Origin of the sequence: Natranaerovirga pectinivora (assembly GCF_004342165.1) — a bacterium.
Taxonomy (GTDB): domain Bacteria; phylum Bacillota; class Clostridia; order Lachnospirales; family DSM-24629; genus Natranaerovirga; species Natranaerovirga pectinivora.
The window spans coordinates 1-57671 of sequence record NZ_SMAL01000011.1; the positions used below are offsets into that span (position 1 = coordinate 1).

A 57671-nucleotide genomic window follows, 5' to 3' on the forward strand; every position below is an offset into this window, starting at 1 on the left:
TCCTATTAAAGAAACAGAGTTAAAGGATTATATGGTCCAGAATAAATAGATTATGCGAAATAAATTAAATGCGACAACTTACTTGACAAATACCGTACATTATAGAATAAATATTACAAAATTGCAATTCTAGTCAATATCTTTACATAGTTTCATATATTTTCATTGCATAATTTCCTACAACAAAGTGATATCTGAAGTCACCTTTGTTCTTGGGCATCAAGCTTTTTCTAGCTTTGTTAGAAAAATGCAGCGCATTTAATCAACTTTTTACTTTATAGGAAATAGAACTTTCCTATAAAGCAAAAAAAGAAATGTGCTTGTCCACATTTCATTTTTTGTGTGCTACTTATTCTTTTTTTTATCTTTTCTTTTTTTCTTTTCTGATTCAGGTTTTTCTTTATAATCATAATAATAGTAATAATTTCTAAGTTTTTTCATATTAGCTTTTGTAAGAACTGCACCTAATATGTTGGCATTAACTTTTTCTAAAGATTTTTTTGCAACCTTTGCTGCTTCAATATTGGTTTGATCCGCTGCAAATATAAGAATCATACCGTCAACAAATCCACTTAATATTGCTGCATCTGTTACACTTAAAATTGGTGGTGTATCAATTAGAACAATATCATAAGCATCTCTTACTTCTTTTAAAAAGCTTTGCATTGATTGAGAAGCAATTAACTCAGCAGGATCTGGTGGCATTGCTCCAGCTGTAATAACATACAAATTTTCAATCTCTTCAACAGTTTGTGCCACTTCACTTAACGGCTTTTTTTCTACAATAATACTGGTTAACCCTAAGTGATTTCTTAAGTTAAAAGTTTTATGTAATCTTGATTTTCTCAAATCACAATCTATTAATAATACTTTATATCCTGCTTGAGCCATAGTAATAGCCACATTAGATATGGTTGTTGTCTTACCTTCTTCAGTGCTAGAACTTGTAAAAGCAATTAACTTATTTTGTCTATCAATATTTGTGTATTGAAGATTTGTTCTAATCATACGATAAGCTTCTGAAACAGGAGCTTTTGGATCACGTAATGTAATAAGGTTCTTATTAATATTCATCTTATCTAGCCTCCCCATCAAATTTAGGTATAACACCTAAAACTGTAAGTCCAAGAACTTTCTCAATATCTTCTTCTTTTTTAATGGTATTGTCCATCATATTTAATAAGAAGATTAAGAAGATAGCTATCATAATACCTAATATACCTGCTATGGCAACATTAAGTCTTAAGTTTGGACTTACTGGGTTCCTTGTAGGAATAGCACTATCAACAATCTGAACATTTTTAACACCTACAATTTCTACTGCTGTTGCTACCAATACTTCTGCTAAACGATTGGTAATCATTGATGCTAATTCTGGATCAGGATCCGTAAATCCTATATGAAAGAACCTAGAATTTGATATTGTACTTACATCTAATCTACTTCTAAACTCAGAAATACTAACATTTAATCCTAAACTCCCAATAACTTCTTCTGTTACAAGACGGGTTTTAATTAATTCACGATAATCGGTAATCAATTGATTTCCAACACGTAACTCATCAAAGCTAATATTAGCAAGCGCATCTGCTTCTTTACCAATAAACAGAGTAGCCTCTGTTTTGTACATAGGTGTAATATGGCTACTGGTAATATACGCTGCACTACCTGCAGAAATTACGAATAAAACTAAGATTAGCCACCATTTTTCTAATACTATACCTATAATCTCCCTCAGGTCTATTTCATTTACTTCCTCAACCATTTATATAACTCCTTCCAATCAACGATGTCGACCGAAAAGCCAGTGCTTCTTTTTAACTCTAATAGGATCCTCCGGATTTATTGGTTTATTCTTAATAACATCCAACCCATTATGAATAAATAATTCATCCGCTTTCTCTTTACCTATTATTTTAAGTATTTCATCATAAGCAGCTTTTAACTCTGGCCTTCTCTTTTTATGTCCATGTGCATCACTACCAACAAAATGCACCAGATTATGTCTTAACAATTGTATCGTTGTTTTTTTTATATCTGAACCCCATTTTCCTATTATGGAGCCCGCGTCTATTTGCATTAAATATCCATGTTTTACTAAGTCATATACAATATTGATATTAGACCCCACATACTCATATCTTTCTGGATGGGCAATGATAATATCGTAACCTTTTACATTAATATTGTATAACATATTTAGATAATTTTCATAATATACAAGCCTTGGAAATTCTACAAGAACATATTGACTGCCTGCCAAAGACAAACAATGTTTGTTACTTAGTGCCTTATCCAAGTCAGCTTTAATCATTAGTTCATTTCCAAGATATAATTCCATAGCGATATTCTCTCTCTTTGCTACATCAATTACCTCTTGAAATCTTTTATGCACATCTTCTATCTCATACTGATAGAGATCTCTATCATAATGAGGTGTTGCAATCATATGTGTTATACCGTCCCTACTTGCGGCTTTTAACATTTCAATCGTTTCTTCTAAAGACTCTGCCCCATCATCAATATAGGGTAAGAAGTGACTGTGTAAATCAACCATTATCTCACCAACCCAATATATTATAGTATTTCTCTATTACTGCCCTCTCCTCCGATGATACATTTAAACTGTCTAAATACTCTTTTGCCAATCTTTCATTCTCTGCAGTTCTACCACCATTATAAATACCCATTAAATAATTGATATTTACACTATTGGCTAGATTAACTACAGTGTTTAAATCATTTGAATCCACAATATGAATATTTTGTTCTAGCTGACTCTGTGCCCAACTATTGTAAATTTGTGGACTTGACGTATTTCCTGTGTTTCCTGTAGAAGATGTATTAGATGTTGATCCATTGGCATTAGTACCCTGATTGTTATTTTTATCTGTATCAGTGATTACTTTATCCTGTTCATACTTTGCTAACTCATCTCTAAACTGTTGTAAAATCTTGTTTTGATCCAATCCTGTGGAATTATTCTTTGTGTTATTGGTTGTTGTGTTATTGTTTGTGTTATTGTTTGTGTTATTGTTTGTGTTATTGTTTGTGTTATTGTTTGTGTTGTTGCTTGTGTTGTTGTTTGTGTTGTTGTTTGTGTTGTTGTTTGTGTTGTTGTTTGTGTTGTTGTTTGTGTTGTTGTTTGTGTTGTTGTTTGTGTTGTTGTTTATGTTGTTGTTTGAGCTATTGTTTTCTGTTGAATTTTTTATATTGTTATTGTTAGAAACTGTTCCTGTTGGTTCATTACTTGAAATATCCAAGTTTTTTTCTGGAACATCATTTCTATCTCTAACACCTTCAACCAAATCAATAGATTCATTTTTATCTATTTCATCTTTGTCATCTGTCTTTTGACTATAATCTAAATTGTTTTCATTATTTGTTTCAGTTATGTCTTTTTCATCATCTACGAACTCAATTACTGTTGGATTTGTAGATAAAAATTTTGCAGGTATGATCATTCCTATACCAATAGAAAGAACTATACCCCCTACAATTAAAACTATCTTTTTCATATTTTCACCTTCTATAATCCAATGCCTAACGGGTAGTTTAATACAATGATAAGGAATCAGATATAAAACCTGATTCCTTATTTAAAAATATCATAATTCTAATGATTATTTTACAATTGTTTCAATGATTGAAGTAATTCTATAAATCATAGTTGCTACTTCAGCTCTTGTTGCATTTGCTTTAGGAGCAAATGTTTGTCCTGATCTACCATTTACTATTTCATATTGGTAAAGAACAGCTACACCTAATTGAGCCCAATCGCTTACTTCATCTGCGTCTACAAAATAAGTAAGACCTTTAAGTAATTCTTCAGCATTTGGAACTTCATCAAGTCTATCAAGAAGAATTCTTCCTAAAATAGTTGCAATTTCTTCTCTAGTAATTGATTCATTAGGAACAAACTTGTTATTACCTCTACCATTGATATAACCTGCTTTAGCAACTGCATTTACTGTACTTGCATACCATGCTTTGCTATCTACGTCATCAAACATAGATGTTTCATCACTTTCTAATGCTAATAAACGAGAAATCATTGTAGCAAATTCTGCTCTAGATGCATTAGCACTTGGATCAAAGATTCCATTTCCTCTACCTTTAAGAATTCCATATTGAGAAAGTTTTTTGATTGCTTCACCAGCCCAAGCTGCTATTTCTTCGTCAATATCAGAGAATTCAATTTCGATAAGTTCAAATTCATCATCGTCTTTATCAACCGGTTGTGTTGGTTGAGTTGGTTGAGATGGTTGTTGTGGTGGAGTTACAACATCATCACTATCAGTTGGTGGAGGTGTAACTACTACAATAAAACCATAACTATTTAAAAAGTTATGAAGCGCATTTTTATTTGTTGCATTTGAGTTATAATATCCAATAAATAAATTTAACCCTTCTACTATTACTTCTTTATTAGATACTATTTTGCTCGTACCAAGTGCATTACCAGCAAAGTCAATTAACTCATCTACTAATTGAGAATCCAATGTTAAGACATTGTTTGTAGACCTAAATATTGGGAAATTTAACTCTACCCCTAATAATGCTTCTAAGTCACTACGAAGTTTTAGTACTTCTAATACTTGTTCTACTTTTTCAAAAGCTTGGTCAATATTTGCAGAAGTAATTCCAGCATCTACTAATTTAACAATTAAATTAGTTGCTTCATCTTCAATTAGCTCTACCAAACGTGCTTTATCAGCAACTACCGCTGCAAAGTCACCGCTTTCATATTGTCCTTGATAGCTTTCTACATAAGCAGCAAGTGATGAAAAAGTAACAATTGTTACATCAATTCCGCTTATACGATCTACTTGTTCCTCGTATAAATCTTCAAATACAGAAAGAAACCCTTCTATATTGTCGAAACCATTAAATAAATCTAATGCCCTCTCAAAGTCTTCTTGGTAATCGTTGTATAATGTAATGATTTGATCTGCTAACTTTTCACTTAAATTATCTTCTGCAGCAATTGCTGTAGGAACAAATAAAGCAATTGTTAACATTAAAACCAACATCATACTAATAATTCTTTTAGTACATTTCATTCGTATATTACCTCCTTATTTTTTGTTAAGTCATTTATGTATACACCCTAGAATTTTAAAGTTTTCTATAAGGTACTGACTTCAATATCAATATCAATATCAATATCCCACATTCATTGGGAAATACCGCTAATACATTGTTAATAAAATATTGATATAGATATTTCCATTATAATATATTTTTGTCAAAAAGAAAATTACTTTTTACTATTTTTCCATTTTTTCTTGTATTTATTTCTATACATTATAGCGCCAGGCTATAAGTACCTGGCGCTTTTTTGGTCTTACTCCATACTTGACTTGATTAAGTTTTGTATGAATTTTTCTAAAATTGTGGCTACTTCTGCACGTGTTGCTTCTCCTTTAGGGTCTAATACATTATTGCCTTTACCTTGTAATAACCCTGCATTTACAGCATAATTCATTGGTGCTTTAGCCCAACTTGAAACTTCATTTACATCTACAAAGACACTCGTTCCTTCACCAACTAGGGCTACTTCTAAACCTAATGTTTTTGAATAATTATAAAGTATTGTAGCCAATTGTTCACGAGTAATTGGATTGTTAGGTGCAAACTTATTATTCCCAACTCCCGAAACCAATTCGTTAGCACTTGCCCAAGCTACAGCATTTGCATAATATTCATTACCTTTAATATCTTCAAACACATTGTCTCCAACTGCTACTTCATTTTCCAAACGATGTAATACGGTTACTAACATACCACGTGTCATTGTCATATTTGGACTGAACGCATCCACAGAAGTACCAGCAAAAAGATTTCTTCTTGCTACAAAACCTATTGCATCTCTTCCCCAATGATTGGAAGTATCAGTAAATAGTTTATTATTTGAAATCAATTTTATATGTGACGATCCCTCTAGGATGGTATATAAAACACCTTCATTAATGATTGTTTTAGGAATAACCCTATCACTGCCATCTGCTTTTATTAATGCCACACCTTGAACCAAATCATTGTTTATTTCAAAGGCAACCATTAATCCACCATCTATGGTCAGTACTTTTTTATTACCCGTTAATACATTAATTTTAATTTTGTCCTCAACTGCTTCTAATCTAAAGTCAATTACATCTCCATCTTCTTTAGAAAGACTCATTAAAGCTTTTTTATTTAATATGATATTACCAAGTGGTGTCATCATTTTAATTGTCTTAGACTCTTTTGCCATCTCACTTATTAGATTTCTTGTGATTGCCATTTCAATCCATTGAATGCTATCTTCAACTTCAGCTTCTATTACCAATACTTTCGTATCTTTTTCCATAGATGCCATTATCCTTTTTGCCATTGAATCTGAGATCACAAGATTTGTTCCTTGGTTTACAATCTTACCTTCTAATTTTAAGGTTCCTTCATTGCCTTCAATAACAATACCTTCAACTTCAACTTCAACAGGTGCAACAGGTGTTGTTGGCTCTGTAGGTGTTGTTGGTACAGAAGGTTGTTCTGGTACTGTTGGTTGTTCCGGCACTGTTGGCTGTTCTGGATCATTACCAATAACTTTAAATGCTGCCGTTATAAGAACATCCTCAGCAGGCATTACAAAAGAAGTACCTTCAATGGCTTCACCATTAATATAAATGCCTTCTAACGTCATTCCATCATCTGGCGTAATGGCTACACTAATTGTTTCTGTATATCTTCCTTGATCTGCAACAGTTATACTACCATTAACCACTTCTCCAACTAAAATACCAAATGATTTTGGCACCATTTCAAAATCAACATCATCCCTTGGTGGTGGAATAATAATAGTACTACTGTTATCTCCTTCATTGCTATACCTTGAATCAAATAAAGTATCATAATCCTCAAAATGTTCTTTTGTAGCGATAACACGATAAATACCCTCTGGTACCATCCATCCATAGTATCCATCAGCATCTGTTAATTGAGGATTTACTTGACCATAGTTTTCAGCATCCCATTCTACCCATATGCCATCTACAAGAACTTGGCATACCACTAGGACACCTTCTAAAGGTTCATTGGTTACAGCATTTGTTACATAACCACTTGGATCAATTAAAATGGTTCCTTCTGCAATATTAAAGAATAATTCTTTGCCATCTGTGGTTGTAACTTTTGCTACTATTGTTTCTAATCCTGCGCCACCCCAGCCGCTAAATACTGCTTCAAAGTCATTATTAGCAACAAAAGTCTTGCCAGCAAAAGAATACTCAACAGCCTCTATTTTATGTGCATTTTCAAATTCTGTTTTTACTGTAAATGGATAACCCATAAGCTGCATATCAACATACTCGCTAAATGTATACATACCTAATCGATTGTTCATATTCATAAGATTACCATTTTTATATACTTTAGCTACACTAACAGGCTCTTCTTCTGAAAGAATTGGTATTACTCTAGATAAAGCCACACCGTCACCTTTAATGGCTTCAGCTACTAATTTCACTTCACCAGCAGGTAATGCTATTTCAGTTACATAGAATCTTCCTCTTGGTGAAACAGTTCCATACACCTGACCTGTTTCAAAATCCTTAATTCTAATAACTGTTCCTTCTACAGCTTCACCATATACTTTAAAGCTTTCCCCTTCTTTTACAGAAGATGGTGCATTTAAAGTCACATTACCAATATTTAAGTAAGCCTTACCAAAATCAAATCCATCAGAATCCACGATGATTTTTACATCAAACTCAAGAGATGAAAGATTTGTCTCATTCACTCTATAAGCCAATCTCACTCTTCCTGACTCTCCTGGTAATACTTCGCCAACATTCACCGTAGCTGTGCCATTTACTAAAGTCACATCTACTGGTGTTGTTACTAAAAAGCTTGTGTCCACAGCTTCACTACCACTATTTTTATATCTTATGTCTAAATTAACAATATTACCTGAATAAGCCGTACTTAAATCAAGAGAAACTTCATTACCACTTCCTACAAACCCTTCAGAACCAATGATTGGGTCTTGATAGTAAAGTGTTTTACTGATAGTTCCTTCAAGTATATCTTCTGCTGTAACATTAAATTCAACTGGCTCGCTAACAAAACTCATACTTGTTCCATTACTATTTCTTAACCAATTGATTTCAACTTTATAATTACCTTCTTCTCCAACACTTCCATTAAACAACGCTATGCCATCACCAGCTGTTTGAACTTGTTGGAACCAACGCCATTGGCTATTTTCTTCTTTATACAGAGTAACAAATGCACTAAAGGCAGGATTACCTTGAACTTTAGAAAGGTTTACACGTAAATCCGCACCTTTTGTTACTTCAAAATCAATATCTTCTATATTACTATCAACAATTACAACTTGTTTTTCTGTTTCACCAAATAACTTTGTACTCCAGTCATATAGGTATACACTGTATTCCCCAGGCAATAAACCATTTAATGTGTAAGTACCATCTGCTCTTACAGAAGTATATTTATAACCATTGCTTGAGTAAGCTTCAACATACATATTTGATGAAACACCACTATTAATATTGACTCTACCTAAAATGCTATGGGTAACAGGAATTTCAAAACTTACTTCTTGATTCTCTGTAAGATTAACCTGTTTACTATTCCAGTACCAATCTTCACTCTGTCCCATTTGAAGATATACTTGGTATCCTGAACCCCCTGGTAAAGTGATTTTTGCTTCAAGTGTTCCTGGAGCTACTTGTTGTGTTTTATAAATACCTAATCTTGTATTTTGAATAGTAACACTATAAGCTGACTCTGCTTTATTTACCTTTACTGTTAATTCTATTACTTCTTTAAATGACCCATGTATCGTTACATCTTTAGATGGCATTCTAAACATTTTTGTTTCATTAGAAATAATTGTTGAAACCCCATCAGCTGATGTCCACCATAGTCTGTCTACAATATTATTCCCATCAGGAATCACATTAACAGTTACAAATTCTCCTGCTCTTTTTGTTGCTGGCACTTCAATGACACCACCAGATATACTATCTGCAACTGTAATAGAATATCCACTTGCTTCCCATTTTGCATAAAGGGTTGTGCTTGAAACCACTACATCCTCATTAAAGTCCCAAGGCATTGTTAATGCCGCATCCTTATACCAACCTACAAAGCTAAATCCTGCTCTCGTTGGTGCATTAGGTGCATTAATTGTACCATCTCTTTCTGCATTATCTATAGGTTGTACGATACTTCCACCCATAGAATTGAAACTTATAGTGTACTTCATTGGCTCATATACTGCTGTAACTGTTAATACATCCACTATATGATCAAATTCTACATCCCATTCTTTAAACACATACCCTTCACGAGTTGGTGCTTCTGGTGCCGTAGCCCCTTCACCATGTTTAACACTTTGAGTTGAAAGAACTTCTCCATTATAATCTTTAAATGTTACTGTATAGGCATTTTCTGTCCATTTAGCATAAATGGTTACATCAGACATTACCACATCAGTTGTAAAATCCCAAGGCTGAGTTAACCCTTCATCTTTAAACCAACCATCAAAGCCATGGCCTTCAAATGCTGGTGCATTAGGTTGACTTAATATACCATTATATGGTACTTGTACACTTTCTATTGCAGAACCACCATTGGTATCAAAAACTACTGTATACTCTATTGGTTCAAAGACTGGATAGACATTTAAATCCTCCATAACATTATCAAATGCTTTGTCCCAACCAACAAATGTATGACCTATACGTGTTGGGCTATCTGGAGGCGTTGCATCACTGTACTTTAATACAATCTCCTCTTTTATAAGTTCTCCATCCAAATTGAAAAACTTCACTTCAAATTCAGGTGGTAAAAATTCAAATTCTGCTGTAATAACTGCATCTTGACTTGGCATTATAAAAGCAAAGTCTTCGATTACTATCCCATTAACTTTTAAAGAATGATTAACAAGACGATAGTCTTCATCTGCTTTTACTTCTACTTCTATCAAACTGCCTTCATAGACTTTTAATTCATTATTTTTCACTGTAATTTGCCCATTTGATATCTCTTCTATTATTATGTTATACGCTTGAGCTGGTACAAAAACAGCTCCAACCACTACATCATAATTTGGCATTACAAATGAAGGAGAACCTAAGTCGATTTTAATAGGTGTTTTAGAAGAATCATCTGCTTTATAATAAAATAATTCATTTAATTTAAAGCCATTGTCTGGTGTTGCTGTAACGGTTATAATTTGTCCTTCTCCAGCTACACTATGCTCTATAAATACAAAGCCGTCGTGAATAAATGGTTCTATATCAATTTTATGAGTATCTACTGGTACAAACTCAGCTGTTACTTCTACATCTCCACTTAGTAAAAATCCTCTACCTAAAATAGATTCACCGTTTACTTTAATAGAATTTGCCTTATAAGCATACCCAGGATCTGGTTGAACTTTTAGATATACTTCAGAAGCTTTTAATCCTGATGTAATTGTTGGTACTAGGGTACCATTTTGCGATTCCAATATGTTTACTGAGTAGATATTATCATCTTGTGGTTCATCAATTGGCAAAAAGAATTGATTTCCCATTCTTGAAACTGGAACCCCATCTACCAATAAAACAGCATCATATGGTTTGAAAAAATTTATTCCTTGAGTATTACTTCTAACAATATTAAAACGGGAATTGCCATTTACCAATTCAACTCTATGCTCTGGCGTTACCCTTAATGGATCAAAATCATACAATTCGAATACAAGTTCAGATGAAGTTAGACTTTGACTGTTAACACTTGTATAAAAATGTGTTTGGTTATATCGGGTAACAAAAAAGGAAGTATTACTATTTGTCTGACCCGTGTATCTTGAATAATAATTTTGGAAATAAACATTATCGCCTGTTTCTGTTACAATCACAGGAGCACCTTCATAATTCAATGCAAAGGTATAATTTCCCATAGGTAAATCAATAGATAACTCCTGCTCAAAGCGAATATACGTATAATCATCAAAATTATATTCATCCACCATTAATTCATCAAAAGTATATACATCACCTAAAACACTAATGATATCAATACTAAAACCATTTTTATTTTCTATAGTATCTAACAAAGAATTGTTTACTTGTAATTGTCCAATTATCTTATTATTGCTAAAATGAGCACTTCCACTATAAGAATCAACCTCAAAAGGTGATCCAGCACTAGGTGTTCCACTTACATTACCACTCCAATAACTTGTTGAAGTTCCCCATTGTGCCCAACCATCACCATTTGGATCTTTTTCAAAAATTCTAATCATATAAGAACTATAGTCTTCAAATCTAATAACTTCCCCATTAGCATCTGTAAACTCAATGTCTAATATATCACTCTCTGGTGTTATAATTGTTTGTGCTATCACTTGATCTTGCAAATGCAATTCAACTTTATATTGCTCATTATACTTTGCGCCATCTGTCCACAATACAAAATGTGCATATTCTCTATGTGGCACATACGACCTCATAATTCTAAAGTTTTGTGACTGCTGTGGATAGAATGTATATGTATCTTCTCCTAAATACGCTTCATCCGATACTACCCTAATGGTATAAGCTTCACTTTTTAAAACCTCTCCTTCTGGGAGTATTATCTCATATAAAGCCTCTGCATCACTGTGAACATACAGTATTCTATGGTTGTAGCTTTCTCCTAATTTTTCATTGTTTTGATTGTATAATTCTAGTCCAAAGTCACGATTATGTCCACCTGACACCCTTAAAGTTGCATAAACCTTATTCGCACCTAATCTATTTTCTACATTATGATAGTTACTCACATTTATAAGTGTAGAATCTGTTATATTAAACATATTAGGTATTCTATGAACTACACCTTCATCGTTATACCCAACTACATTGTATAAGCCTATCTCAAAAGCTCTTCCTTGTATAAAGTTAATGTAATAATATTTCAAGTTAGACATTAACATATTGGCAAAAGGTACTAATTCTTTATATCTATGATCTTGAAATCTTTGTGTATATGTATGGAGTTGGTTAAATTCTGAATTAGCAGCATATATAATACCGTCTTTTTCCAGCCCCCATCTTAAACCTTCTGTATCTAAATTGATAGGAAGATAAAATTGTGTATTTATATTTGTCGTTTCATAATATATATCCTTTGGTATAACATGCCCATTGGCTTCCTCAATTGTCATAGGATCATCTTCAATAATACTTATTTCCAAAGTAACTGTTTCATATAATGGTTGATTATTGAAATCATTAATTGATATTACTAATGGTATTTCACCTCTAAGTGTGTTAATTGGCTGTTGAAGGATTACATAACCTGTTGAATCATTATGTTTTTGAATAACACTTTGATAATTATGATCCTCCAATTGCAACTCAAATAAATAGTTGTTGTCACCAGTAAAATCTAAACCAGTAATCATAACCCCTACTATTGTTTGGTGACCCCAATTGTTTCCAACGATAAATGCATTGGCTGTTTTTATTTCTATTGGACTGCCATCTTCTTCTAAAGATGCAGCTTGTACAGAAATAATTTCAATAGACCTTAAACTCTCTTCTTCTGTTGCTGTGACAAGACTTGTTGGTAACAATGTTATCAACATCATTACTGCTAAAGCAAAAGCCACAAACCTCTTACTTTTACTCATTCATTAATCCCTCCGTTTTTCATTGTTCATACTCATCTGTTTTTTTTGATTAAAATATTAATTTTATTGTGCACATACTACACATTTAATTCAATTCATAATAAATAGAATCAATTTATAATTGTACATACAGATTATATAATATCATATTTTTTTATTAAATTCTACAATTTAAATATTTTTTTGATTGCTTTGGATTTATTTTCAAACTAAAAAACCACTAAATGTTTTTAAATCAACATTTAGTAGTTTCTAGTTAATATTATCTATTTCTTTTTTACTCCACTGACTGTTTTTAGATTTGATCCAGCTATTAATCTCTTTCATCTTGCCTATACCTTGTATTTTCATCCTTATAAAATATTCAAAGAGGTTATAAACTAGACCACAACGTTGGACAAGTATAAAAAAGCCAAACCTTTATAGGCTTTACTTATTTAGAATGCTGTCACTTCTAATTAATGATTCTATTAACTATTCTTCATGAATAATACTTCTGATATTTATTACTTTAAATACCCCTCGCCTATCTATAAATACTGGAGCAGGCATATCAGCTTTTTTAAGTTCAGCTATAACAGTAGGAATCCCTGAAAATCGATTTTCTGTATCAAGCATAATTTCTAATGCTCCTGCTAAGTATGGATTCCTGGTGTCTGCAGCCGCCTTACTTAATCATCTACAGTGATCCTACCATTACCTATTTTTCTTTTTTTGTTCTAGCGACCATGTTCAAGTTGTCAATTATATTATCCATCCAAATGATTTTCATGGTTTCAAGTAACTTTGTAGATAAGTCCTCCACTTTTTTTAATTGATTCTCATTCGTGTTCAATTTATCATTTACATCATTATATAAATTCTTAATTTCTTTTGTATTAAGGGTCATTCTTCTTTTAATATCTTCATTATTATTGGAAAAATCATTTTCTATATTATGTATTATTTCTATAATGGCCTGTGTCTCTTTATTATTTCTTTCACAAATAGTATTCATATGATCATTTGTATTTTCAATCATTCTATGACCTTCATTTGTTATCTGCTCATTAACCAAATCAAAGGCTTTATAAATCTTTTGATTTTCTTTGGTTAATTGATCTAACATCAGAGTCATATCGTTAAGCTTTTGTGTGACTTCATCATAATCCTTTTTACTGGCCAACCCTATAAAACTCCAAAAACCCAATTTTGCACCACCCTTCTATGCCTTATCATTCAGTTAGCTTTGATAATATCATATCTGCAACACCAATAATAATTAAAGGCTCTAATTTTGCTTTTTCTTTATCAATTACATCATTTTCTATTCGCAAAGCCAATGAATTAAATTGAGTTTCCATGGCAATCAACTCTTTTTCTTTCGTTTCTAGAACACCCTCAAGAAATTCTTGAATTTCCTCGTTTTGTTCCTTAACGATACTTTTAATTTCTTTCGCAAGAGCATACAAACCTTCCTTAATGACTTTTCCACCAAAGGCTTTCATAGCTCTTTCTTTTTCCTTACCTGAACTCATTTGTAGAATCTGTAAGCATTCAATATCATCTAAAGATACTCTTTTTGCCAAATGATTTTTCAATGACCCCGTAATACTACTTTTTACTCTTTTTAAAGTTAATTTTAATCGGTTAGATTTAATGCCTGACTCTTTACTATCTAACCCTTTAATCAAATCATCAAAGTATTTTTGAGAAGCAGCAACACAATCCCTTTCTACGGCATCGGCCTGTGCTTGTAATCCAATACTAAAACTGGATAAAATTTCATTCATTATAATGGTTTGGTGTATCGGTGCACTTTCTTTATCATATTCATTTGTTTCACTCACTTTTTTTGACGTTTCTGCACAGGCATTTTGGATATTCCTACCTGCCTGAGACATTCTTTCGCTCCCAAAGAAATTACCTACGTTCTCTACGCCTCTACCAATCGCTCTACCAATTAATTTGAATAGACCCACAACTACACCTCCTCATTAATGATATTTTCTATTACATTACACATATCAATAATTAAAGTAGACTTGCTTTTTATTTCTTCTTTTAGTTCAACAATGTCTTTTGACGCCATTTCCTCATCTGATAATAACACCATTTGGGACTGAATATCTTTTTCTAATTGTTCAATACAATCGTTTAACATAAACTCAAAATCATCCATTATATCAGAAATGATTTCTTCCACTTTTTCATTGACTGCATCTATTCCGGCATTTGTTGCAGATTCTAAAAGGACCTTAAATGCCTCTTCCTTTTTAGCCCCTGGTAGCATCTTAACCGTATTTTTACATTCAGGATTATCAAGGGATACTCTTTTAGATATCTCCTTTTGCATTAAGCCATTAATACCTGTTTTTAATTTTTCAATCTGTCTTAAGAACCTATTTAAATTAATGTTGTATTTGCCTAATAATGCTTTATTCGTTTCTACTACAAAACACAACTCGCTGGCATATACAGAGATTTCTTCAAGGATTTTTTCTTCGATTTCAATAATTTCCTTGTCTACAGTTCCTTTAAAGCCATTAAAAATGTCATTAATTTTAGCTATATCTTCAATAGCAGATTCCCCTGTAATTGATTCTATCTCTCCTGCTTCTTTTGCTGTTCTATTGAAGGCATTCTTTAACCAATTCCATGCTTTTTTAGCAAGTGTATATATGAGAACACCGGACGGCTTTATTAACGGTAGTGGTGACATACTTAACTCACTCCTCCCATACTTTTTATAGCCACTGTTAATTCTTCAACACGTTTTGTTGTGGCTAATTTAATGGTTTTTAATAACTTGTCCATTTCTTTTTTATCTACTGCAGTGGCTTCTAACCTTGTTGCATATTCCTCACGTTTTGCACGAATCTCCTCAATGCCTTTTTCACTTGTCTCTATAACCTCTTGTTGGTTTGATTTCAATTTTTTCATTAGATCAGAAATATCACTTTTACATAATAAAAAGTTTTCTCTTATATCATCTATTAAAATAGATTTATAGTTCATTACAACTTCCTGATCTAACCTGCGTTTTAAGATATCTACACCTGTAAATTCAAGTAAACGTTTGGCATTCTCTCCTAATTGAGCCATTGTAAGTCTAAACTTGCTTAAAATAGAAACCAAATCAAAATACTCATCGTCCTGATCTGTAATATGATCAAAATTCTTAATAAGGGTATAAAAATATCCAGATACAGGGATTATGTTTTTGGATGCTAACCTTTCACTGCCAAAACAGTCGGCTCTTTTTAAGTATTTTAACCATTCTTTATATTGTTCCTTCCAGTTTTCTTCAGGTCTATTTAATGTATCCAATTGAGTGGCTACAATATAAACTTTTTCAGGGTTATATCTTGTATTGGCAAAAACACTATAAATCGTTGCCATTTCTTGCCCCGTTAATGCATCTGCCTTTACACAAACTAAAACCGCATTGGCACGGTCTATGTAATCACGGGTTATATCAGATCGGTATTGTACCACATCATCAAGTCCAGGGGTATCCACAAAAACAACCTCTTCAGGCATATTAAAATCTTCTAGACCTACTTCAACTTCTTTTACAAAGTAATGTGTTGGAGACTTAGAAGACGTCCACTTTTGTATCTCTTCTTTTAAATCTTCTTTACTTGCACAGCTAAATGTGAGTGTCTCTTTATCCAACCAATTGTTTTTTTCTGCATCTGCATTTAAAGCTTTGTATTCTTCTAAAAACACTTCAGCTCTTGAATTTTTAGCACTTGTCCAAAGCTTGTCCCATTCAACAGCCTTATAAAAAGATACTTTAACATAATTTTCCTTACTTGAACGGAACTTGGTTAAAGCGGCTGTTTCTGGCGTTACCCTTGTAGAAGCCAATTCAAATCCTAAAATAGCATTAATCAATGTTGATTTACCTGCTTTTATGGCGCCTACTAAAGCAATATGAAACTCTGCTTTCTTACAACGCTTTAGCATATTATCCATATCTCTAAACATCTTAGTTGTGACTTTATCCGCCATTAACTCCGTTGATAGCACTGCTTTTGTACTCTCAATAACTTGTGCATACTTTGAAACCGTTACATCCCACATATAATCCGTAGAAAGGGTATTGTTTTTAAGCACCTTAGAGATCCCCTCTACCTTAGATAAAAATGCTCTATGTAAATTATCATCTGCAAATGTATTTACTTCTAAGACCTCACCACATTTATAACAAATAAGTTGTCCATCTTTTGCTTCTAGTCCACAATTTTTACAATTCATATTCATTCTCCTTACGATATTCTTAAGTTCACTTACTTGTAATTCTAATTCAACTATTTTTTCATCTTGTTCTTCATTGTAACAATGTATTTGTCCAAAATAATCAATAAGCACCTTGTAGATATTATTAATTTCTCCATCTACTTCATGGACCATCTTATTCAGCTTCTCATTTACCTTACCCACCAAATCAAAGCTCATTAGATTCTGCTGGGCAAGAATTTGAATCATTTGCCCTGCAGCATATTGAGATGTGGCTAAGTTTCTATCAATATCCGCTCTAATTTGCTGATTCTTACCAGTAAGACCTCTCCATAAACTTTTCAAAACCCCTTGATCAGCAAGGGCTTCACTTCGTGATTCAGCAATAGAAAGGGCTGTAACACTATCCATTACCAACGTATTAATGCTTGCCCCATTGTTTTTATGTATTTCTATCATTTCTGCTATGTGTTGATCCAATTGATTCTTTTCTTGAAGGGTTAGCTCTTTTGTATGATTGAGTTGTAATGACGTCCCCATGCTCACTTTCCTTTCAACTTAAAGCCTATATGATTTAATTGGTTTTTAAGATTTTCTCTTTCTTCAAGACAATGCTGTCTTTTTTCTTCAAATATGTATTCATCCTTAACCATCTTATTTAACTGTTGATACATCTGCCCTTGTACCATGCCCATATCGTATAAAGGCTTTAATATTTTTATGGTATCTTCATAGCCTTGTTGAATTCTTCTCTTAGCACCCTCTTTGGTAAAATCCAAAGTCCCATCTAGAAGTTCCCCTTGATGTTCTCTGGGAACAATTTGAATGATTTTTGCACCTGGAAAAGCATTGGTATCTAGTATACTTTCCCTACTCAAATGAGCAACAAGGATTACCTTATACCCTAAGTCATACAATGGTTTTACAGGGACATTATCACCAAAAACAGGTATACCACCATCTATATAACTGACCCCATCAATAATTATCTTTTGGAAAATAACAGGCAAAGCAGATGTTGCTAATAAAATGGATTTTATTCTATTAGGAGTCATTCCTTGTATATTAAAAGCCTTTTTATTTAAAACAGGTACTTCAAGACAAGTCGCAAAGCATGGTATGCCATTTGTAGCAACGTACTCTAAATTGATAGATTCATCTATTATTTCTAATAGACCCTCCCTAGAAAAAATACTACTCTTATAATGACTTGCTAAGTAGGCCGTCATAGGTAAAGCCATTTTTAAACTCTGACCAGTTGAAAAACCAGAAAGCCCACTCAAAACTTGATCCTTTATTTCCCCAACGTCTAATTTTAAAATATTCTCCTTGGTAATATTAAGCCAAACATCTTCTGCTATCTTATAATTTCCTTGAGAAAACAACACCCCATTAAGGGCCCCAACAGACGTTCCTGAAACGGCTGTAATATTTTCATCAGCACCAAATTCCTTTAATGCTTTCCACACGCCAATATGATAAGCGCCCTTACCGCCTCCACCTGCTAAAACAAGTCCAATACCTTCCATACATCCACCACCAATAATCAAAAACATATATGTACTATTTACCATATTTTAGCACATTTTATTCATATATTGCCACCTCTTATTGTCGAAAATTCTCACTTTGTAAAAAATAACCCTATTTCTTTTAATTATGAAATCGGGTCTTGCCTCTTCTCTTCTAAATTTGATAGTAGAGATATTATTTCTCGTTCACCACTTGATGGCGTATAAACAATTTCACTAGTTATATCATTTTTCAATACTGTACCAGGTAACTTTCTTATTCCAGCTCGATTAGATTCAATTAGACCTTGGATTTCCATTAGCATATTGGTTGTTAAAACGCCTCTATCTTTTACTAAGTTATAACCATACCAAAGGGCCTTTCTATATCAATAAAATATGAGTAGTTTTTCTCGTTTTTTACTCATATTCTTGTTACCTGGGTAAATTCTTCCTTCTTTAGCACAGAAAACCACCATATAGGCTATGTAAAACCTACATGGTGGCTCTTTTATAAGGTACTGATTATTAAAACCCTGGCTGTTCAAATGGATTCACAAGCCTTTTAAAGAAATAAGTAATCTATCCAAAGTAATAAGGTGTTATCTTAGGCAGATTCCATTAACTGTTCTTCATGAATAATACTTCTGATATTTACTCTTTGGTTTATCTGGCAAAGTCATTTTAATTTTCCCCGCATCAATTAACGGATGAATATACGTTTTAATAAAATAGCTTGGTGCTTCAAATCCAAATTTATCAGCGAGTTCTTCCCTAGTTCGAGGTGTAATACAGTAATTTAAAATCTCCCGTTCAAAATCAACTTCTTTATCTTGACCGACCGCCATCTTTTTATAAAATATTACTTTAAATACCCCTCGCCTATCTATAAATACTGGAGCAGGCATATCAGCTTTTTTAAGTTCAGCTATAACAGTAGGAATCCCTGAAAATCGATTTTCTGTATCAATCATAATTTTTAATGCTCCTGCTAAGTATGGATTCCTGGTGTCTGCAGCCGCCTTCCCTAAATCATCTATAGTGATCCTGCCATATAGACCTCCTGGATTCTCTAACTCTAATCTGTCCTCATACATGATTAATCTTATAGGAGACCGCTCTGTATGAACACTGTAATCTCTGTGTATAAGTGCATTTAGTATTATCTCTCTAACTGCTTTTATTGGATATTCTGGTTTATCCGCTCGAGTACCGTCTTCGGTAACTATGGTTTTAACCTTCATATTTCTTCGAACAAAAGCTAATGAACTTTCAAGCATTTGTGATATGGTTCCTTCAATCCGTTTATTGTCTACAAATCGACTTTTAAATTTTTTAAAATTAAAAACCACCATATACATGGTGGCTCTTTTATAAGGTACTGATTATTAAAACCCTGGCTTCCCAAGCAATTTAAACATATTCTTCTTATACTCTTCTACCCCTGGCTGATCAAATGGATTCACTTCTAATAAATACCCACTAATGCCACAAGCTTTTTTAAAGAAATAAGTAATATACCCAAAGTAATAAGGACTTATCTTAGGAAGATTAATCACAATATTTGGCACATCTCCAGATACGTGAGCATTTATGGTCCCTTCCATTGCTTTTTTATTGACAAAGTTAATGGTCTTCCCTGCCAAATAATTAAGACCATCCATATCCCCTTCAATACTCTCAATGGTAATGTCACTTTCTGGTTCTTCTATATTAAGTACAGTCTCGAAAATATTCTTTCTTCCATCCTGTATATACTGTCCCATAGAATGTAAATCTGTTGTGAAGTTTAATGATGCTGGGAATATCCCTGATCCACCTTTTCCTTCACTTTCACCAAATAACTGTTTGAACCATTCACCAAGATAAAATAAGCAAGGTTCATAATTCACAAGAATCTCTGTTGTATTGCCTTCTACATATAATAGATTTCTTATGACAGCATATTGGTAACAACTGTTTTCTTTTAAATTCATATTGCTAAATTCGTCTGCAGCATCTTTTGCCCCTGCCATCATTTCATCAATATCAATACCAGCAACGGCTATAGGCAATAACCCTACAGAAGTCAGTACAGAATATCTACCACCAATATCATCTGGTACAACAAAAGTTTCATAACCTTCCTGAGTTGCTAAGTCCCTTAATGCACCTTTGCTTTTATCTGTGGTAGCATAAATTCTCTTGCTAGCTTCTTCTTTACCATATTTATTTTCCATATATTTTTTAAACAATCTAAAAGCCAATGCAGGTTCTGTTGTTGTCCCTGACTTAGAGATCACATTAATAGATATGTCTTGACCCTCTATGATTTCAAATAAATGATTGATGTAAGTGGCACTAACATTATGACCTACAAAGTATACTTTAGGGCCTTTTCTTTTGTCTGATGGCAATTCATTATTAAAACTATGACTTAACATCTCTATCGCCGCTCTTGCCCCTAAGTAAGAACCACCAATACCAATCACAACAAATACTTCCGAACTCTCTTTTATCCTATCTGCTGCTTTTTTAACTCTAGCAAACTCTTCTTGATCATAATGATAAGGCCAATCTACCCAACCAACATAATCATTCCCAAGTCCCGTTTTTTCATGAAGCATATCATGGCATTGCTTTACTCTCTCATCTAAGCTGAAGATATCATCTTCACTTATTGTATTTAATACATTTGAATAGTCTAAAGTTATTCTTTTCATTCCTTTTTTCCCCTTATAAATAAAATAGTTGTAAAAACAACCTAAATCTATTCTACGAAGATGAAAATAAAAATATTACTACAAATTAAATAATTTGTTCTTTTTAACCATTTATATCTTATTATGCTTAATAGATGCTAGTATGCAATAGACTGATACTAATTAATTTAGCTCAACTAACAAGTACTAGGACAATTTTTTCATAGCATATATTTAAAAAGGAGGTGTTTTAATGAATAATATAGTTCAAATTGTTTCTTTACATAAAATAATAGTAAATGAGAGTTTGCATTTAAACATTTCAAGTGGCTATATAAAAAGAATGGATAGTTTTGAAAATGCTCTATTACCATATGATCTTTTTTTACCTGTTGAAAAGTGTTCAACTGAAAATCAATACGTACTAGTTGGTGGATATGATAAATATAAATATATGCTTGATAAAGGTATAAAAAAAACATTATGCATTATAGAGCCCTCTACTAATTATGAAGAACAACAAATAAAATTCCTTCGCAGACTTTACAATAATGGTGATGCTACAAAAGAAAATAGACAAAAGATATTAGATTTAATACCTAGCTTTAGAATCGATTATGTTTTGAAAAAAATCGGATTGTCTAAAAACGAATATAATATTAATTATCAATATAATCCTAACATTCCTAGTGAGTATATTAACATTAACACTAGTGAAATAGTAATGAATTGGATTGAACAACTAAACATTCACAATAATGTTAAAGTTTTTTTATATAAGAGAGCAGGTTTACCTAAAGGAGATCCCCTAAAATTTACAACAGAACATATGAAACTATTGAAGAAATTCTTTAAACTTGAACCTAGATTTTACCAATTGGATGTTAATTACCAAATAGAGATATTAAAATCCTCCATTTATTACAAAGGTACTATATTAGAACTCCTTAGATCCATGGTTGAACGTGTTTAATTTTTATATCTTTTTCATTTTCACACTTTCAATATGCTCTCTTTTAACAGAATTATCTACACAAGAAAATTTCTGTAGTTCACAATATATTTGATTTACTTCTTCTATAGATAAAATGTTAGAAGAACTCAACATATCATTAGTAATGCTTTTAATTAAAGTATTCCTTTTAATAACTTTAACATTAGATGAACTAACATTAATCTTTTTTAATGTGCAGCGCTCGCTAAATATAATATAAGACTTATAAAGATTACTCTTATCAATATCCACAACATATTTCAAAGCATTTATATGACCTTTATTCTGCCATATAGGATTATAGAATTGGTTCTTTTGTTTATTTGGCAAAGTTTGCGTCCAGTTTTTGTATTTTTCATCACCAAAAATCCATCCGCTGTAATTTTTAGATTCAAATACATATATACCACTCTCAGCTATCATTATTAAATCTATCTCAGTTTTTGACCCATCTTCTTTTGGTATATATAAATTAGTCATTAATTTATAATTCCCTTTTAACTTTTCAAGACACCAAAATGTTAAAAAACTCTCCATAATTACCCTTATCAAAAATACTTTTTATAAAACTATTTCCACTAGCATTTTTATAATTTGATTTATTATATTTTATATAACTTGGTAATAGTAGAATACATACCAATATAAAAAATAAAATTAAATATGAAAGTAATGTTCCCATTACGCCCCTCCTCATTAACCAAACTCTTATTCATTGAACTCTATTAATCTCTCAGATGATTCATTTGTTAAAGACTTTAATCTCTTCGTTTTCTAAATGCACTATAAATAAGAATTCCAACTAAAGCGCCCGCAGTATCTATTATTACATCCGAGACTTCCCCACTCCTACCTGGTACATACAACTGATAAACTTCATCGGCTATTGCTATCATTATACATATTAATAATGTAAAAATGATTCCTTTAATACCAATTACGCCACATATCTTAAGCATATTGATAACCAATATCCCCAATACTAAGAAAACAAAAAAATGAGCACTCTTTCTAACAGCTTTGTGAATATCCCCAACTTGAATATTTAAATCTGGCATAACTCTTTCTACTATTTCAATAATATTAGCCGTTACCCCTCGAGATAGTTCAGATGACTGAGTTGCTGGTTGGCTGGACATGTAAAAAATAACACCCATCCAACAAAGTACTAATACAATTGTAATACTTGCTTTTAGATATTTAGACATACGTATCTCAACTTTCTTTCATCTTATATATCAAAAAATGACCATTAATTTATCAACATTATCAATGGTCATTTATTATGATTAGCTCTAATATTCTATATTCATCCGCTCAATCGTATTTAGAAAGTTTACCTTAGATATCATTAACAAACAACAGTTTATTACTTTCCCCCAAAAATAATAAGCTAATATTTATTTAAAAATATCTTGAACTTTCTCATAGCTTTCTAATGTACCGATATCATATCTCTTACCTTGAAGTTTATACGCATAAACATCTTTTTTTCCTATTAACCAAGGTACAAAATTACCTGGTGCATCAGGATTGTTGCCTTCATTTAAATACTCTTTTATTCGATTTACTGTATCTTTAGTATATAAATAGAATGGTGGTACAGCTAAGTTTGACTTAGGTTCTTGCGGCTTTTCTTCAAATCCAATAGCTATTCCATTCTCATCTATTTCTACTACGCCTGTTCTTTTTAGATCCTCTACATTGCTTACTTCTAAAACACTTATACAATCATTATTGACATCTTTATAGAAATTAACAAAATCTCTTAAATCAAAGTCAAATAAATTATCCCCGGCTAAGACTAAAACATCTTCTTCAATACTTTCTTTATCAACTACATATTGAATGTCAGCAATAGCACCAAGGCGATTGTCATTAGTGGTTGTTCCATCATTAATCACTTTTACTACTTTATTTGTCGGGTATTGATTTACCCAATCATTGAATTGATTATAAAATCTATCATTAGTAACGATATATACATCATTAATACCTTCAATAACTTCAACTTTATCTAATATATGTTGAAGTATTGTTTTACCACTTACTTCTAATAAGGACTTTGGCTTATCTTTCGTTAAAGGATATAATCTTGTTGCATAACCTGCTGCTAACAAAATACATTTCATAATTAACTCACCTCCGTATTAGCATCATAATTCGGTATTATTCTTGCACCATCATCTGTCTTACAAAAATTCACTTTATAAACATCTGCATACTCTGGATGCATTACAGGATATACTGCATCTACTCTTTTTCGTATTTCATCTTTAAACTCTGGATTGATTATGGCAATACAGCAACCTCTATACCCTGCACCACTAAATCTTGCACCATATACCCCTGGACAATCTTTTAATATATTGTAGATAGTTGTTAGCTCAGGACAACCTGATTCATAATTATGTATTGAACTTTCTCCTGACTCGAACATTAACTTACCAAATGCCTCTATATCACCTTTTTCCCAAGCTTCTATGCCATCTTTAACTCTTTGATTCTCTGTATAAAAATGATCTGCTCTACGTCTAAATCTACCTGGTAGTTCTTCTCTATATTTTTGGTATAATTCATCGTCTACATCTCTTAATCTAATCTCTTTAATAGGAGACATAGTACCACACGCTAATTCTTCTAATATACAAGCAGCAACTTTACACTCATCTACTCTATTATTGTAATCCGTTCCAATAAGCGCCTTGCTTACGCCCGAATATACTACGGCAACTTCGAACTCAGGCATATTGTCTGGCTTAGGTGTTAGCTTGTACTCTCCAGTACTACAATCCATAGACATTAAATACCCGTCTTCACTAAGGATATTGGCCGCTTGATCTAATATGCCATTATTAAGACCAATAAACTCTGTTTCAACCCAATGACTATACTCTATTAACTCTTCTTTGGTAGCCTGTATATTATTGGCATCACATAATGCTAATAGATATGCTGTAGTAACTGCTGCTGAGGAACTCAATCCACCAATAGGAAGTTTTCCACTAATTACTGCATCAATCCCACAATGAAGTATATTTTTTTCTTCTAGTGCAAGTACCGCCCCTCTAAGGTAATTACCCCAATGCCCTGGTATCATATCAGGTACATGTTTGATATGAAATATTTCTTCATCTGGAAAGTCTATGCTTTGAACCCTTATATATCCGTCTTTATTTGATGAATATGCCATGTTGATGCTTGCGTCTATAGCCATTCCAGTTACTAGACCGTGTTGGTGGTCTACATGGGCACCTAATGGGCATATTCGTAGTGGTGATTTAACTATATGTATCGGTTGACTGCTATATTTTTCTTGAAATACTGTTTCTACACTTTTCATAAACATCCCCTCATAATTAGTTTTTAGTTGTGTTAAAATCACCCTCAGTAATTAATCGACTTAATAGTAATCTTATCCCACTCTATAAACTTAACATTAACTATTTTATTTTAACAGATTAACTAATAATTTTCTATTATTTTACATACCCTGATAGTATCAACCTTACTGCAGAATATAACTCATGAATAATTTAGGTTAATTCATTACAAATAGATACTTAATCTATTTGTAATGAATTAATATTAAAATCCTATTTCACAAATTGGTCTAACTAATTGAACATCAATACCATATCAAACAACTAATTTCTTTCAATTAATTGAGTCACTTCAAACGCATCAATACTAACCAATGTATTGCTTGAGCCTACATTCTTAGTCCCAGCAACTTCAATCCTTATGGTATGAACCCCATATTTTAAACCTTGATTCTCATATACCATTTGTTGAAATTGATTGGTTGGACCATAAAGATCAACATATTCTGCTTTTTCATTGTTTATTGTTACTTTTGCTATTCCTGCATTATTTCGAATATTACTTATCCATTGTATCCCTGTTCCTTCAAAGCTAAACTCAACATATGCTCCTTTTTCTGTAGAATACTTCATGCTTCCGCCACTATGTGTTGATTGGTTATGATTTAACCAATTTCCACTATAAATTATCACTTCTGCCGTTTCCTCTATTCTTATTTGTTCTTGTATGTGACCTAGTACTTCTACTTCATTTGACATATCTGATTTGTTTCCAAAATAATCTACTGCCGTAACTACATAATAATAATCTTTTAAGGGATTAATATTTACATCTGTATATTTCAAGTTTGTTACTTTAGCAATTTTTTCATAACCATACCCAGCTGTAGTAGATCGATACACATTATACCACGCTACATCTTCGTCTGAGCCTAGTAGCCATGATAAATCAATTGATGTTATTCCATTTTTAATAGCCGTTAAGTTTTTTGGTGCTATTGGTGAAGTAGTAACAATATTATTAATATCAAAAGCATCAATACTTACCAATGTATTGCTTGAGCCTACATTCTTAGTCCCAGTAACTTCGATTCTAATTGTATGAACTCCATATTCTAAACCTTGCTTCTCATATACCATTTGTTGAAATTGGGTAGTTGGACTATAAAGATCAACATATTCTACTTTTTCATTGTTTATTGTTACTTTTGCTATTCCTGCATTATTTCGAATATTACTTATCCATTGTATCCCTGTTCCTTCAAAGCTAAGCTCAACATACGCTCCTGTTTCAGTAGAATACTTCATTCTTCCGCCACTATGTGTTGATTGGTTATGATTTAACCAATTCCCACTATAGATTATCTCTTCTGCAGTTTCCTCTATTCTTATTTGTTCTTGTATATGACCTAATACTTTTACTTCATTCGACATATCTGATTCGTTTCCAGCATAATCCACTGCCGTAACTACATAATAATAATCTTTTAAGGGATCAATATTTACATCTGTAAATATCATGTTTGTTACTTTAGCAATTTTATCATAACCATACCCAGTTGTACTAGATCGATACACATTATACCATTCTACAACTTCGTCTGAACCTGGTAACCATGATAAATCAACTGATGTTATTCCATTTTTAATAGCTGTTAAGTTTTTTGGTGCTCCTGGTGTAGTAATAATATTATAAATATCAAATGCATCAATACTAACCAATGTATTGCTGGAACCTACATTCTTATTCCCAGTAACTTCAATTCTTATAGTATGAACTCCAAATTCTAAACCTTGTTTCTCATATACCATTTGTTGAAATTGATTAGTTGGACTATAAAGATCAACATATTCTGCCTTCTCATTGTTTATTGTTACCTTTGCTATTCCTGCATTATTTCGATTATTACCTATCCATTGTATTCCTGTTCCTTCAAAACTAAACTCAACATACGCTCCTGTTTCAGTAGAATACATCATGCTTCCAGCACTATGTGTTGATTGGTTATGTTTTAACCAATTTCCACTATAGGTTATTCCATCTGCATCTTCTTCATAATATCCTTCTCCTAAAATTGGACCTGTGACTCCTCCTATAATCTCTATTACACCAGTAAAATCTGATTGCAATCCAGCATGATTAATGGCAGTTAGTGCATAATAATAATGTTTTCCTTCCTCTATACTATCATCTGTAAAATTTGAATCTTCAACTAAATTTAATAATGTATATTGATTCTCTTGAGATGTTCTTCTCCAGACTTTATATCCTAATATGTCGACTTCTTGGTTATCACTCCATATTAATTTAACACTATTACCTTCTTTTGCTCCTGTTAATCCACTAGGTATTTGAGGTGCATCAAAGGTAATATCATATACTTGTGAATAATCAAAATTAATTTTACCTGATACACACTCTAGTATCCAGTACTCTCCATTAGCTCTACTGCCCCAGGTAGTTCCAAATCCCCACGTACCTTCTCCATATTGACTATAGAGGTCATATTCGTTACTTGTGCCATGAGGCCAAGTAAGTTTTAATACTCCCATATCAGGACCAGTATGTATACTTAATTCACTTTTATAACCAGTGAATGGTATCTTGACTTTAGCGCCTTCTTCTAAAGTTACATGCCTTGTTCCATTATTAAAACTTTCTCCTGTTTCCAAAGTCCAATTTCCTGTATACTCTATATGTCTACTAGTATCTTGAAGAACATATACGCTATTAGGAATAATCGGTCGAGCTACTACAGTATTGGAATAAACTGACTCTACCTCACTATTATTAACAGCTGTCATTTTATAAAAATAATCTCTATCTTCTGTTACGCTATCTCTATACCAATTATGATCTGGCATAGAATAGGAATCGATATATGCTACTAGCTCATACTTAATATCATCTGTTGATCTGTACACTTTGTAGTATGCTACATCTCCTGATTCATTCCCCATATACTCTAGTCTAATCTCTTCAATTGTTGAAGAAGCCTGGAAAATAACAGGCGGCTGAGGTGCTGTGCTTTCAGTTGATATCATAAAAGTATCAATATTAATAGAGGTAGCTGACTTTCTTGCGCTTCGATCCCACTGTCCAGACCATCTAATCTCTATATTATGGTTTCCATAATAAGGTAAATCTTTTTCAAATAAAACTTGTTTATACTTAGGTACCGCTGAATACAAGTTTATATCTCCTGCAAATACTTCATTGATAAAGACCCGTGCTATTCCTTGGTTTGAATTCTTAAATCCAGTCCATGAAATCTTTGAGCCTGTAAAGTTTAAAAATACACTCCCTGAACTATTTAATACTTTAGCTGTGCCATTTTCATGAAAATCTGAATTAATTTCTTTCCAATCCCCTACATATTGTAACGCAGAATTACGATCATCTATTACTATCTCTTCTCCCATATCATAAGTTAAAGTATATGATCCCATTCCACTATAAGCATATACATTAACAAAATATCTTCCAGTTTTTTCTGCTGTAAATTGAATAAATTCTTCACTTCCCGCATTCTCAGAAGAAGCTAGCAATCCCTCTGTACTTTTGACTGTTTTGGCCCATGGTGCATATAGGTGTAAGTCGAAATCTGTTCCATTATCTGCTGTTAAATAAAGATTAATTGTTTCTCCTACTTTTAAGTCTATATGATATACATCATCTAAATCCTCTAAATAATGCAACGTTCCAATATTGATACCCTCTAAAGGAATTCCAGGAATATCATCCTCTAAAGAAAAATCTCCCATTTTTAAAGCCGCTGCTGCATTTACCAAACCTCCAGTAAAAACTTTCCCTGATAAATGAGGTAAAGGCATACTACTAGCAAGAATCTTTGCTTTCATTTGTAGTATATCTTCTGTTCCATCACTTAATAATAATGCAGCTATACCTGCAACATGCGGTGCCGCCATAGATGTACCATCATAATAATCATATGAATAATCATAATTGTTATCCCCCGGATAAAAGAGTGCTACTTGTCCATCTGAGTTCGCAGGGGCTAAATAATCCATCCATATACTAGGTAATAAATGGTAGGTGTGATTTTCAAAAACTGTCCCACTCATTCCATTTACAAATTCTAAATAATTTGCCTCACTTACAAAATGTGTATTTAAGTAATTTAAGTAAAAGTCAGTATATTCTATATTCCAACCTGCATCTCTTCCAGATAAATAAAGATTCCCTCCATTATTTAAATATTGAATTAGTACTTGTTGATCATACTCTGTTATGGTTTTGATATACTGATCTCCTGATCCTTCTCCTGTAAACCACACTACTACATCATATTCATTTAGTATGTCTATACTTGGACCATCGGTATGAGCTGGTACTGTATATACATCTAAATTCTCGAACTTTAATGCCTTTAGAGGATCTTCATAATAACTTAAAACATTTCTCCGATCTCCCAAATTACTCTCATCATCTTGTACTAATAAAATTGAGCTTTGTGTATCTATATCAAAGAATTGCATTACACTTTCCATTAATTGTACTCTTTGAGTATTGCTACTTATAATTTCTAGCCCAAATCCTTGAAAAAGAGTTTTATATGCTCCTGTATCACTTTGTATAGCCGCTCCCATCTCTGGTCCCTTAGGAACTGTACTTAGTATTCCCACCCCAGGTGCCGCTACATCTACGGTATTTTCTCCATAATTAGAAAAATGAGCTAAATGTCCTCTATTATCTACTGCTGCTACTGATATAATATTAGGACTTTCATAGCTCGCCGGATAAGTTCGGTATAAATCATTATTCCACCCATTATTACCTGCAGCTGCGATAAATAACATACCAGAGTTTTCTATTGCTTCCTTTAGTGCCTGGGAATATCCGCCTCCACCCCAGCTATTATTGGAGATTTTCACTCCCATATTTGAAGCATATTCTATTGCTAATATAGCATCACTTGCACTTCCGCCATAAGGACCTAAAAATTTAAGTGGCATTACTTTGACATTAGGAGCAACACCTACAATACCTATGTTATTCAAAGTAGCTGCTATAGTTCCTGCTACATGGGTACCATGTTCATCTCCATCTTCTGGATTAAACACGGTATTATTATTATTGTAAAAATCCCAACCATAAAGATCATCTACATATCCATTTCCATCACTATCCATACCATTATGTATTTCATTAGGATTTATCCATATTCTATCCTTTAAATCTGGATGGTTGACATCTACTCCTGTATCTATTACTGCTACAACAACTTCTTCAGCACCTTGAGTTATCTCCCAAGCTTCTAATATATCAATATCAATCCCAGGTACTCCTGGTATCCCATAGATTAATTGCCCTTGATTTTCAAGCCCCCATAAATCTCCACTCAACGGGTCTGTCGTTATATTTAAGGGTTGATATAAATAATTAGGCTCTACATATTCTACTCTTTCATCTAACTTGAGCCTACTAATAATCTGATCTATGTTTACATGACTTGGAACCGTCACAAGATCAGCTTTAATAGAATTTAAGTTTTGTTTAACTTTTAAACTATTCTGAGCAAAAATATTTTGTTTTTCAAGAGCCTTTACATTCTCCTTAACTTTAACTATTAATTCCCCAGGAATATAATTTTTGTTATGATTAGTTTTGCTTTTCCACATTTTCTGAGAATGATCTTGTGTAATTTCTTTTGTATTACTAGGTTGCACTAAATCATTTCTCTTGTGAACATCAACTTGTTTCTTTAAGTCACCTTTTCTTATATTATGTGTATTATTAACAGAGTTTATTTTACTTGCTTCTCTTTGATTATGAAAAAGATCTTCTTGTGATTGATTTGTAAAAAAGTATTCAACCTCTCCACCTTTATCAATATAAAAAATTTTTTCTCCTATGTTACTTTGCGTCGTATCATTTAGCTTATAATTTGTTATATTATTCTGTGACCTAGCAAAAATACCTTGGGTAATCATTAGCATCACTATCAATACTAATGATATTACTTTAAAAATTCGATGTTTCATCCTCTCATCTCCCTTATATAATTTATTATAAATGCTTACTTCTGCTAACTATCTTTATCCTCCTTATCTAATTTAAAAGCACTTCAAATTAACTTCATCGAGCACTTCTTTATAGATATGAAGAAATAGCACTATACCTTCATTTAATAACTAATACCTTACATTTAATCTGCATGTGTTTACTAAGAAGACAAATTTATTTTTTAGTTATTTATAAAGAAAGTGACTTAGTCACTTCAACTCCCCACCCCTTCATTCGTGAGGAGCTTTTATAACCTAAGATGGGCTTTCTTTTTACCTTATTCACTTCTATTTCTTACTGTTACCCTACTTTTTCTATGTTGTATCCAAGTGCTAGTTCTTTAGTTGTTATAATTACTCCACTTAATTTTAGCTCCTAAGCTTTGAAACTTTTCAATAAAGTTTTCATATCCTCTTTCAATTTGTTCAGCATTGCTAATTCTTGTAATACCATCGGAAACCAAACCTGCTAAGAGTAATGCAGCTCCAGCACGTAAATCATCTGCAAAAACATCAGCCCCAGTTAATGAATTCCCTCCTTTTATAACAAGTAAGTTATTCTCTACATTTGTATCAACACCCATTTTTTTCAACTGAGCTGCATATCCAAATCTATCTGGGAATCTTAGGTCTACAATTTTAGACATTCCTTTCGCTTGAGATGAATAAACTGCAAGTAATGGTTGCATGTCAGAATTAATACCGGGATAAGGTCCCGTACTTATTTCTAAAGGGTACGATGTACTACCTTTAATAATTACTGAACTTTGTCCTTCATATATATTAAGACCACTTGATTTCAAGAAAATCAATGGTATTTCTAGATGCATTGATGGGAAATCTAATATTTCTACATCACCATCTGTTATTGCAGCTGCAACAAGAAACGTTAGTGCTTCCATATTATCAGGAATAACTTTATGAGTGGCTGTGTGCAATTTTTCAACACCGTAAACAACAATACTTTCATTACCTCTTACTTCAATGTTTGCTCCCATTTTATTTAACATATCAATGAGATCAAGAATTTCTGGACGAATATGAGGATTCCAAATTGTTGTTTTACCTATTGCTAGTGATGATGATAGAATTGCATTTTCAGTAGCACCTGTAGATCTTAATGGCAAATGAATATCAGCACCTTTAAGTCGACCATTCGATTCAGCACATAAATAATCATCTTCAACCCAAACTCTTGCCCCTAATGACTCAAGCACCATTTGATGAAGATCATACTTTCGTTCTCCTATTTTGCAGCCACCTGGTAGTGGAACCTTTGAGAACCCTTTACGCGCTAATAAAGCTCCCCAAATTAATAATGTATTTCTAATAGACCTTTTATTCCAAATAAGTTCAGATGAATTGATGCCTCCGCTTATAATTAACGTATCCCCTACAGCATCTATTTTCTTCCCTAAACTTTCCAACATTTCATTATGAATTTTAACATCTGATAAACCATTAGGGAAATTACTTATGATTAATTCTTCATCTGTTAGGATTGATGCAGCTTGCAATCTTAAAGCACTGTTCTTAGCACCACTTAACTTAATCTTACCTTTTAAAGTACTTCGTTCAACTAATAATTCTCTTTGGCTCATTTTAACACTCCATTTCTTTTTTATATTCTTGAATTTAGCTTTATAATTCTTCTTTGTAATATTGTACGTCAGTCCACGAAATTCTTAATCCCGTCCTCAATACTCTTAGATGACTTAAAGTTAATTTCTCTTTCTAAATCTCCTACATCTGCATAGGTTTTAAATATCCCCAAGTTGCCTATACATATAGACTTTCTTCGCTTCTATGCATTGATAAATCTCAAGACTGAACTGGATTAGTAAAGCCCTTCATAGGAGTATCATAAAAACTACTATATATATGGCCCTCAACTTAATTGATTTCTCCGTTCAGCAAAAGAGAGACTGGCTGACCCATATTGTGAATTGTAGAGAATAGTGTTTCTTTGTTGCCCCCATAGAACCTAATGATGCACAAGCAGGCGTCTAGAAGTATTTTATACAGGCCTCTATGATACGCATAAAATCAGTTAGGTTTGAATCAACAAATGCAAAGGGGTTCTAATTAGAGTATCGCACTCCTGCTTAAATCCTAAATTTATGTCGTGATCTGGCTGGTAATGTTCGAATATATTGTTAGGTCGTACTTGTTTTTTATATCTATCGTATAGAAATTAAGGTTATAGTACTTACCTAATATTTGCACGTCTAGATTACTTATGACTTTGCTTAAAATTATCAATCAAGTTGGTAAGTTCCTATTATTTATTAAATAAGAAGCTTCTAATATTTTTTGAGAGGATGCAATGAATCCGGCTGCATCTATTATTAGTATTTACTTCATTCAGATAGTTCTTTTAAATCTTTAATTTTTTTAGCTGGTATTCCAGCATATACACTATACTCATCTACATTCTTAATCACGACACTATTTGCTCCAACTATTGAATTACTACCAACAATTACATCTCCCAAAATCTTGGCACCAGCAAAGATAATTACATTATCACCAACAATAGGGTAATTATTTTTGACACTATCTCCAAGATTTTGACCACCAAGCGTCACTTGCTGGTATATAACTACATTTTTTCCTATCTTAACGCCATCACCAATCACAACTCCGTTAATGTGTCTGAGCTCGAGCCCTAGCCCAATGTCTGCTTTTAAGCTAATGTGAACACCATACTTTAAAATCATTCTATTCCTTAGTAAAATCCCTAGTTTACAAAACCCTTTATCATAACTAATCTTTGAAATTCTGTATAATAAAATCACACGCTTTGAGGGATTTCCAATAATAATACTCAGAGTTGCGATGATACTCTTTTTCTTGTCCATTTTAATTTCTTTTTGAATGACATCTCTTAAAGTAAACATTTTAATCTCCTTCCATTATCTCTTAAATACTTTTATTCTGTTAATATCACATTTGCTAAATATTAAAATATCCCAAAGTTTAACATTAAAGATTCTACTATAATATAACAAGAATGATATCCCGCATATAAAGTATGAAATAATTGACGCATATGCTGCACCAACTATTCCATAAATAGGTATCATAACAATATTACCAATAATATTTAATATAACAGAGATCAATAAAACAATGAAAGAGATTTTTTGTTTTCCGACAGAAATAAATAAAGTGTTAATCAATTTAAAAAATAGCATTGGGATAATTCCTATAAGTATTATTATCGTCACACTATATGCTGCAATAAAATCTTCACCGTATAGAAATTTTATAATTGGTTTCCCAAAGATTGCAATAAAAGTAATCATGAAAACACTAATTATAATGTTTATCTTGATACTCATATTTATATCATCTATGGAGTTTTTTATAGCTGTTTTGGCAAAGAGTACATCTTTAAATGCATCTGGAATAATCCACAGCTTGTCAGCAAGTCCAACTCCTACAGTGTACAAACCAATTTGTGAAAATTCTACATAGCTACGTAAGATTATTATATCAAACCTATAATTCATTGTTATAAGTAATGCCGTAATCATCGGATAAAATCCGAATCTAGTTGCATCTACAAGCAACTTAAAATCAAACGATCTTTTGCTCAACTTAAAACTAAAAGATCGAATAATTCTAGTGATTATTAAAATATCTTTTAATAGTAATACTACAAATAGATAATAAATATTTTGTGGAGCTACAATAAAGACAATCAGCAACATAATGGTATATAATATTTGGTTACCGATATTTAATAAATTTCTCAAATTAATATTTTCAATCATTGAAATAAACATTAATTGTTTAGTTAATATCATTATTGATATTAACATTGTCATAAAGGTCACTTCCAACATCTTTACAGAAGCTGAAACAATAATAGAAATAACCACATACGCTAAAAATTGAACGATTATTATAGCAAAATACTTCTCTCTTATATCCCCTTGATCATCAGTTCTTTTTTTATATGGATATGATTGGTAGACTCCTAGATTTAGTATTAACACTGCGATATTAATAATATTTAATATATACTCATATTGTCCCTTTAGTTCTGGTCCTAAATACCTATTGATAAACACTGTATTTAGTACTCCAAAGAAAACTAAAGTGACTTTTGTTATTAGTGAAAACGCATAACTATTTTTTAATATTTTTCTCATGCTCTTCATCATCTCTTAAACTTTCCTTATGTTTCGTTTTTTAGTGCCCGAATTAATGCTACTTTGTTTTTTTTAACCAAAACTCTGTCAATAAAATATACAAGTAATATCATAACAGTATTCCAAATTATATTAATTTGAGAAGCAGTAGAGAACACATTGAAAATATATCTAATATTCAAGGAATAAAACAGAACAATCCAAAAGTCCGAAATATCTGTAGTCACTCTTGTTTTAAGCATTCGATTATATAACTTTCTGATGATCACCCCTGTTATAACCGCTAATAGTATAACACCAAACCAGTGAAAATTGAAAAATGCTAATCCATAACTTCTAGGAGGAAGTCCCCAATAATTTTGTCCTAATATTGCTTCTCCAACTATTCCTGCATCATCGATACTCGGCTTTGAACTCCATAATATTCTTGGAATAGGTGCAAAAAAGATATTTATTAAAGTTTTTCCAAAATTAAATTGTATATCTCCATTTAAGAGGAGGGCAATCAATGATGGTAAAATATCAGCAGTAGCTTTTCCTCTTGCAACTGCGAATAATAGGTTCCCTAACTCTACTCCCATCAGACTTAAGTCTCCATAACGCCTAAGATTTCCCCATAATATTCCAAAAAAAACAGCTGGTATAATTATAAAAATTAAATTTCTTAATTTTATTTTCTTATATGAATAATTATAGAATATTAAATATGGAAAAACCACACCAAAGAATGCTCTTTCTCTCCCACCAAATGTTGACATTGCAATAAATGTGGCCACATTTATGAGCACTGAAGATTTAACTCGTCCTCCATATAGATACAGTATAGAAGCTAAGCTTCCTAACTTAACAATATTAATTAGATACGCTTTGCCAGAATACAATTCTACACGATTACTCATCATGTTTATCATTGACATGAAGCCACCCATTTCAAACAAGATATAAAGATATGTTATGACACTAATAATTAGTATAATTTTCGCACAACTTATCGGACTATTCAATGCATATCTGAATGGACTTAACCTAATTATCGATTTTTGATTGGAAACAATTAAAAATCCACCGTACAAAAAAACAAACCATACAATGATAATTAATAATGAGTATGCCATTATGAAGTGATATTCATTATCAATTAACCACATTGCATATCTAAATGGTTTACCATATAAATCTTTTTCCAAGAAATTTATTAATGGTAGTATTTGTATGGTTATAAATATGTAAATAGGGTGGAACATATCTTTTACAAAAAATATTGGTGAAAGTAGAAGTGAGAAGGCACCCATCAATAATAAAGTAGAAAAATTTAAATTGCCTTTATACAAACTTAAAAAAAATAGCATCATTATTATATTAAACGAGACTGCAGCTATAACTCGTTTAAGTGTTATACTATGGGCATTTTTTATGTAGTTTGTAAACTCGGATATATTTTTAGTGGTCTTCATAACATCTTCCTTCTATAGGTAATTATTTTATCAAGTAAACTCATCATAAATCTCAGTAAGATTGCTAATATAATCCATTGGAGAGAAGTCATTTTCTATTTTTTTAACTGACTCTTCTCCCATTTGTTTTATCAAATCTTGATTTGAACTTAATTTTATTAACTTCTCATAAACTTCTTTTTTATCAAATTTATCAATAAGTATACCATTTGCAGTTGTCACTAATTTACTTGTACTTCCAACATTTGTAGCTACAATGGCATTCTTCATAGCCATAGCCTCCAAAACACTTTGTGATGGATAATTATCTGGATAAATAAGAGAAACGAAAATTTTACTTCTACTTAAAAACCAGTATAGTTTTTCAGTATATTTAATTTCAACCACACGGTTATCTATATAGTCTCGTAAAATTGATTCAATTTGATCTTTTAGTGGACCTTTACCTAAAATAGCAATCTTCCAATCTGGTCTTTCATCTAAAAACAACTTTATTGCTTCTGCAAATAAAACAGGATTCTTTCTCTCTATAAACCTTGAAGCAAATACTATTAGATTCTCTTTTTCGACATCCCAATTATTTTCAGAACTTATAAAGAATGGAATAGGTGAACAAGTGATTTTTCTTACCATATCATATTCGTTATTTTCACTCCACTTGGTTATCAATATATTATTTACAGTCGGACTTACTGCAACTATTCTATCGATATTGCACTTAAAATATTTTAGCTTGCCTTCAATTAGAGATTTTGCTACATCAGGACTAGTTACTTCAAAAATTACTTTACTCCCTAAAATCTTTGAGCCAAAAGATGTATAAAGCCCATTTAATACAAGATGCATCACACCTATTTTGTACTTTCGAATTATTAATGCCGCTTTTATGTTTAGTAGTATAAAACTCATGAGTTTTGATTTTACTATTTTGCTATCAGAAATAATGATCAAGCGACTTTCATCATTGATAATTTTCAACCTACTAGATAATTCCTGATCTTTTTGTGCAGCTATATATAATTCACTATTAACAATAAAAAAAGTTTTCTTAGTTGCATTATTCAATAATGAAGCAATCCTAAATATTCTTTTTTCTGCTCCTGACACTCCTTTACTCATTAAACATATCGCGATATTATTTTTTTTCACCGTCACTCACCACATTTCTAAATAGTTACATTAAATTATTCTCCACTCTAGTTCTAGTATGACTCCAAAATTTTTATACACCGTATCAATTATTCTACTAATCAGATTGAATATGTCGTCATATGTGGCATCACCAGTGTTTATTATAAAACCAGTATGTTTTTCCGAGATCATTGCTCCGTTTTTTTTTATGCCACGGAGACCAGAATCATTTATGAGTTTCCATACCATCCATTCTTTACCATCAACAAGTGGTCTCTTAAAAACGCTTCCCGCATTAGGATAATTTCTTGGTTGTTTTAAATACCTTCTCTTCTTAATTTCTAATAATTCATCTAGGGATTCTAAATAATCTCCTTTTTTAACAACAAATTCCGCTGCAATAACTATTGCATTAATATCAGTCCATTTTGATTTTCTTCTATTAAAATCATCTATACTCACTGTTTCTTCGATTATAACATCCTTGTCTATATCATAATATTTGATTTTCTTAATTAATTGGCTAATATTATCTTCATATGTTCCTGCATTCATTATTATTGCTCCACCAACTGTACCTGGAATATCTTCTAAAAATTCAAATCCTTTAATATTGTTCTCCAATGTATACCAGCTTAACTGCGAAAGTGTAGCGCCTGCGCCACAGATAACACGTTCATTACAATAATTTATCTGATCCATTAATTTAAGATTTATAAATAAATAATCTTCACCGTAAAATTCTTTTGAAAAAAGAATATTTGCACCTTTTCCAATTACAACTATGTTGCTATTCTTACCTTTAAAGTCATTGATTACTTCTTTTATTCCTTCCTCATTGTATGGGAATAACATTTTTTGAGCTCTGCAATTTATTTTCAAAGTATTATAATCTCTTAATGAGACATTATGCATTATTGCATAGTTTCTATTCATTTTTATCTCCTCTCTCCCCTTTATAAAACATCAATTTCGTTTCTTAATTGTTCCAAGAAATCGTACCTTCTTTTTTCTATAATTTGTTTGTCATATTTAAGAGCCTCATTGTAATTTTGGATTGCTTGTTCTTTCATCACAGTTTTATCGAAGCACTTTAATATAGTACATATTTGTTTAATATTATCTTTTGTATTGCTAAAAATGAATTTCTCATCTAATAATTCAGGAATACCCGCTGTTCTAGCACCAAAAGAAGGAATTCCTCTACTCATAGCTTCAATAAGAGCTCTTGGCAAACCTTCTTGTCTACTCGGTTGGACATATAAATCTACTGTTTCAAGCCATTCAAACACTTTGTTATGTGGCATTACCCCAATAAATTTAACTTGATTAACTACATCATATTTTTCAGCAACTTTCGTTAGATATTTTTGTTCGCCTCCACCGACAAGTTGATATTCAAAATTATCTATCCCTTGTTTCTTCAATTGACCTAATGCCTCTATAATATACTGTTGTCCTTTATATTTGACATTTACAGCCGCTGTTGTACCGATTGTCAATTTAGAGTTATTTGGCATACCTTCAATTCTCCCAAGCCTTCTTGCTAAAACTTGATCATCAAACTCTGTTAAAGCTACATTCGAACAATTTGTACTCTTCCCCTTAGTTGGATATCTTCTTTGTAAAAAATTATTGGTTACATAAATCGTGTAAGGTGACTTAATAACCTTCCATTTCAAAGAAAAATACATGAACGGTGCTAATAATTTACCCTTAATGCTGTGATTCCAATAAGCATCCCATGGACAGGCAACAACTTCAATCAAGTAAGGCTTACTGTTTTTTATTGCAGCATCAACGACTAAATCACCTATTGAACTTGGTAGTCGTGCTATTACAACATCAGAATTCTTAACTGCTTTTTTTACTATAGTCTTTGCTTCTGCAATTTTGATATATGTTCTTGCAGATTTAAAGTCTGGAACTCTAATAAAAGTTACTCTATCGGTTGATGCTAAAGTTAGCTTATTCTCAAGTGATTCAACTTCTTTTTGACGGCTAACTACTACAACTTCTTCAAAAATATTTGAGTACCTCTCAAGCATTTCTTTAGAAAGTCCACCAGTACTATAATATTGTTTATTATACTTATAGAAAACATGGTCGTGTGCAAATAGTAATTTCATGAGTCTATACTCTCTCCTTAATTAATTTTGCTGGTACTCCACCTACAATAGAATTTGTTTTTATTGTTCCTTTTACTACAGCACCAGCAGCAATTATACTTCCTGTTTCAATATAGCTCCCTCCAAGAATTCTAACTCCTGAGCCAACCCATACATTATCTTCAATAGTTGTTTTCATAAATTTATAACCTTGATCTTTAATATTTTTATTTATATCAGAATAGTTATGTTCTTCAGACATAACTGTTGAGTTATGGGCTATTGATACATCATTTCCAATTTTTATTTCACCAGAAGCATTTATATAACATAGTGGGTGTATACTTACATTATTTCCTATTTCTAAATTATGTAAGTTGTATAGATAAACGTTTGAAAAAACAGCCACATTTTCTCCACAAAATTTTGTGCAATTCTTTAAACATATATATCTAATTAACAATGCTATATTGTTATCATGACTTCTAATTACTTTCATTAATGACAAATAGAATCTTTTGGGAAAAATTCTTGACACCTTAATTAGTGAGTTTGTTATCCAAGAATATTTATTTACTAAGTCTCTTTTTCTGCTCATCGTCAACATCTCCAATACAATGTTAAATCATTTTAATTTCATCTTTATATGCCCTAACTACTATCTGTCTATCAAATTCTTTCTCAACTTTAGCTCTACCTGATAAACCCATCACTTTCTTTTCTTCATAGCTTAACTTTAAGAAATCCTCTATTTTCTCTATAAGATCTTGACTATTCTGCTGCTCTACTACATATCCGTTAATTCCATCTTCTACAATTTCTCTACAACCGCTTCTATTAGTTGTAATTATAGGTCTGCCACAAGCTGCACTTTCTAAAAGAACATTTGACATTCCTTCAGGATAATATGTTGGGTGAATAGTACAATGGGAAACCTTATAAAACTTCCTAACATCACTTTGCATACCATGATATTGTATAATTCCTCTATCATGCATATCCTTTAACTTTTTCTCATATGCTTCTTCGCAAAATCCAAGAATATGAAATTTAGTATTAGAATACTTCTCTGTTATGTACTTAGCGGCATCAAGGTACTGATCTATCCCTTTTTGTTTCATAACTCTTGAAATAAATAAGAAGTTAATATTTTCTTCTTCAGGATAATCTAAAACATCATAATAGTCTAAGTTGACTCCAGAACCTGGAATAATCTTTTGTTTACCTTTTATGATTCCTTTACCATTTATAAACTCAGCATTTTCTTTGTTTTGAAAGAATACACAACAAGCATTTTTAAAAGCTAATTTATATAAGGCTATTGTAATACTCTGTAATACACCACTATTTCCAACAGCAGTCCCAAGGCCTGTTACATTTGGAATATATGATGTTTTTGCAAGTCTACACATCATTCCACCATAAATATTAGGTTTTATAGTGTAAGTTAAGACTACATCTGGTTTAATTTTTTTTAATATTTTTTTATACCTAATCATCAATTTAAAATCTGTAATAGGATTTGTTCCTCTTCTACTAATCTTCGTATCTATAAACCTACATCCTAAATCAATAAGTTTCTTTACATACTCCCCCTCAGGCAATGAAATATATACATCGTTTCCCTTTAACAGTTCCTCAATTAATTCTTTTCTAAATTTATATAAACCAATGTCATTATTAGCTAATACTAGTATTTTTCCCATCAGTCAACTCTCCTCACCGGAACCCCAACATACGTCCCAGATTCAGTAATATCCTTAACTACCACAGATCCAGCACCAAGTTTGCAGCCACTACAGATATTCACGTTATTGCTTATTACACTTCCAATACCAATCCAACATTCCTTGCTAATATTAACTGTTCCAGCTAATCTAACCCCAGGTGAAATATGAACATAATCTCCAATCAAGTTATCATGATCTAGGCTGCAACTCGTGTTAATAATACAGCCTTTACCAATTCTTCCTGAACTATTAATTACTACTCCTGCCATTAGAACAGTTCCATTACCGATTTCAACATCAGTTCCTAAAATTGTACTTGGATGAATAAGCTTAACTACTGACACTCCTTCCTCTTCTAACTTCTCTTGAATCTTTTTTCTAGTAGCATTGTTTCCAATAGCAACAAAGAAATCAGCTTCATCTTTATATGTATAAGCATCAGAGGTTTTACCGATGACTTCCAACCCCATAGATTTTTTAATAGAATCATCATCATCTAGGAATGCGATATCTTGCCATTTATTCATTTTAATTGCGATATCTGCAACAACTTTTCCATGTCCACTAGCACCTATTATAAGCAATCTATTTTTCATAACAAGTACATTTCCCCCCAACTACATTAATAAATAAGCACTTACTAATTTGCTTTACTTCCCTCGAAAGGTTCCATCGTAACTGCTGTATCAGAATTTATACCTTCACTTACAAACACCTTTTTGATGGTGTTAAAAATTATTTTCCAATCTTCTATAAAGCTTATATTATTCACATATTCAATGTCCAGCATAAACTTTTCTTCCCAATCAATAGCATTTCTACCATTGACTTGGGCAAGTCCAGATAAGCCTGGTCTTACATCATGCCGTCGCTTTTGTTCTATAGTATACAATGGTAAATATTTCACCAGCAATGGCCTCGGCCCCACAATACTCATATCACCACGAATAATATTCCATAATTCTGGTAGTTCATCTAAGCTTGTTGCTCTTAAAACCTTTCCGAACTTAGTAAGTCTTATATCATCAGGTAACAACTCACCATTTTCATCTTTCTCATCTGTCATTGTTCTAAATTTATACATTTTAAATATCTTTTCATTAAGACCTGGTCTATCTTGTTTGAAAATAATTGGACTTCCTAATTTTACCCTTACCAGTACAGCAACTATAATAAAAATTGGACTTAATACAATTAGAGCCATTAATGATAGAATAAAGTCTTGTGATCTTTTTATATATCTTTCATATGTTCCCTTTTGTTTTTTCATAATTACTTCCACAATCCTTTTACAATATCACATATATTAATTAAATCTTCATCTGTCATTTTAGTATCAGATGGCAAACACACACCATTTTCAAATAGAGTTTCAGATACATTGGTACCTATATAATCATACATTTTAAAAACTGGTTGCATATGCATCGGTTTCCAAATTGGTCTTGATTCAATATTTTCTGCTTCAAGTACTTCCATTATATCTATTGGTTTTACTTTCCCACTAAGTGTCATACAGCTTAACCAATAATTTGGCTTGTCCCATTCATTAACTGGCATAAACTCAATCCCATCAAGTTGTCCTAATTCTCTTTTATAAAACTCAAATATGTACTTTTTCTTTTCCACTCTTTGTTCTAATACTTTAAGTTGTCCTCTACCAATACCCGCAACTACATTACTCATTCGGTAGTTAAACCCTAATTCGCTATGTTGATAATGTCTTGCTTGGTCTCTACTTTGTGTTGCCCAGAATCTTGCTTTAGCAATTCTTTCTTCATTATCTGAAACTAGCATACCGCCACCTGAAGTGGTTATGATCTTATTCCCATTAAAGCTGAATATCCCATAGTCTCCAAATGTTCCAGTATGTTTTCCTTTGTAATATGTACCTAAGCTTTCTGCTGCATCTTCTATTAAAGCAACATTATACTTTTTACACAGTTCAATGATCTTGTCCAAATCTGCAGATAAGCCATATAAATGAACAACTATTACAGATTTTACATTAGGATATTTATTAAATGCTTCTTCTAGAGCATTAGGGCACATGTTCCAGGTTTTATAATCGCTATCAATAAAAACTGGCGTTGCCTTTTGATAAATGATCGGATTAGCAGTAGCTGAGAAGGTTAATGATTGACAAAAAACAATATCCCCTTCCCCTACACCTGCTGCGTTTAATGCCAAATGAATAGCAGCTGTTCCTGTTGTTAGCGCAGCTGCTGCTTTACTTCCTATTTTATTTGCTAATTCTTTTTCAAATTCGTTCACATTGGTTCCAAGTGGTGCAATCCAATTGGTATCAAATGCCTCTTGTACATATTCTCTCTCATAACCTTCATCACTCATATGTGGTGATGCAAGATAAATTCTTTTGTTCATTTACTATGACTCCCCTTATTATATGTCTATCCTACCCTACTATAAGTAGGCACTATCCTACACATAAACTCACTTATACTTTCATTGTCTACATTCAATATCTCTTTGATTTCTTCTAATTCCTTCATAAACTGGTTGTAATTCATATCTATTGGTTGGCCTATGAAGATCTTTTCGTGTTTTGTATTGCTTATGCCTTCTTCTGCCATTAGGAGTTCTTCGTAGAGCTTTTCTCCTGGTCTTAAGCCTGTGAATTCTATTTTTACATCTTCGTGTGGTACCAGTCCTGATAACTTGATTAGGTCTTCTGCAAGCTTTGCAATCTTAACTGGTTGACCCATATCCAATACGAAGATCTCTCCACCTTGTGCCATAGCCCCTGCTTGAAGGACTAGTTCTGTTGCTTCTCTAATGGTCATAAAGAATCTTGTAATATCTGGGTGGGTTACTGTTATTGGTCCACCTTGTTCTATTTGTTTTTTAAATAGTGGTATAACACTCCCATTACTTCCTAATACATTCCCAAATCTTACAGCAACGAATTCTGTTGTGCTTCTTATGCTCATATGTTGTATGATCATCTCTGCTACTCTTTTTGTTGCCCCCATGATATTCGTAGGGTTAACAGCTTTGTCTGTTGATATAAGGACAAAACGTTTTGAGCCATATATGTCTGCACATTCTGCCACATTTAATGTACCCATTACATTATTTTTAATAGCTTCTGATGGGTTGGCTTCCATTAGTGGCACATGTTTGTGTGCTGCTGCGTGGAATACCACTGTTGGACTATAGGTTGCAAATATTTGCTCTAATCTGTTTCTATCTCTAACCGATGCAATTAAGACTTCTAAGTCTAAGTCCTCTTTGTATTCGTACTTTAATTCATTTTGAAGATCGTATGCATTGTTTTCATATATATCTAATAATAATAATTTTTTCGGATTAAATCTTGCAATTTGTCTACATAGTTCAGAACCAATGGAGCCGCCTCCACCTGTTACTAGTACCACTTCACCTGTAAGGTAATCAGATATCTCTGCTATGTCTACTTTGATTTCTTCTCTTCCTAGTAAATCTTCTATATTAACATCTCTTACTTTATTCAGATCGACTTCACCATCAAAGTCTTGTAAGCTAGGTAATGTTTTTAATTTACAATTGGTTTTTGTACAGATTTCTATGATTTCTTTTCTTACTTTTTTTGATGCAGATGGCATGGCGATAATGATTTCATCTATATTGTATAGTTCTACTATTTCTATAATATTGTCTTTGCCACCTTTTACCTCTACGCCATGGATATGTAAGCCTTGTTTGGATACATCGTCATCTATGATAACCACCGGTAACATTCTTGTTGTTCTTCTAAGTTCACGTATCACTACTGAACCACTTGCCCCGGCTCCTATGATCATTACATTTTTGCCTTCTGGATGTGTCTGTATATGCATCATTCTTCTCATTATGCGGTATGTAAGTCTACTACCACCTATGGCTAAGAAGCTAATCATCCAAGCGATCATATAGACAGATCTTGGTAGCATGGTATTAAAAAGCATACTAAATGTAAATGAAGCCAAACTGCCAAGTACTGTTGCACAAAATACTTGCATAAGTTCATCTATACTTGCATACTTCCATAGACTGCTGTACAAACGGAAGCGAAAGTATATAAAGATCTTCATTATTGTTAGTGGTACCATTGCATTGGTAAATATTATAAGGTATTGTGTTGGTATTTGTCCATCAAACCTAAAGACTAGTCCCAAAAATAGTGCTAAGTTTACAATTAATGCATCTGCAAGTACCAATAATACTTTTTTTCTATTCACTTTTGTTTTTACTTTTTCTAAGATAGCTTCCAAAATGATTATCCCCCTAATTCAATCCTATCCTTATCCCCCAATAAGGATAAGATTATCCACATAATTCTTTATACAATTAATAAACACCCACAATCTATCCTTGATTTATTTTTATCAAACCTATGTAGGACCAATGGAATAATTAAGGATATTGTGTTGTTGCATTATGCCAAAATCTGAAATTATGTCTTTTGTTCATAAATTGTTCATATGTATTTTAAAATTATAACCCAATTCTGTATATTGTATACAATCACCGAGCAAATTTTTTTTATTTTTATAATTGTTTGTTATTAGGAAACATCAGAAGTGATTTTGACGTAACCCTCCTTTTTATTATTCTCTCCCCAGAGAATTAGGCAAAATAAAAGACCTCATTAACAGGTCTTTGATAAAGATATATAGTATACATACATATTTTGATAACTTTCTACGAGTTTTGACAAAATATTGAGTATATTCTACCATGATGTTTAGTTCTTTATCCCTGCCATCGGTTTTATTATACCCGTTTTTCCAACTTATGTCAAAGTTTTTTCTTATTTATTACGAACTTTTTACAATATATTAACGTAGCTTATATCTCTTACTTTCTAAGGGATATAAGCTTCGTTTAAAACATCAATTTCATAGTTAACAGTTTTTATATATACAAGATTATAAATACTTTTTTCATAATGACAGGGATATATTTTATTACAAATTTTCTTCTTTTAATGCTTCTATAATATTCTCTTTTTTTATTTTAGACATTGAATAGGTCATGGTTATGGATACGATTATGAATACGCCTATGATACATATAATGGATTCTTTTATAGGGGGTATATATTCAAAAACGAAAAAGTTGGTTGTTGATCTATGCATACCCACACTTATGAGTATAGCTATAGGTAATCCATAGAGCAAAGATTTCATTCCATAAAAGATACTTTCGAATCTTATCATTTTATTAAAGCCTTTTGGTGTTAGACCTACTGATTTTAGCATTGCAAATTCTCTTCTTCTAAGGATTACATTGGTGCTAATGGTGTTGAATATGTTGGTAACGCCAATTAGGGTGATAAGACTTACAAAACCATATAGGAATATGGATATAACCGTTTTTATTCTGTTTATCATTTCCAACTCGAATTGTACATCTACTATTACAAGTTTATCCTCTGTGTTCTGGCCATAGATTTCATTAATTTCTTCTATGAGTTCTTTGGTATCCTCTGTTTCTATTTTAAGTCTATGAATACTTCTTCGGTTGTCATCTTCTTCTTTTAATTGGTTTAGTATTTCTTCAAATACTTCTTCTGTTACAATTACATTTACAGCTCTACCTGTATCATACAAAAGACCAAAAGGCAGTTCTTTTGTAAGGGTGCCTATTTCCATGTTGATGGTTTCATTTGTGTGATTTGCCATTGCTGATTTAGTAAGGGTTAGGACATCTCCCTTGTTCATATTTAATGGCTCAAATTCAAACATTTTCCCTTCATCTACAGTTATATTTTTATTAATAACAATTCCTTTTAAAGTGTTTGTGTCTTTGTACCCTTCTATGTCAATTCCCAACTCTTTTCCATAGGCTCTAAAGCTTTCTTCTCCTATTGTTGATATGACATAAGATAGTGAGTACATACCCTTTTCATTTTTAGGAAAAGTACTTCTTTCTTCCGTACTATTTGTTGATATGACATAGGATAATGAGGCGTTTTCCTCTTCATTTTTTTGGTCAGTGTTTTTTTCAATTTTATTATTCAAATGGTTTCCTAATTGAGAGGGTTCTAAGTGATGGTTAAAGGTTCTTATATTTCTTTCAATGGCATATCTTTTTACTTTTTCTAATTCAATGATTTTATCATAAAATGCTCTTTGTTCTTCATAGGGTCTGTCTCTTAGTTCTAATGCGATATCATAGGGTACTTCTCCATAATACATATCTGATGATACAAAGCCATATCTCATAAAGGATGAGAAAGCTATGAATAGGACGATGCTTATACTTAGAGAAAAGATTGTTGCTCTGTATCTTTTACGATTTCTTTTTAGATTCTTAAGAGCCAATTCCCCTTCTATTCCAAAAAGTTTTTTGGTTATTTTTAATGTTTTTAATTTTTTTCTTTTTAGTTTTATATCTGTGGTTAATCTTATGGCTTCTATTGGGGATATTTTTGAGGCTTTTTTAGCAGGTAGATAGGCAGATAAGAAGATGGTTAGGGTTGTGAATACCACTGTTGTTATTAAAGTCAGTGGTGATATGATTAACCTTAGTTCTATCCCTTCTAAAAATTCAAATGCCATCAGTTTGTTTACCACTTTTAAGGTAATTCCAATGCCTAGTATACCTGATAGAATTCCTAGTGGAATGCCTATGATGCCCAGGATAAAGCCTTCAAAGAGTACGGTTTTTCTAATTTGACTTTTTGTTGCGCCTACACTTGATAACATTCCAAATTGTTTTTTTCTTTCACTTATGGATATGGCAAAGGCATTGTATATTACTGCTACAGATCCTATGACCACTAGTAAAATGATGATAAGAGCTAACGTAATAAACATCCTATTAATATTGTCATTATCTGATACCCCAAGCCATCTTAAAAGGGCTGAATTGTATCCATAGGACCCTGGAGGCAGTCCGATGGTTCTTGCCATTTCTGTTGTTTTATCGTATATCTGTCTAGGGTTTTTTCCTAGAATATAGATGTCTAGGGTTTCTGTTGGTTCTAGGTTACTTTCTTCTAGGTAGGCAATTGCCATCATTCCAGGGAATGTGTAGAATTCCATTATGTCTTGGCGGATGATGCCTGTTATGGTGTATGTTTTTTCTGCAAAAGGAATGTATGCTTCTTCCTCTGTATATTCATTGTTTTTGTCTATGGGTGCATTGTCTAGATATCTATGGCCTATTTCTAAGCTAATGGTATCTCCTATTTTATAGTCTGTTCCACCGTTTTCTATGATTGTTTGGGATAGTAGAATTTCTCCTTCTTTTTCTGGGTAACGTCCTTCTCTAAGGAATGTTAGGTTATCCATGGCTTCTTGGTTGTATTCTTTTACATAGATGTATGGTTTGCTTTCTATTCTTGAGGTTTCTAATGGTGAGAAGCCTCTATCTCTACTGATCATGCCGCTTTTTGTATAGGCATTGTCTAGGATGTATTTGGCATCTTTTACTGGTACATTTCCAATCATTGAGTGGTAATTGCCGCGGCTTAGGATGGTTTCTTGGATAAACAAATCTTGAAAACTTGTAGTAATGGTTGCCACACCAAAAATCATGGCACAAGATAAGATAATCCCTATAACGGTTACAATGGTTCTTCTTTTATTAAGCTTAAGGCTTCGGATCGTCAATTTATTTACGATATTCACTATCTCACCACCTCGTCTTTTAAAATTCGTCCATCGTCTATGGTGATAATCCTATCTGCTTGTAAGGCGATTTCGTGATCGTGGGTGATGACGATCATAGTTTGTTTGTATTTTTTATTAGAGGCTTTTAACAGGTCTATGATTTCTTTTGAGTTTTGACTGTCTAAGTTTCCTGTTGGTTCGTCTGCTAATACAATGGAGGGTTGGTTAATTAATGCCCTTCCAATGGATACCCTTTGTTGTTGGCCTCCTGATAATTCATTAGGCAAGTGGTTGATTCTTTCTGTTAGGTTTAGATTGGTTATAATTTCTGTTAGATGGTCTTTGTTTATTTTTCTGCCATCTAGTAGTAATGGTAGGGTGATATTTTCTTCTACATTTAATATTGGGATTAGATTGTAGAATTGGTAAATCAGGCCTACTTGTCGTCTTCTAAATATGGCCAGTTTTGATTCGTTAAGATTGTATATGTCCGTTCCTTCTATATACACTTTACCACTGGATGGTCTATCTACACCTCCTAACATATGGAGTAGTGTTGATTTTCCTGAGCCTGATGCGCCTACGATGGCTACAAATTCCCCTTGGTTTATACTAAAGGATACATTATCCAGCGCTTTTACCTCCGTACTGCCTTTTCCATAGGTTTTAGACAGATTTTCTACTTTTAAGATTGTCATATTCTCACTCCTTCTTTCCTTATGATTTTAATTATATCTGTCTAAAGTGACTTTTCGGTGACTGTTTTAGTGACAATTTTGTCACTTAGTTTTTTGGGGACGGTTCTTAGTTTTTAGTGGACGGTTCGTAAAATTTGATGGTAAAGGTTGTGCCTTTGCCTTTTTCACTTTCTACTTTTATGTCTCCATTTTGATTTTTTAGAATGGTATGGGCCATGGCAAGTCCAATACCTACACTGTCTTCTTTTGCATTTTTCCCCTTGTAGAAGCGGTTGAATATGTATGGAATGTCTGCTTTTTCTATGCCTGTCCCTGTGTCTTGTATTTTTATTAATGTGTAGATAGGGTTTTGTTCATAGGTAATTGCAATTCGCCCTTCTTCTGGTGTGTGTTCTATACAGTTTTTTAGAATGTTGATAAGGGCTTCATTGGTCCAGTTAAAGTCTCCTATGATTTTTGTTTTTTCATCCCCTTTGATATGGATGTCCAATGTTTTTATGTCTATAGGAACTGCAAGGTTGTCTAAGGTTTTTTCAATAAGGGTCTTGACTTTTATAGGTTCTTTTTTCATTTTTATAGTCCCTGCATCAAATTTGGATAGTTTTAGCAAGGTTGTGATCAGCCATTCCATTCTTAGTAGTTGGGTTCTTGTTCTTCTTAGGAATTCTTCTGTGTCTTTTTCTTCTGGGTTGTTTCTAAGGATGTCGTTTAGGACTAGCATAGATGTCAGTGGTGTTTTTAACTGATGGGATATGTCCGCTATGGATTCTGATAGTGTTACTTTGTCTTTTTGTAAGGCTTGTGTTTGTTCTTTTAGGGTGAGGGTGATTTTGAATATTTCATTTTTTAGGTGACTTATGTCCCCTTCGTCGTTGTCTCTAATGTCTAGGGTATAGTCCCCTTCTTTTATTTTTTTAGTGTATGTGGTGACTTGGTTGATGTTTTTGTATAGTTTTTTTAATAGGATGAATGTGATTATAATTAATGTTATGGCTATTGATAGGGTTAATAGTAGCGTTAGTACTGTATTAAGCCTATAATTCCTTTTTATCAGAGGTAAGTCCCTAAGGATTTCTTCTGAGTGAATGCCATATTTGCCTAGGATTTCTTTGCTTTTTTCTGCCTTTACTGGGTCGTTCTTTTGGATTTCTTGTATAATGGTTTGTTCTAATTCAGGGTTTTTTTCAATAATTGCACCTATTATTGCAGCATTGTTATGGTATAGGGTTTTGTATTGGTTGTTTAATGTGATTCGACTTAATGCCAATCCTATGAGCATAAATAGGATGAGTGCTGCCCCGTATATTTTGATAAGTTTTTTGATTTCTGGGTTTTTAGTGAAGTTCATCTTTGCCACCAACCTTATAGCCTAGACCCCTTATGGTTTTGATGATTTTTGGATTTTGTGGGTCTTCTTCTATTTTTTCTCTGAGTCTTTTTATGTATACTGTTAGGGTGTTGTCGTTAACAAAGTCTCCTGCTACATCCCATATGCCTTCTAATATTTGATTTCTTGTTAGGATTTGCCCTTCGTTGTTGGCTAGGGTTAGAAGGAGTTTGTATTCCATTGCTGTTAGTATAATATCTTCATTGTCTTTTTTTACTTTGGCTTCTTTTGTGTTAATGGTAATGTTGCCTATCTTAATTTCTGAAGTGTTTGTATGGTGTTTGTTGTATCTTCTTAAGACACTTTTTATTCTAGATATAAGTTCTCTTACTCTAAAGGGTTTTGTGATGTAATCGTCAGCCCCCATGTCTAGACCCATTACCACATTGACTTCGTCGTCACATGCTGTTAGGAATATAACGGGTGTTTCTTTTTTTGTTCTAATGCTATTGCATAAATCAAAGCCATTGCCATCTGGTAGGGTGATGTCTAGGATGATTAATATATAGTTGTTGTTTTCAATAATTTCTTTGGCACTTTGATAATCATGGCAAACAGTTGTGTTATAGCCTTCTTGTTTTAGGGCGTATTGGATGCCTAGGGCTATGGTTTTGTCGTCTTCTACGATTAGAATAGGGTTCATTTTTTTCCACCTCTTGATTTGGGTTTTGTTATTGGTTTTATTATAGTATAAGATTCTGAATTTTGCTATATGAGAAAATGTTAGAAAGTTAGGGACGGTTCTTGTTTTCTTTGTTTTTAGATTTTTATTGAGTTTTTTCGACATTAATGTTACAATTTTATAAGATTTTACTACCTAATGGGTAGAAAGGGGAGAACCTTTGTTGAGAAAACAGAATATTTTTTTTGCTATTGTTTTAGTTATTATAGTTTTTTCATTTCCTACTTTTGCATCAGATGATCATCTTTTCTATGAACCCTTAGATGTTGAAGACTTACAAGTTATTGTTAATACAGATCCTTCACTTGTGTTGTATCTTAATAAGCATATTGCCTATTTAGACAATGAAGTTGTGTATATTGATAGTAGTAATTCTAATATTACGCCCTTATTAATAGAAGATGTTACATTCGTACCCATTCGTTTTATAAGTGAAAGCTTAGGGGGTAAAATAAATTGGTTTGGTGATATTTCTACTGCTGTTTTGGAAAAAAATGGTAAAGTAATAAGCATTCCAGTTAATGAAATGCACATTATAATTGATGGTGAGAAAGTCGAACTGGAAATGGCTTCATTAATGATTGAAGGAAGACTTTATGTGCCTTTAGATGTTATTTCTGATGCCTTTGATATGAATGTGTTTTCTTATAATGATTTGATTGTTATTACAAAAGAAAATAGTGCAATGGTTCTTCCTAGGGACTTAGATATTGTTGAACAACGTTTTGATTCTTATTTATTAAAGGATGTTAAGATTCCCATATTAATGTATCACCATTTTGATGAGGTTGTTTCTAGATATTTGCGCAGTACTACTGTTACCCCTGATTTGTTTGAAGAACATTTAATCTCGTTAAAAGCGCATGGCTATAATAGCATCACTTTTATGGATTTATATGACTTTATCCATAATGATAAGAAGCTTCCTGATAATCCATTTATCCTGACAATAGACGATGGGTATCTTAGCAATTATATTTATGCTTATCCTCTTCTTGAGAAATACGAAACGAAGGCTACTATTTTTGTTGTTACTTCTTCTAGAGGACAAACACCTGGTATTTTTCCACATTTTACTTGGGAACAAGCTAAGGAAATGGAAGACAGTGGCTGGATAGAAATTCATAATCACGGCCTACATCATAATCATCATACTCAGATGAGCGATGAAGACTTGATTGAAAGTATATTATTGTCTACAGCTGATATTGAGAAACATTTAGGTGAAAGGGCTCTTAAAGTTTTTGCCTATCCAGAGGGGAATCATAATAAAGGTACGATTGATATTTTGTTAGATCTTGGTTATGACGTTCAGCTAACCCGTGGCAATGAACTTACGGATAAAGGGTCTGATTTATTTGATCTGGCCCGTTTTAATATTACATACACTATGAGTGGTGAAATGCTTATAGATATGATAGAAGGTATGAAATAGAAAAAAGGAGCTGTCTTAGAATTATTTCTGAGGTAAGCTCCTTCTTAATGTCTTAAAATAGAGGGACGGTTCATAAAAATGAAGTTTTTTACTTGGATGATATTTGATTTGCTTTCATTAATGCTATTTTTGTAATCACCGGACCTATTAGTTCATATACAATAGTTGACCCAATGATTATGGTTCTAATTGTGCCACCAAATTCAGGGATTTTTATTTCTGCCAGCAGTGCCAATCCAAGGGCCACTCCTGCTTGTGGTATTAAAGTGTATCCTAGGTATGTTTGTATTTCCTTAGAGGCATTAACCAATTTGGTTCCCAATTTTGCACCTATGATTTTTCCAATGATTCTACATAGGATATACCCAATGCCTATATACCCTACTTGCTTAAAAACATGGAGGTCAATTTTCAAACTGGCTAATACAAAAAACAGGACATAGACTGGTGGTGTGAATTTTTCAATGACTGCTAAGGTTTTGACACTGGAAACTGTAAGATTAGACACTGTTACACCAATGACCATACATAGGAGCATGCTGGATATATCCAATGTTTTAGCTGTGCCTATGCTTAAGGATATGATTGCTATTATAAAGCAAAGGAGTTCGTCTAAGCTTCTTATATGATCCACCACATAGGTTAGAATGCAACCGACTAGGCAACCTATTGCAATGGCCATTCCTATATTTAAAAAGGATCTTGTAATCTCTTGGCCCAGGGATAGGTGAAGTGATGCGCCAGAAGGAGTAAATGTTTTTGCAATAGAGACCATTATGGTAAAAAGGATGATTCCAATGGCATTATCTAGAGCCACTACTGGAATTAATGTGTCGACCAAAGGACCTTTTGCATTGTACTGTCGTATAACCATTATGGTTGCTGCGGGAGCCGTTGCTGCTGCTATTGCACCTAATACAATGCTAAATTGAAAGGATAAGTTAAATATAAATATCATCGAAAGGGTTACTAGTGTTACCGCGCCAAAACTTTCGAAGATTGCAATTTTTACAATGCCTGATTGAATGCTTTTTATTTTTATTATATTAAGGGCGCTACCTATATTGTAAGCAATAAAACCTAGGGCAAATTCTGATATGATATTAAGTCTAGGAACAAGATCCCCTGGGATGAGTTCTAAGAAGTAGGGCCCTATGAAAATGCCTGATACTAGGTAACCCGTTACGTGAGGCAGTTTTATAAGTGTTGCTATTTTAGCAAATATCATTCCTGATAGTAATATAATGGCTATGTAGTATAGTATGTTCACTTTTTTACGCTCCTTTTATAGTGTTGCTGAGATTAAAATCCCTTATTACTATAATATTAGAATACGTAAAATGTATTACAGACTATTTTCCCCAATAAAAAAGAGCTTCTATATTCTTATAAGATTATGAGAAGCCCTTTGTCTATTCTATAATTCTTGGTTTACTCTTTTGTTCATAATGACACCAACTAATGCACCTATTAAAGCCAGTAACATTGCGTATGCACCAGAGCCTGCAGCACTAATACTTGCACCAAAGAAATCTACACTTTTATCTGATATGTATGCAAACATTACAATTAATCCAATAACTAATGTTATGATTGAAATTATCTTGTTTGAACTTTTCTTTTTGTATGCACTTAAAGCTGGATAGATCATAACCACTAAAAAGATGTACCCTTGTTGAGCAAATCCATTTTGACTTAAAAAGGCAAGGTTGACCCAAGGCATAAATAATGATAATAACCCTATTGCACTACTAATTAATATAATTATTTCACTTAATAAATATTTTTTTGATTCCATATTGATGACCTCCTTTTTTGTCTTGTAATAACATTATATATTCTTTTTCATTACTCTCCAATGTGTTTTATGCACAATATGGAGTAAATATGGACTTTTTTTGCTAAAAAAAGTTACCTACTCTTAATTAAAAGCGGTAACTTTTATTTACTTATTATTTACTAATTTGTCCAGCTTTTGTTAAAGCGATTTTGGCGATGACTGGCCCTACTAATTCGTATATAATTGTTGACGCTACAATAATGGTTCTAATGTAACCACCTATTTCAGGTAGTTTTATTTCCGCTAATAAAGATAATCCTAGTGCTACACCTGCTTGAGGAATTAATGTGTACCCTAAATAAGTTCGTATTTCTTTAGATGAAGATACCAGTTTAGTCCCCCAATAGGATCCTAATAATTTTCCAATGACCCTAACGACAATATACGCGATTCCTATGAGTCCCACTTGTCTAAAGACAGCAATATCGAGCTTTAAACTGGCAAGGACAAAAAAGATAACGTATATTGGTGGTGTGAATTTGTCTATGACAGATAAGGTTTTTATATTGGAGATGCTTAGATTGGTAACGGTAGCACCTATAATCATACACAAGAGCATACTAGAAACATCTATGATATTTGCTACACCAATTGCAAGAGATATGACGGCAATAATAATACAAAGCAATTCATCAGAACTTTTTAATCTATCAAATAAATAGGAAAGAACAACCCCAGCTACACAACCAATTGCAATAGCGATTCCTATATCTAAAAAGGATTGGATCAGTTCTCGACCTAATGTTAGACGAAGTGCATCTCCAGATTCAATAAAGGGCTTTGCAACAGATATCATAATACTAAATAGAATAATGCCAATGGCATTATCCAATGCCACGACAGGTACCAATGTGTCTACAAGAGAGCCTTTAGCATTGTACTGCCTTATAATCATCATAGTCGCTGCTGGCGCTGTGGCCGCTGCAATAGATCCTAATACAATACTAAATCCGAAGGATTGACGGAAGATAATAATCATTGATAATGTCACAACAAGAACTGCGCCAAGACTTTCGAAGATGGCAATTTTAAATACACCATTTTTAATTTGTTTAATGCGTTTTATGTTAAGGGCACTTCCGATATTATAGGCAATAAACCCTAAGGCGAATTCTGAGATAATGGTTAACTGAGGGATAACATCCCCTGGAATAAGTTTTAGAAAATATGGTCCAATTAAGATACCGGCTAGTAAATACCCAGTAACGTGTGGTAGTTTTGCCAGTGTTGCTATTCTAGCCAAAACTAAACCTGATAGTAAAATTATAGCGATATAGTAAAGTATGTGCACATTCCTTTGCCTCCCTTTCATTTCTAGTTATCGAATGTTCCACCTTCTACCTGTGAAATAGGTATTGTAAAAGCAATACCCACATTGGTTTGTGATAAATCTCCAATAACAGCTTTTATGGTTGCCATAGCCCTTTTAACTTGTTCTTTTTTTAATACTACAAAAACCGTCTTATTGGATGTTTGGTTATTGTTAATTAGCATCTTTAAGGAGCCAAACATAGGGATATCGTCCATATTATGTAAGAAGCTGGCCATCCCATAGCTGTCTATAACCGTTGCACCCTTTAAACCAATATTTACAAATTCTTTCATTAGTATCTCCAATTCATCTGGTTTATTTAAGACCAATACAAGAAGCTCCATTTTTTTCCTCCTTATAATCCTTGAAATATAGTGGTTTATTTAGCATAACATACATTGATGCTGGGTTTCAAGGTGAGTAATTTTTTATGATGCATTTTATTGGAATTACGGTTGCATATTATTAAGGGGACTATTTAGAGACGATTGCATATTGGGGACGGTTCATAAAAACCGGTTATATCTTTCTTTATTTATATATATTTTCTAAGAACCGTCCCTTCTTTTTTCTAAGAACCGTCCCTCTTTATTCTCTATTCTTTCTTTCGTTTTTTTTATTTTTATAGTAATATATATTTAAGTTGACTTTTTCTATTTTAGGAATAAAATTAAGTAAGCAAATGAATTTTTTAGTCTAAAGG

The 57671-nt window shown here is 32.5% G+C and carries 42 protein-coding genes and 1 pseudogene; 2 read left to right on the plus strand and 41 right to left on the minus strand.

Going from position 1 to position 57671, the window contains the following annotated elements:
- Window positions 1–345: 345 nt before the first annotated feature.
- The 15 genes and pseudogenes from EDC18_RS12400 to EDC18_RS12470 all read right to left on the minus strand — a co-directional run bounded on the left by EDC18_RS12400 (window position 346) and on the right by EDC18_RS12470 (window position 21107).
- Window positions 346–1074 carry a CpsD/CapB family tyrosine-protein kinase gene (locus tag EDC18_RS12400; protein WP_132253621.1) on the minus strand — a complete coding sequence of 243 codons (729 nt, stop codon included), beginning with the start codon at window positions 1072–1074 and terminating at the stop codon, window positions 346–348.
- Window position 1075: 1 nt separating this feature from the next.
- A complete protein-coding gene (locus tag EDC18_RS12405; protein ID WP_132253622.1) occupies window positions 1076–1765 on the minus strand; it encodes a YveK family protein in 690 nt (229 codons plus the stop codon).
- Window positions 1766–1783: 18 nt separating this feature from the next.
- The gene (locus EDC18_RS12410) at window positions 1784–2557 is read right to left on the minus strand and encodes a tyrosine-protein phosphatase (protein WP_132253624.1); all 774 of its coding nucleotides are present in this window, start codon (window positions 2555–2557) and stop codon (window positions 1784–1786) included.
- Window positions 2558–2561: 4 nt separating this feature from the next.
- Window positions 2562–3518 (minus strand): hypothetical protein, encoded by a 957-nt coding sequence (locus EDC18_RS14695; protein ID WP_207669213.1) that lies wholly within the window; start codon window positions 3516–3518, stop codon window positions 2562–2564.
- A 105-nt stretch (window positions 3519–3623) separates the two neighbouring features.
- The gene (locus EDC18_RS12420) at window positions 3624–5063 is read right to left on the minus strand and encodes an S-layer homology domain-containing protein (RefSeq protein ID WP_132253626.1); all 1440 of its coding nucleotides are present in this window, start codon (window positions 5061–5063) and stop codon (window positions 3624–3626) included.
- A 284-nt stretch (window positions 5064–5347) separates the two neighbouring features.
- Window positions 5348–12670: an InlB B-repeat-containing protein gene (locus tag EDC18_RS12425; RefSeq protein WP_132253628.1), complete on the minus strand. Its 7323-nt coding sequence runs from the start codon at window positions 12668–12670 to the stop codon at window positions 5348–5350.
- A gap of 474 nt (window positions 12671–13144) precedes the next feature.
- Window positions 13145–13324 (minus strand): annotated as a pseudogene (locus EDC18_RS12430) (ATP-binding protein); the annotation flags it as partial.
- Between the two features lie 46 nt (window positions 13325–13370).
- A complete protein-coding gene (locus EDC18_RS12435) occupies window positions 13371–13859 on the minus strand; it encodes a hypothetical protein (protein ID WP_132253632.1) in 489 nt (162 codons plus the stop codon).
- Window positions 13860–13884: 25 nt separating this feature from the next.
- The gene (locus EDC18_RS12440) at window positions 13885–14631 is read right to left on the minus strand and encodes a hypothetical protein (RefSeq protein ID WP_132253633.1); all 747 of its coding nucleotides are present in this window, start codon (window positions 14629–14631) and stop codon (window positions 13885–13887) included.
- 2 nt (window positions 14632–14633) lie between these two features.
- Complete coding sequence (locus EDC18_RS12445) at window positions 14634–15371, minus strand: hypothetical protein (RefSeq protein ID WP_132253635.1); 738 nt, start codon at window positions 15369–15371, stop codon at window positions 14634–14636.
- Window positions 15372–15373: 2 nt separating this feature from the next.
- The gene (locus EDC18_RS12450; protein ID WP_132253637.1) at window positions 15374–17434 is read right to left on the minus strand and encodes a dynamin family protein; all 2061 of its coding nucleotides are present in this window, start codon (window positions 17432–17434) and stop codon (window positions 15374–15376) included.
- Window positions 17435–17436: 2 nt separating this feature from the next.
- The gene (locus EDC18_RS12455; protein ID WP_132253734.1) at window positions 17437–18423 is read right to left on the minus strand and encodes a patatin-like phospholipase family protein; all 987 of its coding nucleotides are present in this window, start codon (window positions 18421–18423) and stop codon (window positions 17437–17439) included.
- 128 nt (window positions 18424–18551) lie between these two features.
- Window positions 18552–18731 carry a hypothetical protein gene (locus EDC18_RS12460; protein ID WP_207669214.1) on the minus strand — a complete coding sequence of 60 codons (180 nt, stop codon included), beginning with the start codon at window positions 18729–18731 and terminating at the stop codon, window positions 18552–18554.
- Between the two features lie 306 nt (window positions 18732–19037).
- On the minus strand, window positions 19038–19760 hold the full coding sequence (locus EDC18_RS12465; protein ID WP_165878578.1) for an ATP-binding protein: 723 nt from the start codon (window positions 19758–19760) through the stop codon (window positions 19038–19040).
- 33 nt (window positions 19761–19793) lie between these two features.
- Window positions 19794–21107 carry a glucose-6-phosphate isomerase gene (locus EDC18_RS12470; RefSeq protein WP_132253640.1) on the minus strand — a complete coding sequence of 438 codons (1314 nt, stop codon included), beginning with the start codon at window positions 21105–21107 and terminating at the stop codon, window positions 19794–19796.
- Between the two features lie 232 nt (window positions 21108–21339).
- On the opposite strand from EDC18_RS12470, the gene EDC18_RS12475 reads away from it, so the two are divergent.
- Window positions 21340–22059 carry a hypothetical protein gene (locus EDC18_RS12475; protein ID WP_132253642.1) on the plus strand — a complete coding sequence of 240 codons (720 nt, stop codon included), beginning with the start codon at window positions 21340–21342 and terminating at the stop codon, window positions 22057–22059.
- 3 nt (window positions 22060–22062) lie between these two features.
- On the opposite strand, the gene EDC18_RS12480 is transcribed toward EDC18_RS12475, so the two are convergent.
- The 22 genes from EDC18_RS12480 to EDC18_RS12590 all read right to left on the minus strand — a co-directional run bounded on the left by EDC18_RS12480 (window position 22063) and on the right by EDC18_RS12590 (window position 52342).
- Window positions 22063–22617 carry a nuclease-related domain-containing protein gene (locus EDC18_RS12480; protein ID WP_243115119.1) on the minus strand — a complete coding sequence of 185 codons (555 nt, stop codon included), beginning with the start codon at window positions 22615–22617 and terminating at the stop codon, window positions 22063–22065.
- A gap of 221 nt (window positions 22618–22838) precedes the next feature.
- Window positions 22839–23288 carry a VanZ family protein gene (locus EDC18_RS12485; RefSeq protein ID WP_132253644.1) on the minus strand — a complete coding sequence of 150 codons (450 nt, stop codon included), beginning with the start codon at window positions 23286–23288 and terminating at the stop codon, window positions 22839–22841.
- Window positions 23289–23480: 192 nt separating this feature from the next.
- Window positions 23481–24212 carry a nucleotidyltransferase family protein gene (locus EDC18_RS12490; protein WP_132253646.1) on the minus strand — a complete coding sequence of 244 codons (732 nt, stop codon included), beginning with the start codon at window positions 24210–24212 and terminating at the stop codon, window positions 23481–23483.
- 2 nt (window positions 24213–24214) lie between these two features.
- Window positions 24215–25423, minus strand: coding sequence for a GHMP family kinase ATP-binding protein (locus EDC18_RS12495; RefSeq protein ID WP_165878579.1), 1209 nt, complete (start codon window positions 25421–25423; stop codon window positions 24215–24217).
- A gap of 304 nt (window positions 25424–25727) precedes the next feature.
- Window positions 25728–31409, minus strand: a complete 5682-nt coding sequence (locus tag EDC18_RS12500) for a S8 family serine peptidase (protein WP_132253649.1) — start codon at window positions 31407–31409, stop codon at window positions 25728–25730.
- Between the two features lie 362 nt (window positions 31410–31771).
- A complete protein-coding gene (gene murA, locus EDC18_RS12505; protein WP_132253651.1) occupies window positions 31772–33031 on the minus strand; it encodes a UDP-N-acetylglucosamine 1-carboxyvinyltransferase in 1260 nt (419 codons plus the stop codon).
- Window positions 33032–33790: 759 nt separating this feature from the next.
- A complete protein-coding gene (locus EDC18_RS12515) occupies window positions 33791–34330 on the minus strand; it encodes a serine O-acetyltransferase (protein WP_132253653.1) in 540 nt (179 codons plus the stop codon).
- Window positions 34331–34345: 15 nt separating this feature from the next.
- Window positions 34346–35602: a lipid II flippase MurJ gene (locus tag EDC18_RS12520; RefSeq protein WP_132253655.1), complete on the minus strand. Its 1257-nt coding sequence runs from the start codon at window positions 35600–35602 to the stop codon at window positions 34346–34348.
- A gap of 14 nt (window positions 35603–35616) precedes the next feature.
- Window positions 35617–37044: an O-antigen polymerase gene (locus tag EDC18_RS12525; protein ID WP_132253657.1), complete on the minus strand. Its 1428-nt coding sequence runs from the start codon at window positions 37042–37044 to the stop codon at window positions 35617–35619.
- Window positions 37045–37074: 30 nt separating this feature from the next.
- A complete protein-coding gene (locus EDC18_RS12530; RefSeq protein WP_132253659.1) occupies window positions 37075–38163 on the minus strand; it encodes a glycosyltransferase family 4 protein in 1089 nt (362 codons plus the stop codon).
- Window positions 38164–38223: 60 nt separating this feature from the next.
- Complete coding sequence (gene murB / locus EDC18_RS12535) at window positions 38224–39111, minus strand: UDP-N-acetylmuramate dehydrogenase (RefSeq protein ID WP_132253661.1); 888 nt, start codon at window positions 39109–39111, stop codon at window positions 38224–38226.
- A 20-nt stretch (window positions 39112–39131) separates the two neighbouring features.
- Window positions 39132–40223 (minus strand): glycosyltransferase, encoded by a 1092-nt coding sequence (locus tag EDC18_RS12540; protein WP_207669215.1) that lies wholly within the window; start codon window positions 40221–40223, stop codon window positions 39132–39134.
- Between the two features lie 85 nt (window positions 40224–40308).
- The gene (locus EDC18_RS12545; protein ID WP_132253665.1) at window positions 40309–40881 is read right to left on the minus strand and encodes an acyltransferase; all 573 of its coding nucleotides are present in this window, start codon (window positions 40879–40881) and stop codon (window positions 40309–40311) included.
- A gap of 22 nt (window positions 40882–40903) precedes the next feature.
- A complete protein-coding gene (locus EDC18_RS12550; RefSeq protein ID WP_132253667.1) occupies window positions 40904–41989 on the minus strand; it encodes a glycosyltransferase family 4 protein in 1086 nt (361 codons plus the stop codon).
- A complete protein-coding gene (locus EDC18_RS12555) occupies window positions 41989–42609 on the minus strand; it encodes an acetyltransferase (protein ID WP_132253669.1) in 621 nt (206 codons plus the stop codon). Before EDC18_RS12555 ends, EDC18_RS12550 begins: the two co-directional genes overlap by 1 nt.
- Window positions 42610–42653: 44 nt before the next feature.
- Window positions 42654–43283, minus strand: coding sequence for a sugar transferase (locus EDC18_RS12560; protein ID WP_132253671.1), 630 nt, complete (start codon window positions 43281–43283; stop codon window positions 42654–42656).
- Between the two features lie 2 nt (window positions 43284–43285).
- Window positions 43286–44398, minus strand: coding sequence for a DegT/DnrJ/EryC1/StrS family aminotransferase (locus tag EDC18_RS12565; RefSeq protein ID WP_132253673.1), 1113 nt, complete (start codon window positions 44396–44398; stop codon window positions 43286–43288).
- A 26-nt stretch (window positions 44399–44424) separates the two neighbouring features.
- On the minus strand, window positions 44425–46266 hold the full coding sequence (locus EDC18_RS12570; protein ID WP_371829320.1) for a polysaccharide biosynthesis protein: 1842 nt from the start codon (window positions 46264–46266) through the stop codon (window positions 44425–44427).
- 696 nt (window positions 46267–46962) lie between these two features.
- Entirely contained in the window at window positions 46963–49632 is a 2670-nt protein-coding gene (locus EDC18_RS12575; protein ID WP_132253675.1) for an ABC transporter permease, read from the minus strand.
- Entirely contained in the window at window positions 49632–50312 is a 681-nt protein-coding gene (locus EDC18_RS12580) for an ABC transporter ATP-binding protein (RefSeq protein ID WP_132253677.1), read from the minus strand. The genes EDC18_RS12575 and EDC18_RS12580 overlap by 1 nt, the downstream gene beginning before the upstream one ends.
- Window positions 50313–50418: 106 nt before the next feature.
- Window positions 50419–51660, minus strand: coding sequence for a sensor histidine kinase (locus EDC18_RS12585; protein WP_243115120.1), 1242 nt, complete (start codon window positions 51658–51660; stop codon window positions 50419–50421).
- Window positions 51647–52342: a response regulator transcription factor gene (locus EDC18_RS12590; RefSeq protein ID WP_132253679.1), complete on the minus strand. Its 696-nt coding sequence runs from the start codon at window positions 52340–52342 to the stop codon at window positions 51647–51649. The genes EDC18_RS12585 and EDC18_RS12590 overlap by 14 nt, the downstream gene beginning before the upstream one ends.
- 202 nt (window positions 52343–52544) lie before the next feature.
- On the opposite strand from EDC18_RS12590, the gene EDC18_RS12595 reads away from it, so the two are divergent.
- Window positions 52545–53816: a polysaccharide deacetylase family protein gene (locus tag EDC18_RS12595; RefSeq protein ID WP_165878580.1), complete on the plus strand. Its 1272-nt coding sequence runs from the start codon at window positions 52545–52547 to the stop codon at window positions 53814–53816.
- A gap of 88 nt (window positions 53817–53904) precedes the next feature.
- Here the strand turns inward: EDC18_RS12595 and EDC18_RS12600 are convergent, their stop codons facing one another.
- The 4 genes from EDC18_RS12600 to EDC18_RS12615 all read right to left on the minus strand — a co-directional run bounded on the left by EDC18_RS12600 (window position 53905) and on the right by EDC18_RS12615 (window position 57312).
- Window positions 53905–55086 carry a cation:proton antiporter gene (locus EDC18_RS12600; protein ID WP_132253683.1) on the minus strand — a complete coding sequence of 394 codons (1182 nt, stop codon included), beginning with the start codon at window positions 55084–55086 and terminating at the stop codon, window positions 53905–53907.
- A gap of 147 nt (window positions 55087–55233) precedes the next feature.
- Entirely contained in the window at window positions 55234–55614 is a 381-nt protein-coding gene (locus EDC18_RS12605; protein WP_132253685.1) for a hypothetical protein, read from the minus strand.
- 154 nt (window positions 55615–55768) lie between these two features.
- Entirely contained in the window at window positions 55769–56947 is a 1179-nt protein-coding gene (locus tag EDC18_RS12610; RefSeq protein ID WP_165878581.1) for a cation:proton antiporter, read from the minus strand.
- Window positions 56948–56970: 23 nt separating this feature from the next.
- A complete protein-coding gene (locus EDC18_RS12615; RefSeq protein ID WP_132253688.1) occupies window positions 56971–57312 on the minus strand; it encodes a hypothetical protein in 342 nt (113 codons plus the stop codon).
- Window positions 57313–57671: the final 359 nt, after the last annotated feature.

Bases quoted from the DNA above. Each gene is read 5' to 3' on its own strand.
- EDC18_RS12400 (WP_132253621.1), bottom strand. From the start codon at position 1,074: ATGAATATTAATAAGAACCTTATTACATTACGTGATCCAAAAGCTCCT.
- EDC18_RS12405 (WP_132253622.1), bottom strand. From the start codon at position 1,765: ATGGTTGAGGAAGTAAATGAAATAGACCTGAGGGAGATTATAGGTATA.
- EDC18_RS12410 (WP_132253624.1), bottom strand. From the start codon at position 2,557: ATGGTTGATTTACACAGTCACTTCTTACCCTATATTGATGATGGGGCA.
- EDC18_RS14695 (WP_207669213.1), bottom strand. From the start codon at position 3,518: ATGAAAAAGATAGTTTTAATTGTAGGGGGTATAGTTCTTTCTATTGGT.
- EDC18_RS12420 (WP_132253626.1), bottom strand. From the start codon at position 5,063: ATGAAATGTACTAAAAGAATTATTAGTATGATGTTGGTTTTAATGTTA.
- EDC18_RS12425 (WP_132253628.1), bottom strand. From the start codon at position 12,670: ATGAGTAAAAGTAAGAGGTTTGTGGCTTTTGCTTTAGCAGTAATGATG.
- EDC18_RS12445 (WP_132253635.1), bottom strand. From the start codon at position 15,371: ATGTCACCACTACCGTTAATAAAGCCGTCCGGTGTTCTCATATATACA.
- EDC18_RS12450 (WP_132253637.1), bottom strand. From the start codon at position 17,434: ATGGGGACGTCATTACAACTCAATCATACAAAAGAGCTAACCCTTCAA.
- EDC18_RS12455 (WP_132253734.1), bottom strand. From the start codon at position 18,423: ATGGAAGGTATTGGACTTGTTTTAGCAGGTGGAGGCGGTAAGGGCGCT.
- EDC18_RS12460 (WP_207669214.1), bottom strand. From the start codon at position 18,731: ATGCTAATGGAAATCCAAGGTCTAATTGAATCTAATCGAGCTGGAATA.
- EDC18_RS12465 (WP_165878578.1), bottom strand. From the start codon at position 19,760: ATGGTGGTTTTTAATTTTAAAAAATTTAAAAGTCGATTTGTAGACAAT.
- EDC18_RS12470 (WP_132253640.1), bottom strand. From the start codon at position 21,107: ATGAAAAGAATAACTTTAGACTATTCAAATGTATTAAATACAATAAGT.
- EDC18_RS12475 (WP_132253642.1), top strand. From the start codon at position 21,340: ATGAATAATATAGTTCAAATTGTTTCTTTACATAAAATAATAGTAAAT.
- EDC18_RS12480 (WP_243115119.1), bottom strand. From the start codon at position 22,617: ATGGAGAGTTTTTTAACATTTTGGTGTCTTGAAAAGTTAAAAGGGAAT.
- EDC18_RS12485 (WP_132253644.1), bottom strand. From the start codon at position 23,288: ATGTCTAAATATCTAAAAGCAAGTATTACAATTGTATTAGTACTTTGT.
- EDC18_RS12490 (WP_132253646.1), bottom strand. From the start codon at position 24,212: ATGAAATGTATTTTGTTAGCAGCAGGTTATGCAACAAGATTATATCCT.
- EDC18_RS12495 (WP_165878579.1), bottom strand. From the start codon at position 25,423: ATGAAAAGTGTAGAAACAGTATTTCAAGAAAAATATAGCAGTCAACCG.
- EDC18_RS12500 (WP_132253649.1), bottom strand. From the start codon at position 31,409: ATGAAACATCGAATTTTTAAAGTAATATCATTAGTATTGATAGTGATG.
- murA (WP_132253651.1), bottom strand. From the start codon at position 33,031: ATGAGCCAAAGAGAATTATTAGTTGAACGAAGTACTTTAAAAGGTAAG.
- EDC18_RS12515 (WP_132253653.1), bottom strand. From the start codon at position 34,330: ATGTTTACTTTAAGAGATGTCATTCAAAAAGAAATTAAAATGGACAAG.
- EDC18_RS12520 (WP_132253655.1), bottom strand. From the start codon at position 35,602: ATGATGAAGAGCATGAGAAAAATATTAAAAAATAGTTATGCGTTTTCA.
- EDC18_RS12525 (WP_132253657.1), bottom strand. From the start codon at position 37,044: ATGAAGACCACTAAAAATATATCCGAGTTTACAAACTACATAAAAAAT.
- EDC18_RS12530 (WP_132253659.1), bottom strand. From the start codon at position 38,163: ATGAGTAAAGGAGTGTCAGGAGCAGAAAAAAGAATATTTAGGATTGCT.
- murB (WP_132253661.1), bottom strand. From the start codon at position 39,111: ATGAATAGAAACTATGCAATAATGCATAATGTCTCATTAAGAGATTAT.
- EDC18_RS12540 (WP_207669215.1), bottom strand. From the start codon at position 40,223: ATGCTTGAGAGGTACTCAAATATTTTTGAAGAAGTTGTAGTAGTTAGC.
- EDC18_RS12545 (WP_132253665.1), bottom strand. From the start codon at position 40,881: ATGAGCAGAAAAAGAGACTTAGTAAATAAATATTCTTGGATAACAAAC.
- EDC18_RS12550 (WP_132253667.1), bottom strand. From the start codon at position 41,989: ATGGGAAAAATACTAGTATTAGCTAATAATGACATTGGTTTATATAAA.
- EDC18_RS12555 (WP_132253669.1), bottom strand. From the start codon at position 42,609: ATGAAAAATAGATTGCTTATAATAGGTGCTAGTGGACATGGAAAAGTT.
- EDC18_RS12560 (WP_132253671.1), bottom strand. From the start codon at position 43,283: ATGAAAAAACAAAAGGGAACATATGAAAGATATATAAAAAGATCACAA.
- EDC18_RS12565 (WP_132253673.1), bottom strand. From the start codon at position 44,398: ATGAACAAAAGAATTTATCTTGCATCACCACATATGAGTGATGAAGGT.
- EDC18_RS12580 (WP_132253677.1), bottom strand. From the start codon at position 50,312: ATGACAATCTTAAAAGTAGAAAATCTGTCTAAAACCTATGGAAAAGGC.
- EDC18_RS12585 (WP_243115120.1), bottom strand. From the start codon at position 51,660: ATGAACTTCACTAAAAACCCAGAAATCAAAAAACTTATCAAAATATAC.
- EDC18_RS12590 (WP_132253679.1), bottom strand. From the start codon at position 52,342: ATGAACCCTATTCTAATCGTAGAAGACGACAAAACCATAGCCCTAGGC.
- EDC18_RS12605 (WP_132253685.1), bottom strand. From the start codon at position 55,614: ATGGAATCAAAAAAATATTTATTAAGTGAAATAATTATATTAATTAGT.
- EDC18_RS12615 (WP_132253688.1), bottom strand. From the start codon at position 57,312: ATGGAGCTTCTTGTATTGGTCTTAAATAAACCAGATGAATTGGAGATA.